Origin of the sequence: Kaistia nematophila (genome assembly GCF_026343855.1) — a bacterium.
GTDB lineage: Bacteria > Pseudomonadota > Alphaproteobacteria > Rhizobiales > Kaistiaceae > Kaistia > Kaistia nematophila.
The window spans coordinates 57071-113267 of record NZ_JAPKNK010000008.1 but is presented as its reverse complement, the minus strand read 5'-3'; the positions used below and the strand labels follow the sequence as shown (position 1 = coordinate 113267).

Sequence of the window (56197 nt, the reverse complement as noted above, 5' to 3'; positions counted from 1 at the left end):
CCATCGCATCCGGCAGCCAGGTGTGCAGCAGGAACTGCGCCGACTTGCCCATCGCGCCGATGAACAGAAGGATGCAGATGACGGTCAGCGCATCCAGGTCCCACGACAGGAAGTGGATCGTCTGGCCGGCGACGCTGCCGGTGTTGGCGAAGATCGTCTCGAACTCGACCGAGCCGAACATCACGAAGATCGAGAAGATGCCGAGCGCGAAGCCGAAGTCGCCGACGCGGTTGACGACGAACGCCTTCATGGCGGCGGCGTTGGCGGCCGGACGCTTGAACCAGAAACCGATCAGCAGATACGAGGCGAGACCCACGCCTTCCCAGCCGAAGAACATCTGGAACAGGTTGTCCGACGTCACCAGCATCAGCATGGCGAAGGTGAAGAGCGACAGATACGCGAAGAAGCGCGGCCGGTGCTCGTCATGGCTCATGTAGCCGATCGAGTAGAGATGGACGAGCGACGACACCGAGGTGACGACGACGAGCATCATGGCGGTCAGCGTGTCGACGCGCAGCGCCCAGTCGAAGGAGAGCGTGCCCGAGGTGACCCAGGGCAGGACCTTCACGCGGACCGCCTCGCCTTCCGGCGAGCCGATCGTCAGGAACGCGATCCACGACAGGATGGCGGAGACGAACAGCAGGCCGGTGGTGATCAGCTCGGCCGGACGCGAGCCCGGCGCGGAAGCGTGATGGTGGTCATGGCCGTGGTCGTCATGGCCGTGATCGTCGTGACCATGGCCGTCGTGATCGTGGTGCGCGTGGTCATGGCCATGACCCGCATGGTCGTCCGAGCCGTCCTTGGGCGCGCCGACCATGGCGGCGGCGTAGCTGCCGCTAAGCGCGATGATGCCGGCAAGGATGGCGCCGAGAAGGGGAAGAAAGACGATGGCTGAATACATGGCTGGCCTCAGCCCTTCATCATGTTGATGTCTTCCACCGCGATCGAGCCGCGGTTGCGGAAGTAGACGACGAGGATGGCAAGGCCGATGGCCGATTCAGCGGCCGCGACGGTCAGTACCAGGATCGCGAAGACCTGACCCACGAGGTCGCCCAGGAAGGACGAGAACGCGACGAAGTTCAGGTTCACGGAGAGAAGGATCAGTTCGACCGACATCAGGATGACGATCACGTTCTTCCGGTTCAGGAAGATGCCGAACACGCCGATCGTGAACAGGATCGCCGCGACGGACAGATAATGGGAGAGACCGATTGCCATGGTGTTTTCCTCGTCTCTCGCTCAGATGCCCTTGCCGGGTTCAACGGGACGCAGCTCGATCTTCTGCGACCGCGCGACCTGGTCGGCGATGACCTGGCGCTTGACCCGCGGCTTGTGGCGGAGCGTCAGCACGATGGCGCCGATCATGGCCACCAGCAGCACGAAGCCGGCGATCTGGAAGAAGTAGATGTAGTGGGTGTAAAGCAGCCGCCCGATCGCCGCCGTGTTGGTGACCTGGCTCATGTCGGGGATCGGCTGCACGGCGTTGCCCGCCACGTTGGGCGCGAAGGCCCAGCCGCTGAGGACGATCAGCAGTTCCGCCAGCAGCACGACGCCGATCAGGCCGCCGACCGGCAGATACTGCAGGAAGCCCTGCCGCAGCTCCGTGAAGTCGACGTCGAGCATCATGACGACGAAGAGGAAGAGCACCGCGACCGCGCCGACATAGACAACGACCAGCAGCATCGCCAGGAACTCGGCGCCGAGCATCACGAAGAGCCCAGCCGCGTTGAAGAAGGCGAGGATCAGGAAGAGCACGGAGTGCACGGGATTACGGGACGAGATCACCATCAGCGCGGAGGCGATGGTGATGCCCGAGAACAGATAGAAGAAAATGGTATGCAGGATCATGATCCGTGCCCTCGGACAGCGCGGCGAGCCGCGGCATCCCTCCAGAATTGCGTCGTAACCACACCCCGCCTAGCGGTAGGGCGCGTCCATGCTGATATTCTGCGCGATCTCGCGCTCCCACCGGTCGCCATTCGCGAGAAGCTTCTCCTTGTCGTAGTAGAGCTCCTCGCGCGTCTCCGTCGCGAATTCAAAGTTCGGTCCCTCGACGATGGCGTCGACGGGGCAGGCTTCCTGGCAGAAGCCGCAATAGATGCACTTCACCATGTCGATGTCGTAGCGCGTCGTGCGGCGGGTGCCGTCGTTGCGGCGCGGACCGGCCTCGATGGTGATCGCCTGCGCCGGGCAGATGGCCTCGCACAGCTTGCACGCGATGCAGCGCTCCTCGCCGTTCGGGTAGCGGCGAAGCGCATGCTCGCCACGGAAGCGCGGGCTGAGCGCGCCCTTCTCGAACGGGTAGTTCAGCGTCTTCTTCGGAGCGAAGAAATAGCGCATGGCGAGGAAGAAGGCGGAGACGAACTCCGACAGGAACAGCGACTTGGCGGTCTGGTCGAGGCGCATCACGGTGCCCATCCCATGGTCTGCAGAACAACGGCCACGAGCACGACCATGCCAAGCGAGATCGGCAGGAACACCTTCCAGCCCAGCCGCATCAGCTGATCATAGCGGTAGCGCGGTACGATGGCTTTCGCCATGGCGAACATGAAGAAGACCAAGGTGCCCTTGAGCACGAACCAGACGATGCCCGGAACCCAGGTGAAGGGCGCCACGTTCACCGGCGGCAGCCAGCCTCCGAGGAACAGGATCGTCGTCAGCGCGCACATCAGGCAGATCGAGGCATACTCGCCGAGCATGAACATCATGTACGGCGTCGAGCCATATTCCGACATGAAGCCGGCGACGAGCTCCGACTCTGCCTCGACCAGGTCGAAGGGCGGACGGTTGGTTTCCGCCAGCGCCGAGACGAAGAAGATGACGAACATCGGCAGCAGCGGCAGCCAGTACCAGTCGAGGAAGCTGCCCGGCAGGCCAAGCTTGGTGCCGAGGCCCGACTGCTGCGACAGCACGACATCCGAGATGTTGAGCGAGCCGACGCAGAGCAGCACGGTGATCAGCACGAAGCCGATCGACACTTCGTAGGACACCATCTGCGCGGCGGCGCGCAGCGACGACAGGAACGGATACTTCGAGTTCGAAGCCCAGCCGCCCATGATCACGCCATAGACGCCGAGCGACGAGATCGCCAGCAGGTAGAGGATGCCGACATTGATGTTGGCGACCACCCAGCCCGCGTTGAACGGGATCACCGCCCAGCCGGCGAGCGCCAGCGTCACGGTGACGAGCGGCGCCAGCAGGAAGATGCCCTTGTTGGCGCCCGACGGAATGACGGGTTCCTTAAGGACGAACTTCAGAAGGTCGGCGAAGGACTGGAACAGGCCGAAGGCGCCGACGACGTTGGGGCCGCGACGCATCTGGACGGCAGCCCAGATCTTGCGGTCGGCCAGCAGCACATAGGCGATGAAGACCAGCAGCAGCACGAGCACGAGCAGGCTCTGTCCGACAATGATCGCGCCCGGGATGAGGTAGTTTTCGACGAAGCCGTTCATTCCCGCCTCACTCCGCAGCAGCGGCAAGCTGGCCGGCCGCGAGCGCCGAGCATTCCGCCATGATGGCAGACGCGCGAGCGATCGGGTTGGTCAGGTAGAAATCAGAGATCGGATTGGCGAAGGCCGCCCAGCCGAGCGAACCGCCGGCCGAAGCGAGCGCCGCCACGTCGGCGAGGTCGCCGGCGCGGACCGTGTCGATCGCCGCCAGGTGCGGATGCGCCGCATAGAGCGCCTTGCGCAGCTCGCCGAGCGAGTCGAACGGCAGCCGGTGGCCGAGCACGTCGGAGAGGGCGCGAAGGATCGCCCAGTCCTCGCGCGCGTCGCCGGGCGGGAAACCGGCCCGGTTGGCGATCTGCACGCGGCCTTCGGTGTTGACGAAGGTGCCGGACTTCTCGGTGTAGGCGGCGGCCGGCAGGATGACGTCGGCGCGGTGAGCGCCCGCGTCGCCATGGGTGCCGATATAGACGACGAAGGCAGAGCCGAGCGCGGAGGTGTCGATCTCGTCGGCGCCGAGCAGGAAGAGTACGTCGAGCGCGCCCTGCCCTGCGGCAGCGACCATGCCGGCGACGTCCAGCCCGCCTTCCGCCGGCACGAAGCCGACGTCGAGCGCGCCGACGCGCGAAGCGGCGGTGTGCAGGATGCCGAGGCCGTTCCAGCCCTCGTCACGGCCGGGAGCCGTGGCGATGGCGGCAGCCGTCGCCAGAACCGCCTTGCCGTCGTCACGGGCAAGAGCGCCCTGCCCGACGATGACGATCGGGCGCTTCGCGGCGGCAAGCGCCTCGCCGAACGAGCCCTTGCCGGCGGCGATCTCGGCCAGCGTCTCGGGGCCGGCGCCGAGGTAATCGTGCGGGTAGGTCAGGTCGACATGCTCGCCGACGACGCCGATGCGCACATTGCCGGCGCGCCAGCGCTTGCGGATGCGGGCGTTGAGGACCGACGCTTCCTTGCGAGGATTGGCGCCGACGATCAGGATCACGTCGGCCTGCTCGATGCCGGCGATGGTCGGGTTGAACACGTAGCTCGCGCGGCCGAGCGCCGGATCGAGCTTCGCGCCGTCCTGGCGGGCGTCGAGATTGGCCGAACCGAGCGAGCCGATCAGCGCCTTCAGGGCGTAGAGTTCTTCGACGGCAGCCAGATCACCGGCGATGGCGCCGATCTTCGAAGCCGAGGTCGCGTTCACGCGATCGACGATCGCGGCGAAAGCCTCGGCCCAGCTGGCCGGCTTCAGGCGACCGTCGACGCGCAGATACGGGCGGTCGAGGCGCTGCGTGCGCAGGCCATCCCAAATGAAGCGCGTCTTGTCCGAGATCCATTCCTCGTTGACCGCCTCGTTGAGACGGGGCAGCACGCGCATGACCTCACGGCCGCGCGTGTCGACGCGGATGTTCGAGCCGACGGCGTCCATGACGTCGATCGACTCGGTCTTGGCCAGTTCCCACGGACGCGCCGTGAAGGCGAAGGGACGCGAGGTCAGCGCGCCGACCGGGCAGAGGTCGATGACGTTGCCCTGCAGCTCCGAGGAGAGCGCCTTCTCGAGATAGGTGGTGATCTCGGCGTCCTCGCCGCGGCCGATCAGGCCGAGCTCGGAAATGCCGGCGACTTCCGTGGTGAAGCGGACGCAGCGCGTGCAATGGATGCAGCGGTTCATCACCGTCTTCACGAGCGGGCCGATATACTTGTCTTCGACGGCGCGCTTGTTCTCGGAGAAGCGGTTCTTGTCCACGCCATACGCCATGGCCTGGTCCTGCAGATCGCACTCGCCGCCCTGATCGCAGATCGGGCAATCGAGCGGATGGTTGATCAGCAGGAACTCCATCACGCCTTCGCGTGCCTTCTTCACCATCGGCGACTTGGTGAGCATGACCGGCGGCTCGCCGTTCGGGCCCGGACGCAAGTCGCGCACGTTCATGGCGCAGGAAGCGGTCGGCTTCGGCGGACCGCCCTTCACCTCGACGAGGCACATGCGGCAATTGCCGGCGATCGACAGACGCTCGTGGAAACAGAAGCGCGGCACCTCGGCGCCGGCGGCTTCCGCCGCCTGCAGCAGCGTGTAGTCCGGCGGAACGTCGACTTCGATGCCGTCAACGATGATCTTGGCCATGGTTTACTCCGCCGCTTCCATCATCTGCCGTTCGACCGGCCGGGGGTTGCGGGAATAGAGGTCGATGCGCTCCTCGATCTCATGCCGGAAATGCCGGATCAGGCCCTGTATGGGCCATGCGGCGGCATCGCCGAGCGCGCAGATCGTGTGGCCTTCGACCTGGGTCGTGACCTGCAGGAGCATGTCGATTTCGCGCTTCTCGGCTTCGCCGCGCGCCATGCGGTCGATCACGCGCCACATCCAGCCGGTGCCTTCGCGGCACGGCGTGCACTGGCCGCAGCTCTCATGCTTGAAGAAGTAGGCGATGCGGGCGATGGCGCGGATGACGTCGGTCGACTTGTCCATGACGAGCACGCCGGCGGTGCCGAAGCTCGACTTCACGGCGCGCGTGCCGTCGAAGTCCATGATCAGGTCTTCGCACTGCTCGGCCGGGATGATCGGGCAGGAAGCGCCGCCCGGAATGATCGCCTTCAGATTGTCCCAGCCGCCGCGGACGCCGCCGCCATGCTTCTCGATCAGTTCCTTGAACGGAATGCCCATCGCCTCTTCGACGATGCAGGGCGTGTTCACGTGGCCGGAGATACCGAACAGCTTGGTGCCGACATTATTCGGACGACCGATCGACGAGAACCAGGCCGGGCCGCGACGCAGGATGGTCGGGGCGACCGCGATGCTCTCGACGTTGTTGACCGTCGTCGGGCAGCCATAGAGGCCGACGTTGGCCGGGAACGGCGGCTTCAGGCGCGGCTGGCCCTTCTTGCCCTCGAGGCTCTCGAGCAGCGCGGTCTCTTCGCCGCAGATATAGGCGCCGGCGCCGTGGGCGACGAAGATGTCCATGTCCCAGCCATGGACGTTGTTCTTGCCGATGAGGCGGGCTTCATAGGCCTGGTCGATCGCGGCCTGCAGATGCTCACGCTCGCGGATGAACTCGCCGCGGACATAGATGTAGGCCGCATGGGCGCCCATCGCGAAACCGGCGATCAGCGCGCCCTCGACCAGGTGATGCGGGTCGTGGCGCAGGATCTCGCGATCCTTGCAGGTGCCCGGCTCCGACTCGTCGGCGTTGATGACGAGGTAGTGCGGCCGACCGTCGTTCTGCTTGGGCATGAACGACCACTTCAGGCCGGTCGGGAAACCGGCGCCGCCACGGCCACGAAGGCCGGAGGCCTTCATCTGGTCGATGATCCAGTCGCGTCCGGCCTCGAGGATGGTCTTGGTGCCATCCCAGGAGCCGCGCTTCAGCGCGCCCTGCAGGCCCCAGTCGTGATGACCGTAGATATTCGTGAAGATGCGGTCTTTGTCCGAAAGCATCGTCCGCTCCTCTACTCTTTCTTGGCCGCGTCCGGACGGACGGCGGGGTCCGAAGCCGGCACGGTCTGCTTGACCTGGGTGGGAACCTTGTCCTTGTCGGCCTCGCCCTGCGCCTTGACGGCGGGGGCGGCGGGCGGCTCGGCAGGCGCGGGGTTGGCGGCGGCGCGGGCAGCCTCGGCGGCCGCGGCCTCGCGGGCGGCGATCGCCTCGCGCGCGGCGGCCAGACCGGCGCCCTGCCCGACCATGGAGCCATCATAGAGCTCGGGGGTCGTCAGCGCCCGGAAGCCGCCGACCGGCGCCGAATGATGGCGTTCGATCTGCGGGCCCGGCTTGATCGGCCGGCCGGCCTGGATGTCGTCGATCAGCTTGTCCAGCGTCTCGACCGTCAGATCCTCGTAGGTATCGGGGACGATCTGCAGCATCGGGGCGTTGACGCAGGCGCCCAGGCACTCGACCTCTTCCCACGACAGGCTGCCGTCCGCCGACGCATGGAACGGCTCCGGATGGATCCGCTCGCGGCAGCGCTCGATCAGCTTGTTGGCGCCGCGCAACATGCAGGGCGTGGTGCCGCATACCTGGATGTGCGCCTTCTTGCCGACCGGAGCCAGCAGGAACATGGTGTAGAAGGTCGCGACTTCCAGGACGCGGATATAGGCCATGTCGAGGAACTCGCCGACCCAGCGGATCGCCGGCTCGGAAACCCAGCCTTCCTGCTCCTGAATGCGCCACAGGATCGAGATAACAGCGGAGGCCTGCTTGCCTTCCGGGAACTTCTGAACCTGCTTCTCGGCCCAGGCGAGGTTCTCGGGGGAGAACGCGAAGCTCGCGGGTTGCTCGGCTGCGAGACGACGTACGGACATTAGCGGTCAACCTCTCCGAACACGATGTCGATGGAGCCAAGGACCGCCGAGACGTCGGCAAGCATGTGGCCCTTGCACAGGAAGTCCATCGACTGGAGATGCGCGAAACCGGGAGCGCGGATCTTGCAGCGGTACGGCTTGTTCGAGCCATCCGCCACCAGATAGACGCCGAACTCGCCCTTGGGCGCTTCGACGGCTGCATAAACCTCGCCGGCGGGCACGTGATAGCCCTCGGTGTAGAGCTTGAAGTGATGGATGAGCGCTTCCATCGAGCGCTTCATCTCGCCGCGCTTCGGCGGCACGATCTTGTTGTCGGTGTAGGAGACCGGGCCGATCTTCTCGGTGCCGAGCAGGCGCTTCACGCACTGCTTCATGATCCGGATCGCCTCGCGCATCTCGGCCATGCGGACGAGGTAGCGATCGTAATTGTCGCCATGCGTGCCGACTGCGATGTCGAATTCCAGCTCCGAGTAGCACTCGTAGGGCTGGGCCCGCCGCAGATCCCACGCGGCGCCGGCGCCGCGGATCAGCACGCCCGAATAGCCCCACTTCCACGCCTCTTCCTGCGTCAGCACGCCGATGTCGACGTTACGCTGCTTGAAGATGCGGTTGCCGGTGACCAGGCGGTCGAGATCGTCGAGCCGCTTCAGGAACGGATCGCAGAAATCGCCGATGTCGCGAACGAGCTGCTCGGGGATGTCTTGGTGGACGCCGCCGGGACGGAAATAGGCCGCATGCATGCGGGAGCCAGACGCGCGCTCATAGAAGATCATGAGCTTTTCGCGTTCCTCGAAACCCCAGAGCGGCGGCGTCAGCGCGCCACAGTCCATCGCCCAGGTCGTCACATTCAGGATGTGCGACAGGATGCGACCGATCTCGGAGTAGAGGACGCGGATCAGCTGGCCACGCTTCGGCACCTCGATCTCGAGGAGCTTCTCGACGGCCAGCGCGAAGGCGTGCTCCTGGTTCATCGGCGCGACATAGTCGAGACGATCGAAATAGGGCACGGCCTGGAGATAGGTCTTCTGCTCGATCAGCTTCTCGGTGCCGCGATGCAGCAGGCCGATATGCGGATCGACGCGATCGACGATTTCGCCATCGAGCTCGAGCACGAGGCGGAGCACCCCGTGCGCCGAGGGGTGCTCGGGGCCGAAATTGATATTGAATGGACGAACCTGGGCTTCTGCCATCTCGTGCCTCAGCTCGACTTCTGTTCAGGCTTGGGGGCTTCCTTGGCCTTCTCGTCGCCCGGCAGCACGTATTCGGTGCCTTCCCACGGCGAGAGGAAGTCAAAGTCGCGGAATTCCTGCGTCAGGCGGACGGGCTCGTAGACGACGCGCTTCTGCTGATCGTCGTAGCGAACCTCGACATAGCCCGACACCGGGAAGTCCTTGCGGAGCGGATGCCCCTCGAAGCCATAATCGGTGAGAAGACGCCGAAGGTCAGGGTGACCGATGAACAGGATGCCATACATATCGTAGGCTTCGCGCTCAAACCAGTCCGCACCCGGCAGGATCGGCGTGATCGAGGGAACCGGCGTGACTTCGTCGGTCTCGACCTTGAGGCGGATGCGGAGGTTCCGCGTCGGGCTCAGCAGGTGATAGACGACGTCGAAGCGCATCTCGCGCTGCGGATAATCAACACCGCAGACGTCGGTGATGTTGAGGAAGCCGGTATTGGCGTCATGCGCCAGCCAATCGACGAAATGGCGGATGGCGTCGCGATGGATGCCGACGGTGAGTTCGCCATAGGCGACCTCGAAGGCGATCACATCGTCCGGACGCTGCGCGACGAGGTAGTCACCGAGCTCTTTGAGGGTCTCTTCCATGCTGTACCTTCAGCGCTCGATGGTGCCGGTGCGGCGGATCTTCTTCTGCAGGAGCAGAACGCCATAGAGCAGCGCCTCGGCCGTCGGCGGGCAGCCCGGAACATAGATGTCGACCGGGACGACGCGATCGCAGCCGCGCACGACCGAATAGGAATAGTGATAATAGCCGCCGCCATTGGCGCAGCTGCCCATCGAGATGACATAGCGCGGTTCCGGCATCTGGTCGTAGACCTTGCGGAGCGCGGGAGCCATCTTGTTGGTGAGCGTGCCGGCGACGATCATCACGTCCGACTGACGCGGCGAGGCGCGGGGCGCGAAGCCGAAGCGCTCGACGTCATAGCGCGGCATCGAGACCTGCATCATCTCGACGGCGCAGCAGGCGAGGCCGAACTGCATCCACATCAGCGAGCCCGTGCGGGCCCAGGTGATCAGGTCATCCGCAGCCGCGACAAGGAAACCCTTGTCCGCCAGCTCATTGTTGACTTCCATGAAAAAGGGATCGTCGTGACCGATCGGACGGCCCGACGCATCGACAAGCCCCTTCGGCCGCTGCGCGACCTGGGTGCCAGAGGTTCCGCTCAATCCCATTCGAGCGCTCCCTTCTTCCATTCGTAAATGAAGCCGATGGTGAGGACGGCCAGGAAACTCATCATCGACCAGAAGCCAAACCAGCCGAGATCGCCGAACACGACCGCCCACGGAAACAGGAAGGCCACTTCCAGATCGAAGATGATGAACAGGATCGCGACGAGGTAGAACCGCACGTCGAACTTCATGCGCGCATCGTCGAAGGCGTTGAAGCCGCACTCATAGGCCGAGAGCTTTTCGGGGTCGGGGTTCCGGTACGCGACCAGGAACGGCGAGATCAGCAGCGCAAGGCCGATCACGAGGGCGATCCCGAGAAACACGACAATTGGAAGGTATTCGCGCAACAGGTCTTCCATGTATCCGGCTCCGTTGCTCCCTCTCGCGCAGCCGCGCCGCTGCCCGAGATGGTGCGGCGCAATAGGCCGCCAAGCGTTTCACTCGTCTAAGATATCGGCCGGCCGCGGGAAACGCGGCGATCCGCCGGGGCGGCGGTCGAAAACATGAGGCGAGGCTTATCGGAGGCGAACAGACGTGGCAAGCCCCAAGCCCGCCGCCGACGGCGCCCCGGAACAACAACCTAGCGCATCAGACGCCGAAAACCGGCAAAAATTAGAACTGGAAGAATGAAAGCGATTTTGTGTGCGGCGAGATGTCCCGGCGGAGCAGGCCGAAGGCGCGGCAAAATCGGCAAAAACCGACAATTCACCATAAGGCTCACTTTCATAAAAAAATGGGGGCGAATCGCCCCCATCGACCGTCCGCAAGCGCTTCGGATGGCACGCGCCGCCGGGTGCCGGACGAGCGCCTACCGCGCCCCGGAAACCTGATTCTTCAGCATGCCGACGATCGCGGTCAGGATTGCGCCGCCCGCGCCGCCGCCGACGATGTCGGTGACGATCTTGCCGATGTCCAGCCCGGCCATCGCCGCGCCCGCGTCAGGCGCGCCGCCGCCCATGACGGCCTGCAGGATCTGGCCGAGGACGATGCCGCCGATGCCGCCGGCGATCGAGTTGCCGGTCGTGCCCAGGCTCCGCTCCTTCAGCGCGGAGCCGGCCGCGTTGCCGCCGATGAGGCCGGCGACCACCTGGATGATCAATGGCAGTAGAGTTTCCATGAGAACCCCCTCAAAGGCCGACCGAGCCCGAATCATTCGTGACCGTTGTCAGCAATCGAATGATAAACTTGTCACGTCGGCCGACCTAATCTTATTGACGCTGCGTCGCAGCATAAGTAATGGCGCCCCGGAGCCTTCCCGACATCCGATTTGAACCGCAACAACAGAGAATCGTGCTGCACGCGGCGACGCCCGATCCGGCGATTGCATCCGCCATGCCCGAGTTCGATCCCCCGCCACGCCATCCGCGCCGACGCAAGGCTCTCGATCCCCGGCGCGGGGCAACTGGCTGCCCTCACCCGGGGATGCAGCGGACCGCCGCGAGGGCCAGGCGAGGCGCGGGAGGCTGGGATAGACGGTGCGCTAGCCTCACCGGCCCCGGGAGAGACGGCCACTCCTTAGCGCCCTCTTCCGCCCGCTGCGCGGGTCGCTGGCGGCCGATCGGCACAGCCCGCGGGGGAGAAGCCTGAAACGGCCTGCAGCGCGCCAGGCGGCCGCGCAGGCGCGATTGCCGCAAAGACAGAACCCAACACCGGATGCCTGCCGTACGCGCACTCTGTGCAGTGCCGGAAATCGTCTGGGAGAAGAAGAAAATGGCGGGAGTGACGGGGCTCGAACCCGCGACCTCCGGCGTGACAGGCCGGCGCTCTAACCAACTGAGCTACACCCCCGCGGGTGCCCCTTTCGGGCAATGCGGCCATGACCGCATTGAGGTGGATGGGAAGCGCCAATTGACCGGACGGGTCCGCGCGGCTTCGATCCGCATTCCAAGCAGATTGACAAGATGCAATCCGATGGTCGGTAAAAATGGCGGGAGTGACGGGGCTCGAACCCGCGACCTCCGGCGTGACAGGCCGGCGCTCTAACCAACTGAGCTACACCCCCGCTGGGGTCCCCTTCCGGGGCCGCCGCAGCTCGTCGCCGCGTCGTGTTGAGCGCTGAAGTACGGTACCGACCTATCCAAGTCAAGCACGCTGTCCAGCGGCATTGTGGAAAACCGAGGTCACCGCTCAAAGCGGCGGAATTCCGCCAAAACGACCCTGCCCTTCCTGTGGACCCCGCGCATCGCCGGGAAAGCCGGGCGCGAGCGCACGGCCACGACGACTGCTGTGCGGCGATCGACGACGGCAAAAGAATATCACGATGGGGAAGCTTGGGCGCAGGCCCGGCGCCTGGTGCGCGGGGAGCATGGTGGGCGGTGAGAGACTCGAACTCCCGACATCCTCGGTGTAAACGAGGCGCTCTACCAACTGAGCTAACCGCCCGCAGTTTCCTGCAGCGCGTGACGTGTAGGCGAAAAGCGGCCCCCCTTACAAGGGCGGAAGGTCGGGCTTTCGGTCGCACGCACAAAATAAAACGGCCTCACGCTGTCCGCGCAAGGCCGTAGAAACCCAATAAGCCCGACTTGGCTTAGTTGACGGCGTCCTTGAGGCCCTTGCCGGCCTTGAACTTCGGCGTCTTGGAAGCGGCGATCTGGATCGTCTCGCCGGTACGCGGATTGCGGCCTTCGCTGGCGGCGCGCGATGCAACGCTGAAATTGCCGAAGCCGATGATCTTGACTTCGTCACCCGACTTCAGGGCAGCCGTGATCACGTCGAACGTTGCGTCGACAGCCTCCGCGGCGGCGGCCTTGGACGTGCCGGTACGCTCGGCGACGGCGGCGATGAGATCGTTCTTGTTAGCCATGGATGATCCTTTCTCAGGTCTTGAGCCGGGACGATTCGCAAGCCCCGACCGAGCGCGAGAAATCCCTGAAAATGGGCCCAAAGGCAAGCGAAACTGGCGGATTTCCGCGCTTTTGATCGATATTTGGTCGAAATACCACATGAAAACGCCCGCCGAAGGGGCGGGCGTCGTCATTTTGGCGGGATTCCGCCGTTAGTGAGCGGTCAGAGCCGATGCCGGATCGTCCTGTGCGACGACCGTCTTGTCCGCCACTTCCTTGCTCTCATCCCAGGTGATCGGCTCCGGCTGACGCACCAGGGCGTGGGCCAGAACATCGTCCATCCGGGCGACCGGAATGATCTCGAGGCCGTTCTTCACATTGTCCGGGATCTCGGCGAGATCCTTGGCATTGTCCTCGGGGATCATCACGGTCTTGATCCCGGCGCGCAGCGCCGCGAGCAGCTTCTCCTTCAGGCCACCGATCGGCAGGACGCGACCACGCAGCGTGATCTCGCCCGTCATGGCGACATCCTTGCGGACGGCGATGCCGGTCATGGTGGAGACGATCGCCGTCACCATCGCGATACCGGCCGACGGGCCATCCTTGGGCGTCGCGCCTTCCGGCACGTGCACGTGGATGTCGCGCCGGTCGAACAGCGGCGGCTCGATACCGAAATCGACCGAACGCGAGCGGACATAGGACGCCGCCGCGGAGATCGATTCCTTCATCACGTCGCGAAGGTTGCCGGTCACGGTCATGCGCCCCTTGCCGGGCATCATGACGCCTTCGATGGTCAGGATCTCGCCACCGACTTCCGTCCAGGCGAGGCCCGTCACGACGCCGACCTGGTCCTCGAGCTCCGCCTCGCCGTAGCGATAATGCGGAACGCCGAGGTATTCCTCGACGACCTTCTCGGTGACATCGACCGACTTCACCTTCTTCAGCAGGATGTCCTTGACCGCCTTGCGGGCCAGCGTGGCCAGCTCGCGCTCCAGGCTCCGGACGCCGGCCTCCCGCGTGTAGCGACGGATGACGAAGCGCAACGCCTCGTCCTCCAGCGTGAACTCCTTGTCGTGCAGGCCGTGGTTCTTCACGACCTTCGGCAACAGGTGGTTCCGGGCGATCGCCAGCTTCTCATCCTCGGTGTATCCGGCGATGCGGATGATCTCCATACGGTCCATCAGCGGGCCGGGGATGTTCAGCGTGTTGGCCGTCGTCACGAACATCACGTTCGACAGGTCGTAGTCGACCTCGAGGTAGTGATCGTTGAACGTGCTGTTCTGCTCCGGATCCAGCACCTCGAGCAGGGCCGAAGACGGGTCGCCGCGGAAGTCCTGGCCCATCTTGTCGATCTCGTCGAGCAGGAAGAGCGGATTGGACTTCTTCGCCTTCTTCATCGACTGGATGACCTTGCCGGGCATCGAGCCGATATAGGTGCGCCGGTGGCCACGGATCTCGGCCTCGTCGCGCACGCCGCCGAGCGACATGCGGACATATTCACGGCCGGTCGCCTTGGCGATCGAGCGGGCGAGCGAGGTCTTGCCGACGCCTGGAGGGCCGACGAGGCAGAGGATCGGCCCCTTCAGCGTGTTGGCGCGGCTCTGCACGGCCAGGTACTCAATGATCCGGTCCTTGACCTTGTCGAGGCTGTAGTGATCCGCGTCGAGCACCTCCTGCGCGAAACGCAGGTCGTGCTTGACCTTGGAGCGCTTGCCCCACGGAATCCCGAGCAGCCAGTCGAGGTAGTTGCGGACCACCGTCGCCTCGGCCGACATCGGCGACATCTGGCGGAGCTTCTTCAGCTCGCCGATCGCCTTCTCGTTGGCTTCCTTCGACAGCTTGGTCTTGGCGATGCGCTCCTCGAGTTCGGCGAGTTCGTCCTTGCCGTCCTCCTGGTCGCCCAGCTCCTTCTGGATCGCCTTCATCTGCTCGTTCAGATAGTACTCGCGCTGGGTCTTCTCCATCTGCCGCTTGACGCGGGAGCGGATGCGCTTTTCCACCTGCAGCACGGAGATCTCGCTCTCCATCAGGCCGAGCACGCGCTCCAGGCGGCCGGCGACGGTCGGCAGGGCGAGGATCGCCTGCTTCTCCGGAATCTTGATGGCGAGGTGCGAGGCAACCGTGTCGGCCAGCTTCGAATAGTCGTCGATCTGCGTGACCGCGCCGACGACCTCGGGCGAGACCTTCTTGTTGAGCTTCACATAATTCTCGAACTCGGTGACGACCGAGCGGGCGAGCGCCTCCACCTCGACCTTGTCGCCAAAGTCGTCGGGGAGAACCTTCGCATAGGCCTCGTAATAGGCCTCATGGTCGGTGTAGCGCTGGATCTCGGCGCGGGCGATGCCCTCGACCAGAACCTTCACGGTGCCGTCCGGCAGCTTCAGGAGCTGCAGCACGCTGGCGAGCGTGCCGACGGGGAAGATCGCGTCGGGCGCCGGGTCGTCGTCGCTGGCATTCTGCTGGGTCGCCAGCAGGATCTGCTTGTCCGCCCGCATCACCTCTTCCAGCGCACGGATCGACTTCTCTCGCCCGACAAACAGCGGCACGATCATATGCGGGAACACGACGATGTCACGCAGCGGCAGGACCGGATAGAGTTCGTCGCCCGCTTCGAGGCCGATCGAACGCTTGGTATCAGCTGTCATGAGGCATTCCTTTCGAACCGGGTACGGCCCAGAATTGGCACCGTTCGGCTTGGGAGATGAGCCGCCCGCCAAGAAAAGGATGGCCGGCGGATCGACTCAGGGGTCGGAGCATCTTGCAATGCGTTGTCCATTAGGTGGCGTTGCACCATCGGGGTGTCAAGTTGCCGGCCTCACGCTTCCTGTCTCCAGGATCCAGGTTTTCGTCGGGTCCCTTACGACAGAAGGGCCGTCCCGCTCCACGGCACGCGCCGACCGCCGATAAACCTCTGAGCGCCAAACCGATTTGCCCAGTTCATCGGCATTCGGACACCCTCATCATGCTGCCCGAAAACGGACAAAAAAACGGCGGGGACAAGCCCCGCCGTTTTCAACTCGCTATGGCAGCCTTCGCTTACGCGCCGGCGTTCGCCACCACTTCGTCCTGCCGCTCGGCATAGATGTAGAGCGGACGGGCGGAACCATCGACCACCTCGGCCGAGATGACGACTTCCTGCACGCCATCGAGGCCCGGCAGGTCGAACATCGTCTCGAGCAGGATCGCTTCCATGATCGAACGGAGACCGCGGGCGCCGGTCTTGCGCTCGATGGCCTTGCGGGCGATCGCCGAAAGCGCGTCCGGATGGAAGGTCAGCTCGACATTCTCCATCTCGAACAGACGCTGGTACTGCTTGACGAGCGCGTTCTTGGGCTCGGTCAGGATGGTGATCAGCGCCGGCTCGTCGAGATCCTCGAGCGTCGCCAGGACCGGCAGACGACCGACGAATTCCGGGATCAGGCCGAACTTCAGCAGATCCTCGGGCTCGACATTGCGGAACAGCTCGCCGGTGCGGCGATCTTCCGGCGCCGCGACACGCGCACCGAAGCCGATCGAGGTCGACCGGCCGCGATCCGAGATGATCTTCTCGAGGCCTGCAAAAGCGCCACCGCAGATGAACAGGATGTTCGTGGTGTCGACCTGCAGGAACTCCTGCTGCGGATGCTTGCGGCCGCCCTGCGGCGGCACGGAGGCAACCGTGCCTTCCATGATCTTCAGAAGCGCCTGCTGCACGCCCTCGCCCGACACGTCGCGCGTGATCGACGGGTTGTCGGACTTGCGGGAGATCTTGTCGACTTCGTCGATGTAGACGATGCCGCGCTGGGCCCGCTCGACATTGTAGTCGGCCGACTGCAGCAGCTTCAGGATGATGTTCTCGACGTCCTCGCCGACATAGCCGGCCTCGGTCAGGGTGGTCGCGTCGGCCATCGTGAAGGGCACGTCGAGGATGCGGGCCAGCGTCTGCGCGAGCAGCGTCTTGCCGCAACCGGTCGGGCCGATCAGCAGGATGTTCGACTTGGACAACTCGACGTCGTTGTTCTTCGCCGCGTGGTTCAGCCGCTTGTAGTGGTTGTGGACCGCGACCGAGAGCACGCGCTTGGCGTGGCGCTGGCCGATCACGTAATCGTCCAGAACGGCGCAGATCTCGAGCGGCGTCGGAACGCCGTCGCGCGATTTCACCAGCGAGGACTTCGATTCCTCGCGAATGATGTCCATGCAGAGCTCGACGCATTCATCGCAGATGAACACGGTCGGACCTGCGATCAGCTTGCGCACCTCATGCTGGCTCTTGCCGCAAAACGAGCAATAGAGCGTATTCTTGGTGTCGCTTCCGCTGACTTTGCTCATCCGTCTACCTCGCTGTCGTTCAGGCTTAGGACCTCCAAACGACTTCTTCGATGTCTCGTCCGGTCCGACCTGGCTCGAACCGGTGGTCGAAAATCGGACCTTTATGTCCCTTCCGACGGAAGCAATCCTACGATTGCGATCCAATCATGCTAAGCGCGACATGATCAACAGATACTTAATGTCGCGGTCGGCCGCCGTACAGCCGACCCAGCTTGGCGGGAGGGTTAGTCCGGATCGATGCGATCAGTCCTTCTTGATCGAATCGAGCGCCTCGCGGCTCGTCAGAACCTGGTCGATCAGACCAAACTCGACGGCGCGCTCGGCCACCATGAAGTTGTCGCGCTCGAGCGCGTCTTCAACCGTCTTCATGTCCTGGCCGGTGTGATGCACGTAGATCTCGTTGAGCCGCTTGCGCAGGCTCTCGACCTCGCGGGCATGGATCAGGATGTCCGTCACCTGGCCCTGATAGCCGCCGGAGGGCTGGTGCACCATGACACGGGCGTTCGGGAGCGCGAAGCGCATGCCCTTCTCGCCGGCGGTCAGGAGCAGCGAACCCATCGAAGCCGCCTGGCCGACGCAGAGCGTCGAGACGGCCGGCTTGATGAACTGCATCGTGTCATAGATCGCCAGGCCCGACGAAACCACGCCGCCCGGCGAGTTGATGTACATCGCGATCTCTTTCTTCGGGTTCTCGGCCTCGAGGAAGAGAAGCTGCGCGGTGATCAGCGTCGCCATGTAGTCCTCGACGGGACCCGTGACGAAGATGATCCGCTCCTTCAGCAGTCGCGAATAAATGTCGTAGGCACGCTCGCCGCGATTGGTCTGCTCGACCACCATCGGCACCAGCGTGTTCATGTAGAGGTCGATAGGATCTTTCATGATCTTCCTTCGGCGCAGTGGACTGCCACGGTTACCTTGAGATGCCCCGGCCGACCTCACTCGGCTCGACCGATTCCCCGGGGCTTGAAGGCCCATACATATGGTACGCCGTCTGCGTTCGAAAGGGGTCGCGGAAGACCCTTTCGCAGATCGTCATCCCGACACGGTCGAGATCGGCGATCTCCTTGCATCCCGACCGTTTCGTGCGGAAGACCCGGCTTTCGCCGGGTCGCCCAGTTCGTTGCGGAGACGAGCCTCACCCGTCAAAGAGGCGGAACGGAGGCCGATCAGGCCTTCGCTTCTTCCTCGTCGTCCTTCATCAGCTCTTCGCGCGACACCGTCTTGTCGGTGATGTCGGCGAGGCCGAGAACGTAGTCGACGACCTTCTCCTCGAAGATCGGCGCGCGCAGGCTGGCCAGCGCGTCCGGGTTCTCGCGGTAGAAGTCGTAGACCTGCTTTTCCTGGCCCGGGAACTGACGGATCCGGTCGACGAGAGCGCGCTGCACCTCCTCGTCGGTGACCTGGATCGAGTTCTGCTCGCCGATCTCCGACAGGACGAGACCGAGGCGCACGCGGCGCTCGGCGATCTTGCGGTAGTCGGCCTTGGCGGCCTCTTCCGTCGTGTCCTCGTCGGCGAAGCTGCGGCCCGAACGCTGCAGATCCTGGGTGACCTGGTTCCAGACGTTCTGGAACTCCTGCTCAACCATGGTCGGCGGCAGCTCGAAGGCATGCTTCTCGTCGAGCTGGTCGAGCAGCTGGCGCTTGACCTTGGTGCGGGTCGCGGCGCCGAGCTGGCTCTGCAGCTGCTGGCGCATGGTGGCCTTCAGCTCGTCGAGCGATTCGATGCCGAACTTCTTCGCCCACTCGTCGTCGATGGTTGTCTCGGCCGGAGCCGCCACTTCCTTGACGACGACGTCGAAGGTCGCTGCCTTGCCGGCCAGCTGCTTCGCGCCGTATTCCTCGGGGAAGGTCACGTTGAGAACGCGCTCTTCACCGGCCTTGGCGCCGAGGAGCTGCTCCTCGAAGCCCGGAATGAAGCGGCCCGAGCCGAGCGTGACGAACGCGTTGTCGTCGGCGCCGCCCTCGAAGGCCTCGCCGTCGAGCTTGCCGAGGTAGGAAATGGTCAGGCGATCGCCGTCGGCAGCCGCGCCATCCTTGGCAGCGTAGTCGGCCGAATCGCGGGCGAGCCGCTTGATCTCGCCGTCGACTTCCTCGTCGGTGACTTCGGCGACCGGACGCTCGATCTTGACGCCCTTGAAATCGCCGAGCTCGAACTTCGGAAGGACCTCGTAGGTCATCGTGTAGGCGAGATCCTTCTTGCCCTCGAGCACGGCGCCGGCATCGGCCTCGTCCTCGGGCAGATCGAAGCTCGGCTGCATCGCAGCGCGCTCGCCGCGCTCCTCGAGCGTCTTGCGGGCGTTCTCGTTCAGCACGTTCTGGACGATCTCAGCCATGGCCGACTTGCCGTAGATGCGGCGCAGATGCGCCACCGGCACCTTGCCCGGACGGAAGCCCTTGAGCTGGACCTGGCCCTTCATCTCTTCCAGGCGCGCCGAAAGGCGGCTGTCGAGTTCGGTCGCCGGGACCACGATCTTGAGTTCACGTTTCAGGCCCTCTGCGAGGGTCTCGGTCACCTGCATGTTCAGCGCTTTCTGTCTTGATCCGATCGGTCTTTGGCGTTTCGCCCGGCTGCATTCACGGCTTATTCCGGACGTTGGTGCGGGCGGAGGGACTTGAACCCCCACGGCGCAAGCCACTGGAACCTAAATCCAGCGTGTCTACCAATTCCACCACGCCCGCAATAACCGGTCGCGGCTAGGCTCCGGCCAAGGTGGCGCCTCTATAGCACTAGCGGTCGCAGGGTCAAACGAAAAGCCGCGTGAACACACGGGGAAGCGCGTCGGCGAGATCTTCCGCAATCAGGCCGCGCCCCAGCACCGCTCCCGCCTCGCCATGCAGCCAGACCGCCGCGCCCGCTGCCTCGAAAGCGGGCATGCCCTCGGCGACTAGGCCGAGGATGATGCCGGCGAGCGTGTCGCCCGAACCGGCGGTCGCGAGATAAGGCGGCGCATTGTCGGCAATCATCGCCCGGCCGGACGGATCGGCGACGGTCGTGTCCGCCCCCTTGAGCAGGACGACCGCGCCCGAACGGGCCGCCGCCTGGCGGGCGCGGTCGAGCTTGCCGGGAAGCGCGGCGAGATCGGGAAAGAGACGCGCGAACTCGCCGTCATGCGGGGTCATCACCACCGGCGCCGGCCGGCCGGCGATCCGCGCGAACAATTGCTGCGGCTCCGCCTTGAAGGCGGAAAGGCCATCGGCATCGAGGACCACGGCCGCCGGGGACGCCAGCGCCGCCTCGACCAGAGGCCGCGCCACCTCGATCGCGCCGAGGCCGGGCCCGAGGCCGACCGCGTTGAGCCGGCGATCGGAAAGGAGCGCCGCCAGGCCGTCGGCGCCGTCCATCCGCTTCAGCATGACGGCCGTCAGATGGGCGGCGTTGACCGCCAGCGCATCCGGCGGCGATGCGAGCGTCACCAGCCCCGCCCCGCTCCGCAGCGCCGCATGCGCCGCGAGCCGCGCCGCGCCGGTCTGCGTCATGCCGCCGGAAACCACCACGGCATGGCCGCGGTCATATTTGTGGCCGTCGACCTTCAGCACCGGCAGAGACGGCAGCCAGGCCTCGGGGCGGTTGAGCGCGGCCTTGGGCGCGATCCGCTCCAGCACCGTCTCGCGGATGCCGATGTCGGCGACCGTCAGCCGGCCCACATGCACCCGGCCCGGCATAAGCACATGGCCGGGCTTCGCGCGGAAGAAGGTCACGGTCTCGGTCGCCCGCACGGCGACGCCCAGAACCTGGCCGGTCTCTCCCTGGATGCCGCTCGGCAGGTCGACGGCGACGATGCGCGCGCCCGAACGATTGATCGTCTCGATGGCGCGCGCCGCCTCGCCGCCGATCTCGCGATCGAGGCCGGCGCCGAACAGCGCGTCGACGATGACGCCGCTGCCATGAAAATCGAGTTCGGCGAGCGACACGACCTCGCCGCGCCAGGCAGCGGCCGCCAGCGCCGCGTCGCCCTTCAGCCGGTCGAGCCCGCCGAGCAGGCCTAGTTGCACGCGGTAGCCGCGCCCACCCAGGATGCGCGCCGCGACGAAGCCGTCGCCGCCATTGTTGCCGGGGCCGCAGGCGATGGCGATTCGCGTGCCGAGCGGCGAGCGCGCCACTACGTCGGCAACGGCCCGCCCGGCCGTCTCCATCAACTCGATCCCCGGCGTTCCCGCGGCGATCGTCAACCGGTCCGCCTCGGCCATCTCCGCCGGCGTCAAAAGCTCGATCATGCTCTCCACCCATCTGCCGAGCACGGGCGCCCTGCAGCCCGCCCCGTCGCCCGGGCAGAGTGGAGCGGCACCGGCCATATCGCAACCGCGTTGCCGGCAGGATCGGTGGCCGCGACGAAGCCACCCGCGCCGCCATCGGCGAGGTTGTTCATTTTCCGTGCTGCGGTAAGTTCTCCGCCGACATCATTCGGAACAGGGACACGCGCATGACCGCCCTCATCAAGATCAACGACAAGCTCTCCGTCGCCGGACAGATCGAACTCGAGGATTTCGCCACGCTGGCCGGACTCGGCTTCAAGGCCGTCATCAACAATCGCCCCGAGGGCGAGGAGCCGACGCAGCCGGCATCGGCCGAGGAAGCCGAGGCCGCGGCGAAGAACGGGCTCACCTATGCCCACATTCCCGTCACCGGCCCGTCGATCCGCGAGCAGGACGTGCGCGACCTGCAGGCGGTGCTGGCGAAGACGGAGGGCCCGGTGCTGGCACATTGTCGCAGTGGAACGCGCTCGCTGACCCTCTTCGCCATCGGCGAGGTGTTGGATGGCCGCATGAAGCGCGAGGATCTGCCGGCTTTCGGCGCCAGCCACGGCCTCGACATGCGGGGCGCCGACGCCTGGCTGGCACGCAACGGCCACTGATTGCCGGGCGCGCCACGCAATTGATGCCAGCTTGTTGATCAATTGCCTATAAATTGATCAATATTCAGATAGCTTTTGCGCGATACGCGCTATGATGCGGTGCGATAAGCCCAATTTTCTGGCGTTTTCTGGCAAGGCCGGCAATTGGCACGGAGACTGCAAGTGAGGTTGCCAGGCCGACAGATCGGCCAGGTTGGCAGGCATTTGAGGCAAGCATTCGGAGATGCGGAGGCAATGAAGAAGATCGAAGCCATCATCAAGCCCTTCAAGCTCGATGAAGTGAAGGAAGCGCTGCAGGAAGTTGGCCTGCAAGGCATTACCGTCACCGAAGCCAAGGGCTTTGGACGGCAGAAGGGCCACACCGAGCTGTATCGCGGCGCGGAATACGTGGTCGACTTCCTGCCCAAGGTGAAGGTCGAGATCGTGCTGGGCGACGAGCTCGTCGAACGCGCGGTCGATGCCATTCGCAAGGCCGCGCAAACTGGTCGCATTGGTGACGGCAAGATTTTCGTCTCCAACATCGAGGAGGCGGTTCGGATTCGCACAGGCGAAAGCGGACTCGACGCGATATAGCTCTTTCATTCCGCCGACAGATGTGATTGTCGGCATTCCCTCCCCCGGCCCAGCCGGTTCCTGCTTGCCTCAGCCACGACCGGGCACAATTCCCCTGATAGAAGGAAGAAACTGATGACGACCGCGAAAGACGTCCTGAAGCTCATCAAGGAGCAGGACGTGAAGTATGTGGACTTCCGGTTCACGGATCCGCGCGGCAAGTGGCAGCACGTGACGTTCGACATCGGCATGATCGACGAAGAGATCTTCGCCGAAGGCACGATGTTCGACGGCTCGTCGATCGCCGGCTGGAAGGCGATCAACGAATCCGACATGCTGCTGATGCCCGATCCGTCGACCGCCGCGATCGACCCGTTCTTCGCGCAGTCCACGCTTTCGATCGTCTGCGACGTGCTCGAGCCGTCGACCGGCGAAGCCTATGACCGCGACCCGCGCGGCATCGCCAAGAAGGCCGAGGCCTACCTGAAGCAGACCAAGATCGGCGACACGATCTATGTCGGCCCGGAAGCCGAATTCTTCGTTTTCGACGACGTCAAGTTCTCGGCCACCCCGTACAACACGGGCTTCAAGCTCGACGACATCGAGCTGCCGACCAACTCGGACACCGACTACGAGAGCGGCAACCTCGGCCACCGCGTCAAGACCAAGGGCGGCTACTTCCCCGTCCCGCCGATCGACAGCCTGCAGGACATGCGCGGCGACATGCTCGCAGCGATGCAGTCGATGGGCGTCGTCGTCGAGAAGCACCACCACGAAGTGGCTTCGGCCCAGCATGAGCTCGGCGTCAAGTTCGGCACGCTCGTGACGATGGCCGACCACATGCAGATCTACAAGTACGCGATCCACAACGTCGCGAACTCGTATGGCAAGACCGCCACCTTCATGCCGAAGCCGGTCTATGGCGACAACGGCTCGGGCATGCACGTGCACCAGTCGATCTGGAAGGAAGGCAAGCCGGTCTTCGCCGGCAACGAATACGCCGACCTGTCGGAGACCTGCCTGTACTACATCGGCGGCATCATCAAGCATGCCAAGTCGCTGAACGCCTTCACCAACCCGCTGACCAACTCCTACAAGCGTCTGGTCCCGGGCTACGAGGCTCCGGTCCTGCTCGCCTACTCGGCGCGCAACCGTTCGGCTTCCTGCCGTATCCCGTTCGCGACCTCGCCGAAGGCGAAGCGCGTCGAAGTCCGCTTCCCGGATCCGGGTGCGAACCCCTACCTCGCCTTCGCTGCCATGCTGATGGCCGGCCTCGACGGCATCAAGAACAAGATCCATCCGGGCGCCGCGATGGACAAGAACCTGTACGACCTGCCCCCGAAGGAACTGAAGAAGATCCCGACGGTCTGCGGTTCGCTGCGTGAAGCGCTCGCCTCGCTCGAGAAGGACCACGCCTACCTGCTGGAAGGCGGCGTCTTCTCGAAGTCGATGATCGACGCCTACATCGAGCTCAAGATGGAAGAAGTCATCCGCTTCGAGCACACCCCGCACCCGGTCGAATTCGACATGTACTATTCGGTCTGACCGGACCCGGATGCAGTATCAGCGGGGCGCCTTCGGGCGCCCCGTTTCGTTTCAAGTCCGATCGCCAGCCGATCGCCAGCTTTCAGGAACCACGATGACCGCCCAGAACGCGCCGGACTTCCCGCACCAGACGACCATCCCCGTCATCCGCACCATCGCCATGCCGCACGACACCAACCCGGCCGGCGACATCTTCGGCGGCTGGCTGATGTCGCAGATGGATCTCGGCGCGAGCACGATCGCGACCCGGCGCGCGCGGGGCCGCACGGTGACGGCATCGGTGGATGGAATGTCGTTCCTGAGCCCCGTCTTCGTCGGCGACGAAGTGACGATCTACGGGCGCATCCTGTCGACGGGCCGCTCGTCGATGCGCGTCTTCGTCGAGGCCTGGCGGCGCAACCGCCAGAGCGACGAGGTCACCAAGGTGACCGAGGCGACCTTCACCTTCGTGGCGATCGACGCGACCCGCAAGTCGCGACCGCTGCCGCCGGAAGAGGGCTGACGCGCGCTCCGATAGGAGAAAGGCCCTCGCCCACCCCTCTCCCGCGAGCGGGCGAAGGCGTTTGGGCCGGCGCCAGGGCGGGCGACTACTCCCTCCCCCGCTCGCGGGAGAGGGTTGGGGCAAGGATCTTCGAACCTCGCCCCTTGAAAAGCTAGACGTCGCGGAAGCGCGAGACCGGCGAGCCGGCGACCGGCGACGTGCCGATGAAGACGGAACCCGTCAGCGGCCAGCGCTGCAACTGCTCCTCGGTCCGGCCGTCGCGCAGGCTGGTCAGGAACAGGGTCTTCATGTCCGGGCCGCCAAAGGCCGGCATGGTCGGCGCGGCGGCGGGAACGTCATAGCTCGCCAGCAGTTCGCCCTCCGGCGAGAAGCGGTTCAGCTTGGCGCCCGAGACGCCGGCGCTCCAATAGCAGCCCTCGGCGTCCGTGGCGCCGCCATCCGGCCGGCCGATCGTGTCGTCGAGCACGGCGATGCGCTTGCGATCGCTGATTTCGCCGGTAGCCGGATCCAGGCTCCAGCGGTCGATCCAGGGGCCGCGCGAATCCGAGTGGAACATCGTCCGCCCGTCCGGGCTGAAGGCGAGGCCGTTCGACACCATCAGGCCGTCGACCTTCTTCTCGACGGTGCCGTCCGGCGCGACGCGGTAGAGCGCGCAGACCGGCTGGCGATTCGCGTCCATGCTGCCGACCCAGAAGCAGCCATCCGGCCCGACCTTGCCGTCGTTCAGGCGCGTATCGGGCATGTCGGCCTCGATTTCGGCCAGCGTCCGGTTGTCGCCCGTCTCCGGATCGAAGACCACGACGCTGTCGCGCAGCGCCACGACGAACCGGCCGCTCTCGGTCAGGCCGAACGAGCCGACCACGGTCGGAAAGCGCCACACCTGCGTCTCCCCCGTGGCGAGGTCCACCGCGTGGATCGCCTTGTCGGGGATGTCGCAATAGAGCAGCCGGTTGTTGCGATCGTCATAGACGGCACTCTCGGCAAGCTGGTGCAGGGTGGGAACGAGCGGGCGAAGGCCGAGATCCGTCATGAAGAGTCTCCAGTTGATTGCAAGGGCGCACCATCGCACGCCCTTTGCTCCGCGTCGACCGCCGCCAGGTGCGGCTTCGACCGTTGCAGAGCCCCGGATTTGTCACCTGCCTGCTCAATCCCGATCACGGAATCGCGAAATGCACGGATTTCGGTCGCCAGAACGGACCCAATATGTAATAATAAATTACAAGTTGATGTCGGAGCCGTCAGATGAAGACAGATGCCGTTACCCCCGCCGATCTCGCCCGTTCCGTTCTGTCCGTGCCGCCGCTGCCGCGCGGCGCGGATGGCGCCATCCATGAGGGAGAGACAGGGCGGCTCGTCGAGTGGCTGCATTCCGGCGGCGTGACGACCTATCTCTTCGGCGGCAACGCCAACCTCTACAACATGGGCACCGCCGAACTGGCGACGCTGCTCGATGTGCTGGAACGGATCTCGCCGGCCGATGGCTGGATGATCCCGTCCTTCGGCGCGGACTACGGCAAGTCCTGCGATCAGATCGACCTGCTGCGCCAGCGCGCCTTCCCGACCGCGATGCTGCTGCCCCTCACCTTCCCGGCCACGCCCGGCGGGGTCGCGACCGGCATCCGCAAGCTGGCCGACCGCTATGGCAGGCCGGTCATCGCCTACCTGAAGAACGAGGGCTACCTGGAGCCGCGCGATCTCGCCGCGCTGCTGGCCGATGGCGCGGTGTGCGCGGTCAAATATGCCGTCGTGCGGAAGAACCCCGCCGAGGACGCCCTGCTCGCCACCCTGCTCGATGCCGTCGGCTCGGCCGAGCGGATCATCAGCGGCATCGGCGAGCGGCCGGTGATCGACCATCTGACCGGCTTCGGCCTGAACGGCTTCACGTCGGGCTCGGTCTGCATCGCGCCGCATCTCTCGACGGCGATCCGCCGGGCGCTGGCGCAAGGCGACGTCGCCAAGGCCGCCAGCCTGCGCGAGCACTTCCTTCCGCTCGAGGACCTGCGCGACCGTCATTCGCCGATCCGCGTCCTGCACGAGGCCGTGGCGCTGGCCGGCATCAGCGCGACCGGACCGATGTCGCCGTTCCTGACCAATCTGGACGATCCGACCGTGCTGGCCGACATCCGAGCCGCCGCGGCGACGCTGCGGGCCGCCAGTCTTGAGCATGGAAGCGCCACGACGGTAAGGTGATCCGCGACGGCGCCGGAGCAAAGGACGGATCATGCCCTATCATCGCGTCCTGCTGACCGGCGCCGCCGGCAATCTCGGCCGCGTGCTGCGCGAGCGCCTCGCCGGCCGCTTCCCCGTGCTGCGGCTTTCCGACGTCGCCGAGATGGCCCCGGCCGACCCCGGCGAGGAAGTCGTCCGCTGCGACCTCGCCGACGCCGATGCCGTGACCGAGCTCTGCCGCGACGTCGACGTCATCCTGCATTTCGGCGGCCGCTCGACCGAGGCGGACTGGGACACGGTCCTCCCGGCCAATATCATCGGCGCGGTCAATCTCTGGGAGGCGGCGCGCAAAACCGGCGTGAAGCGCATCGTCTTCGCCAGCTCCAATCACGTGATCGGCCTGCACAGCCGCAGCGAGCGCATCGATCATCGGGCCATGGCGGCGCCCGACTGCCGCTATGGCCTGTCGAAGGCGTTCGGCGAAGATCTCGCCGCGCTCTACGCCTACAAGCACGGCATCGCGGCGCTCTGCATCCGCATCGGCTCGTCCTACGCCGAGCCAGCCGACGCCCGGCAATTGTCGACCTGGATGTCGTTCGGCGATCTGGTCCGGATGATCGATGTCGGGCTCACGGCCGACTACACCTATGAGATCGTCTACGGCGTCTCCGACAATTCGCGCACGTTCTGGGACAATGCCAATGCCGAGCGGCTCGGCTACACCCCCCGCGACAGCGCGGACCGCTTCATTCCGGCCCTCGCCGGCAAGACCACGGACGACCCGATCGCCGAGCGGACTCAGGGCGGCAGCTTTTCCAGCGCCGAGTTCACCGGCGACCCGGACGCGCTGCCTTAGCGGCAAGGCCGATATCGGCTGACGACCGCGCCGATGGCCGTTACTTGCCGGAGGCCAGAACCGCCGCGCCTTTATTTGGCTCAACAGAAAATACCTGCACGGCAGGGCGCTTGCCGCAGCGCAACAACGGCACTCTCCGACAACCAACCTACGAAGCATTCGGGTCGGCGCGATCTTTCGCATCGCAGCATTCGGCCTCATTACATTGCAGCATCGCGATGTAAACTGAGGGGCGAACCTCAGAACTACGACAACTTGCATCATCTGGACGTTGCGGCAGGTCGGCGGCTTGCCTATGCTGCGCTGATCCCGGAGCGCCGCAGAACGCTCCCGGGTTTAGCTATTGGGGAGGATAGTTATGAAAAAGGTTCTGAAGACGCTGGCGCTCGGCGCATCCGTCTCGCTGATCGCCACGCTGGCGCACGCCCAGGGTGGCGGCTCGCTCGGCAAGGCCGTCGGCGGCTACTCGTTCGAGGATGCGGCCAAGGAAGCGCCTGCTACCAAGGACTTCCATTCGAAGGATGGCAAGCTCACCTTCGCCATCGTCACGCACACGGCCGGCAACGGCTTCTTCGACCCCACCTATGTAGGCGCGCAGGTCGCAGCCGACGCCTTCGGCATCAACCTGATCAAGCTCGGCTCCGAAGCGCCGGTCGACGACATTCCGCGCGAAATCGAGATCCTGAACCAGGTCATCAACGATCCCACGATCGACGGCCTGATCATGACCACGCCGCAGTCGGGCGCCTATGACGACATCGTCAACAAGGCCTTCGCCAACGGCATCCCTGTCGCCACCACCAACTCCTTCGATCCGAAGCTCGCCCACCGCTCGCAGATCAGCCACACCGGCCAGCTCTCGTCGGCGGCGGCGATCGGCGGCGAGGCGCTCGCCAAGTGCATCCTCGACTCGGGCGCCAAGGGCGGCTCGATCATCTTCCCGTCGACGACGACGCTCGGCAACGAGGAAGTCAACCGCCGCGTCACGGCTGCGTTCGAGGCCACCGTCAAGGCGCTGAACGACGCCGGCCGCCTGGCCGATTTCAAGGTCGACGCCGGCCCGGAGAACATCGGCATCGACGTGAACAAGGACGACATCGTCAACTCGGTCGTCTCGCTGATCGAGTCGCGCGGCGACGTCGTCGGCGGCTTCGCGGCGAACGGCTTTGTGACCCCGGCGCTCGGCGACGCCGTCGCCCAGCTGAAGCTCAACGGCAAGATCTGCGCCTTCGGCTTCGACCTCGGTCCGAAGCAGCAGGAACAGATCCGCACCGGCGCGCTCACCGGCTCGCTCGGCCAGCAGCCCTTCCTGCAGGGCTTCTGGCCCGTCGCCCAACTCTATCTCCAGATCGACCGCGGCGTTTCCGCCGCCAATCTCGACACGAGCGCGCAGCTCGTGACGAAGGACACGGTCGACCTGGTCGGCAAGCGCTTCGAAAACTAGGCCGCTTTCCGCCAGCCTTCCCCGCGAAGCGCTGGCGGACGACGCTTCCGTCTCTCTGTCCGGATCGGCCTCGCGCGCCCGGACGGAGAGACGTGACGCGCCCTGGAGCCAGAGGCTCGTTTCGACGCAAAGATGCAAAGCCCATGACATCGACGACCCTTGCCCCCGCACGCAGACGCCTGCCGCTCGAACTGATCGGGGGCTGGGAAGTCGGCCTGCTGATCTTCATGGTGCTGCTCTACCTAGCGGGCGTTTTCATCAACCCGAAGTTCTTCGGCCAGACCGACGCGATCTCGGCGATCCTGCGCGACACCGCCCGCTACGGCGTGATGGCCGCCGGCATGACGTTCGTGATCATCAACAAGGACCTCGACCTCTCGGTCGGATCGACCTTCGGACTGGTCGCGACGATCTTCTCGCTCGCTTTCTCAACCTCCTACTATGACCTCGGCATCGTGCCGTCGCTCGTCGCTGCCATTCTCGTCGGCCTGGGCGTCGGGCTGATCAACGGCTTCTTCATCACCGTCCTGCGCGTTCCCTCCTTCATCACGACGCTGACCATGCTGTTCATCGGGCGCGGCTTCGTGCTCGGGCTCACCGGCGGCAAGACGGTCTCCTACAGCGAGAAGGCGGCGACGGCGCCCTGGTTCTTCCAGATCGGCGAGACCAACGCCTTCGGCTTCAACAACCAGATCCTGATCTTCGTGCTGGTGACTGTCGTCGGCATGATCGTGCTTGCCAAGACGCGCTGGGGCTACGAGACCTACGCCACCGGCGGCAACGAGCTGGCGGCGACCTATGCCGGCATCCCGACCCGTCGCGTCCGCATGCGCGCCTATGTGCTCTCGGCGCTGGCGGCCACCCTCGCCGGCCTGATGAGCGTCGCGCAGGACAAGGGCATCACCTCGCAATATGGCCAGGGCGCCGAGCTGATCGTCATCGCCGCCGTCATCGTCGGCGGCGCCTCGATCCTCGGCGGTCGAGGCCGGCTCATCGGCGGCGCGCTCGGCGCGGTCCTCGTCACGCTGATCGACAAGGTGCTGCGCGAGGGCATTCCGATGACCCGCACCGTCAAGGTGGGCGACGTCGAGATGCAGGTGCAGGGCATGGCGCAGCTGCCGCCCGGCGCGGTGCCGGCCTTCCTCGGCCTGATCCTGCTGATCTCCGTGCTGATCGAGCCCTGGATCATCCGCCGCAACGTCTTCCCGCGCCTCTGGGCGCGGCTGCGCGGGCGTCCTCTGCCACCCGTCATCGAGGTGGGCGGTGTCGCGATCGAGGGCGCGCAGACCAAGGGCTCGTCCGCCTCCGACCGCTCCATGCGGGCGCGGGGTCCGATCGGCCACTTCCTGGCCCGGCGTGACGCGGCGGCGATCATTCTCGCCGTCGTGCTCTGGTGCATCGGGCTTTATCTCCGTCCCGACTTCTGGGGCTCGCTCGACAACACCTTCAACCTGATGCTGTCCTTCACCGAGGTGGGCCTGCTCGCGATCGGCATGACCTATGTCATCGCCAATGGCGACATCGACCTCTCGGTCGGCTCGGTGCTGGCGCTTTCGGCCGCCACCTGCGCCTTCCTGATGAAGCAGATGGGCTTTGATCCCTGGCAGGCCGTCTTCATCGCCCTGATCGCCGGCGCGGCGGCCGGCGTGGTTAACGCATTGCTAACAGTCAGCTTCGGTCTGCCGGCCTTCGTCGCGACGCTCGGCATGTTCTACATGGCGCGCGGCATCGGCGCCTGGCTGACGGCGGGCCGGCAGCTCTCCTCCTTCCCGGAGGCGTTCAACCTGATCGGCCGCAAGCTGATCGACGCGCTGGCCTATTTCGGCATCGCGCCGGCGCGGGGAACGCTGCTCTACGACATCGCGGCGGCGCTCAGCGTGCAGACGATCTTCATGGTCGTGGTCGCCGTTCTCGCCGGCATCGTCCTGGCCAAGACGCCGTTCGGCCAGATGGTCTATGCGACGGGCGGCAATCGCCGCGCCGCCGACTACGCCGGCATCAACACGGCGCGGGTGCGGGCCCTCAGCCTGGTGTTCTCGGCGCTCTGCGCGGCGTTTGCCGGCGTCATCTATGTCGCGTTCCTGCGCTCGTTCAATCCGTCCGCCGGCCAGCTCCGCGAGCTTGACGCGATCGCTGCCGTCATCATCGGCGGCGGTTCGATCTTCGGCGGCTATGGCACGGTGCTCGGGGCGCTCGCCGGCGCGGCGGTGATCGCGCTCATCCGGTCGCTGCTGTCGCTGCAGTTGATCCTCGGCAATGGCCAATCCTTCGTGATGCCGCAGCACTGGGTCAACGTCTTCATCGGCCTGATCCTCGTCGTCGCCGTCGTCGGCGACATCTGGTTCCGCCAGGGCGACCTGGCCGGCTCCATCCGTCGCCGCCTTTCCCGCAAATCCGGGCCCGCGCCCGAAACAGCGCACATCTGAGAACGCCCATGTCAGAAAACAAGACCGCCAAGCCGATCGTCGAGATGCGTCACATCTCCAAGGCCTTCGGCCCTGTCCAGGCCCTGAAGGACATCAACCTGACCCTCGGTGAGGGCGAGATCCTCGGCCTCGTCGGCGACAATTCGGCCGGCAAGTCAACGCTGATGAAGGTGATGACGGGCGCCTACCAGCGCGATACCGGTGACGTTCTGGTGTCGGGCAAGCCGACCCACTTCAAGAACCCGCATGAAAGCCGCGAAGAGGGGATCGAAATGATCTACCAGGACTTCGCTCTGTGCGGGAACATGGACATCGCCCAGAATATCTTCCTCGGTCGCTGGCCGAAGAAGGGCCTCTTCGTCGATCGCAACCGCATGTATGCCGAAGCCGACGAGGTGCTGAAGCGGCTCAAGGTCGACGTCAACTCGGTGTTCCAGAAGGTCGAGAGCCTTTCCGGCGGCCGCCAGCAGTCGGTCGCCATCGCCCGCGCCATCTCCTTCAACCCGCGCGTCGTCGTCCTCGACGAGCCGACCGCCAATCTTTCCGTCATGGCGACGGAACGGCTGCTCGAGACCATGGCCGAGTTGAAGCGCCAGGGCGTGGCGCAGATCATCATCTCGCACCGCCTGACCGACATCTTCGAGGTCGGCGACCGCATCATGGTGATGAAGCGCGGCCAGAATGTCGGCGACCGCTACATCCAGCACACGACCGAACAGGAAGTGCTGGAACTGATCGTCTCCGGCACGCCCGAGACGGCCCTGACCGCCGATCAGGCGCTGGCAGGCCGCGCCGCCTGAGTCGGCTTGCGCGAGCCGTGATCCGGCTCGCGAGGTATGGCGCGGCACGATGAGGCGCCGCGCTCCGCGCGCGTAATACCCATCGACATGTCCGTCGCGGTGGATGAGGCCGAGTTCGCGCGCCTGCGGCGCCTGCCCACAAATTTGCCGCCTCAGGTCGGAATTTGTGCAGGTTTCTGTTCGGATACTGTCGAATCCGCGCAACACGAAACGCGAATTCGTCCTCAGCGTGTGCTGGAAGCAGGGTATTCCACCCTCCTCCCAATCTTGCAAATCATCCGGTCGGGGAGCATTTCTTGCGCGTAAACCGCGCCTGAAGATGAAAGCCTGCCCCCCACATGACCCATCAAGGCTCCTCCCATCACGCCGCACCGGCTTCGGCGGCCGTTCCGGTCTATGACGACGACTTCGAACTGCAGTTCTCGCCGAACATGCTCGCCAAGCTCGAAACGCGCCGCTCCGTGCCGATGCGCGCCTTCGACCCGATGCCGATCCCGGCCGATCATCTCGACCGTATCCTGAAGATTGCCGCCCGCTCGCCCGACCATGGACGCCTGGCGCCCTGGCGCTTCATCGTGATCGCCGGCGAGGCCCGGCAAGCCTCAGGCCGGCGCTTCGACGCACTCTACGCCGCCCGCAATCCGGGCCTCGACCTCTCGAAGCGCGATATGTGGACGCTCTACATGATGCGCGCGCCTGTTACCGTCGTCGTCGTCAGCCGCCCGGATCCGACGTCTCGCATCCCGGAATGGGACCAGATCCTCGGCTCCGGCGCCGTCGGCATGAACCTGATCTCGGCCGCCTCGGCGCATGGCTACGCGACCCAGTGGCTCTTGAAGTGGCCGGGCCGCGACCCCGAAGCCGCCGCAATTCTGGGCGTCCAGGCAGGCGAGCGTGTCGCCGGCTTCATCCATCTTGGCCGCCAGACCGAGCGTCCCGCCGATCGGGCTCGCCCGGACATGGACGCGATCGTCACGCACTGGACCGGCTGACAGCGCTCGCCTCGATCGACCGCACCTGCTGTGCCAGCCGCATTTCCCTCCGGAACGTATAGACGCCGGTCGCCACGACGATGAGCGTGCCGACCAGCGTCAACACGTCCGGCACGTCTCCCCAGACCAGGAAGCCGAGCACGACAGCGAACAGAATGCCGGTGTAGCGGAAGGGCGCCACGACGGCCATGGCGCCATAGCGCATCGCCATGATTGACGTCCCGTAGCCGCAGAGCAGCAGCGTCGACGCGGCTCCGAGGATCGCCCACTGCTCCAGCGACGGAACCGGCCAGTTCTCCACCAAGGAAAGGGTTGCCCCCGTCGCCGTCATCGCGGCGGCCGTGACCGCAACCACCAGCAGCGTCGGCACGCCGGACGGCATCTCGCGCGTGACGAGATCGCGCATGGTGATGAACCCCATCGAGGCGAACGCAGCCAGCGAGAACATGTCGAAGCCCGATACGCTCGGCCGCATGATCAGCAGCACGCCCAAGAAACCGACCGCGATCGCCGTCCACCGGCGCCAGCCTACCGGCTCCGCCAGGAAGATGGCGGCCGCGGCCGTCGTCATCAACGGCACGATCTGGCCAATCGCAGAGACATTGGCGATCGGCATGTTGAAGAGCGCGTAGAGGTAAAGCACGGTCGCGCCGATCTCACCGACCGTCCGCCAGGCGACCATGCGGTTGCACACGGCGCGCCACTGACGGTGCATGCCAGTCGCGAACACGACGGCGGAGATCAGCAGGAAGGAAATCGCGCCCCTTATGACGAGGATCTGGCCGGTCGGCAGGCCCTCGCTGACCAGCTTGATCAGGGTGTCGTTGATGATGAAGACCAGGTTCGAGAGCACCATCATGATGATGCCGCGAGAATTATCGGCCAGGGCGGGCATGGGACTTCAGGCAATGCGCGGCAACGCGGCGCCGCAGATGATCCGGGTCCGGGCGGCTCGGCCCTGACTGGACGAGATTGACCAATAAACCGGCACGAAGCAACCGAAGTGACGCCGTTTGCGTCACGAAATACATGAAAGGGAAGAAAAACGGGCGCGCTCGCCAGCAACGCGGAGTGTGCAGCGCAGCATAGACGGGGCCGTTTCGAGAACTAGCCGCCGGTCATGCTCATGTGACGGGCTACGGCCGGTCGGCGATGGTCGCGATCGATGACGAAGTCGTGCCCCTTGGGCTTGCGCCCGATCGCCTCGTCGATGGCGGCGGAAAGCAGGGCGTCGCTTTCGGAGGCGCGCAGCGGCGCACGCAAATCGGTGGCGTCCTCCTGGCCGAGGCACATGAACAGCGTGCCCGTGCAGGTGACCCGCACGCGGTTGCAGCTTTCGCAGAAATTATGAGTCAGCGGCGTGATGAAGCCAAGCCGCCCGCCCGTCTCCGCCACCTCGACATAGCGCGCCGGACCGCCCGTCTTGTAGGGGATGTCTTTCAGCGTCCAGTGCTCCTCGAGCCGCGACCGCACCGTCGAAAGCGGGAGGTATTGCTCGGTCCGGTCGAGCTCGATCTCGCCGAGCGGCATGGTCTCGATCAGCGTCAGGTCCATGCCGCGCCCATGCGCGAAGCGGATCAGGTCGTCGATCTCGTTCTCGTTGACGCCCTTGAGCGCGACGGCGTTGAGCTTGACCTTGAGGCCGGCCGCCTGGGCGGCATCCAGTCCCGCCATCACCTTGTCGAGGTCGCCCCAGCGGGTGATCTGGCGGAAGCGGGCCGGATCGAGCGTGTCGATCGAAACATTGATGCGGCGCACGCCGGCATCGGCCAGTTCCCCAGCGAAACGCGAAAGCTGCGAGCCATTGGTGGTGAGGGTCAGTTCGTCCAGATAGCCGCTGTCGAGGTGGCGACCGAGGGAACGAACCAGCGACATGATATTGCGGCGGACCAGCGGCTCACCGCCCGTCAGCCGCAGCCGGCGCACGCCCTTGGCGATGAAGGCGCTGCAAAGCCGGTCCAGTTCCTCGAGCGACAGCACGTCCCGCTTCGGCAGGAAAGTCATGTCCTCGGCCATGCAATAGACGCAGCGGAAATCGCACCGATCCGTCACCGAGACGCGGAGATAGGTAATCGAGCGACCGAATGGATCGACCATCGGCGTCGTTTCGGCCACCAGAGGCACGATCTGGTTCATGCACATTCCTCGACCCGCCCGTCTTGTCGTCTGGGCGGCGATCTCTGCTATGTAGACGAGATGTCGCGTCGTTTCAAAGGTGCGCGGCTGAAAGCGGGCGTCGCGGTGCGGCGACCCGAGCCATTTTCGCGGCCTTCCGGCCGCCGGGGTCCACTATGAATACCGCATCCACGCCTTGGCCGACCGAAATCCGCCTGTCGTCCGACAAGCGCACGTTGACCGTAACCTTCGAGGACGGCGCCCGCTACGCGCTGGCGGCGGAGTATCTCCGCGTCACCAGCCCCTCGGCCGAGGTGCAGGGCCACAGCAAGGCGCAGAAGCAGACCGTGCCCGGCAAGATCGACGTCGCGATCGGCTCGATAACGCCGGTCGGCAACTACGCCGTCCGCCTCAATTTCGACGATGGCCACGACACCGGCCTCTTCACCTGGACCTATCTCGCCGAGCTCGGCCGCGACCATGACAAGCTCTGGGCGGCCTATCTGGCCGAGTTGCAGGACAAGGGCCTTTCGCGCAACCGCCGCTGAGGTTGTAACGACGCCGTCCCTCCCCCATCGCCATTGAACTTTTGCCACTACTTCCGCGTTGTATTCGCGGAAGCGCAGCTGGCGACAAGGCTGCCGGGAGGAGACAGATGACCGACGCCAAGGTCCTGATCGAAATCGACGCCCGGATCGCGGCGATCCGGGAGACCATGCAGCGATTGACGGAGCAGGCTTCCTCCGCCTCGGGCGCGGCCAGCGAAGGGCGACTGGCGGACCGAATGGCGGATCTGGAGCAGCAGCTCGAAACCCTGCAGAACGAACGCGCCGCGCTGTCGTGACTCTTTCGGGCGCCCTCCGTGACGGACAAAAGCGAATGAACAGAGGGGCGTGGGCCCTTTTTCCGCCACGCGGACAATCGGCGCTTCGACCGGGTAGGAGCCCAGATTTCGACATTGGAAGGTCGGAGAACCGGCGCTCCGGACCGGTCGTACTGGCGAACTGCGGCCGACCCAGTTGACCGTCGGATGCTGGAAGTTCGCGAGAAGCAGCCGCAATGGCACGAGGCCGGCGATCTAGGGCCGGAGTTCCCCTGGGGCAGCGCGAGCAAGTGAGGCATGTGCTGACCAGGCCGGTCGCCGATCTGCACCACCTCGACACCAGCACGTTCTGGTTCGTGATGGCCCACCAGAACGGGATGCATCGCTACCGCGCCGATGGTGAGTTCCACACCTACAAGGACACCCCGAAATTGATCGGCCAGATGCAGGACGCCCCCTTTCGATCGCTTGCAGGGGCGCTGCGTCGCGTTGGCGGCTATGCCAAGGACATGTCGCTCTGCAGCGAATTCCTTTGGGCGGATTTCCTCCGGCGAACCATCGAGAGGTCCCGCGTCACCGACAATTTCGTCGGCCAAGACCAGGAGCGCCAGCCACATGCCCGGCTGATGCGGCCGTTCCCTGCCGGATTCGGGCGGCGGATATCCCGCCATCGGCAGCCCCGGCCGCACGGCACGGCAGCCCGCCAGACTTCGCCTCCGGCTTCCTATCCGCAACCGGCGCCTGAACAGGCGGAGCGCGAACAGAGCGCGACGGCACCCGCTCCATTCGGGTGCACCCAGATCCCTGGATCCCGCTTTGTTCCCCACCGAGCCTTGAGAAGCCGCAAGATCGTCCCGTGTGGAAAAGGTCAGGCCCCGCACGAAACCGCTTGTATCCCGCGATTTGTGCCGGTAACACCAGCGGCGGAGAGGTGGCCGAGTGGCCGAAGGCGCTCCCCTGCTAAGGGAGTAGACGGCTTAAAACCGTCTCGAGGGTTCGAATCCCTTCCTCTCCGCCATTCCCCTCGTCTATGCATTTGATATAGCTGTTGCTTCGTTTACTAGAGGCGGAACATCCCGCTTCGGTCCCCGTCTCCACGACCGGCGTCGCCAGGTGCAGGATCATCCTGTTGTAGTCAGGATCCAACCGCCGCGGCTCGGGCCCGAGCCATATCGGCTCGGGAATCGGCCTTCGTGAAGGTCGAGGGCGAACCTAGAAGGCGGAACTCGGCATCTGAGCCCGCGCGTGACTGGCTCGTCCGGCAGACGAAAGCAAAGGAGCAAGCTGCGCGCGATGGCACCGTCTTCGCCCCGCCACTTTCCTCGCGTGACCTGACGAATGTTGCCGCCCGCACCTGGAGCGGGCCACCAGGGCGTCACCTTCGCCCTCTCCTTCCGCCGTCATCCGGGCGCGACAATCGCCGGCTAGGATCGAGCGATTTGGCGTTCCGCCGGGATCCGGAGCCTCCAGCCCCGGCGTGCCGGAAAGGCGCTCTCCCGGCGTCGAAAGGGTGGAGGCCATCGGCTGCGCGGGACGCTGCGACGATGGGACCACCCCGGCGTCTCCCATGGCGGAGTCAAAAATGCCAAACTGGCTGCGTTGGCACGGGCGATTGCATCCGCCACACTGACAACGGCTTCCGCCTCCGGCTGTGTCGCCTGCTATCGGGGTCGCGTGTCCCACGCGCTAAGCTATTGGAGTTTATGACTTGCCTGATGCGCGCCTTCCTGTGGAGCCCCCGACGCCGACGCGTGAACCCCGGCTGCTGGGCACTGCAGGATCGTCGAGATCGGGGCTGATCGCCCCGCTTTCCGCCGCGCGCTGGCTTCTGATCCTGATCGCGATCGCCGGAATCTATTTCTTTCACAGTTTTGTCGTGCCGGTCCTCGCGGCGCTGGTGATCGCCTTCGCCGGCTGGCCGATCTATCGCCGCATCGTCGATTTCACCGGCGGCAACCGGACGGCGGCGGCATCCCTGGCGCTCGCGCTTTTCACACTGTTCCTGATCGTGCCGATCGCCATCGCCGGCTGGTATGCCATCGACGAAGTGCGCGGTCTCTCTGCCTGGGCGATCCAGACCAACCGCTTCGGCGCCGACGTTCCGGCCTGGATGGCCAATATCCCCGGCATCGGCGAATGGCTGTCGATCCGCTGGGCCGAATATGTCGGACGCCCCGGCGCGATCGGCGAAATGATCTATGCGATCAGCGGCGCCAATATCGGCAACATTTACCGAGCCGTGCTCGCCGCCGGCGGTGGCCTTTTCGGCCTGCTGCTAACCCTGATCTTCATGCTGATCACGCTGTTCTTCGTCTTCCGCGACGGCGAGTTGTTCGTCGCAAAGATCGACCTGATCGGCGAACGCATCATCCCGATGCGCTGGGAGCGGATCTCGCGCGTAGTTCCGGCGACGATCAGCGCCACGGTCACCGGCATGACGCTGATCGCCATCGGCGAGGGCATCGTGCTCGGCTTCGCCTACTGGATCGCCGGCGCACCCTCCCCGATCACGCTCGGCGTCATCACCGGCATGATGGCGCTCATCCCCGGCGGCGCGCCGCTGGCGATGTCGCTGGTTTCGGTCTACCTCGCGGCCAGCGGCTCGATCGTCGCCGGTCTTGCGCTGTTCGTCTGGGGAACGGTGGAGCTCTTCATCGTCGACAAGACGCTCCGCCCCAAGCTCGTCGGCGGACCGATCAAGCTGCCCTTCCTGCCCACCATTTTCGGCCTCGTCGGCGGCGTGAAGACGCTGGGCTTCCTCGGCCTCTTCATCGGCCCGGTGCTGATGGCGCTTCTCGTCGCGATCTGGCGCGAGTGGATCCGCGACATCGAGGCTACCGACCCGCCGCTCTCGGGGATCAAGCCCAAGCCTGGCGAGCTGCCCGAAGAAATCCGCTCCGAAATCGCGCAGCTCTAGGCCGAGAGGCTCGCCTACCCAGCGCAACCCGCCTGTCGAGACCAGGCATCGCCACACCCGGAAAGACACGCTCGATGAACCCGACCCTGCCGCGCCGCGACGAGCCGTTCCGCCGCAACGAGACCGCGCTTCTCCTCGTCGACATGCAGCGCATCTGGCTGGAGCCGGGCCTCGATCCCGACCATGCGGACTGGGGACCCGACCACTATTTCTACCGCCAGACCCGCGAGACAGTGATCCCGAACCAGCAGCGCCTGCTGGCGACGGCGCGAGCGGCTGGTGTCGAGGTGCTGCACACCATCATCCAGAGCCTGACCGAAGACGGTCGCGACCGCTCGCTCGACCACAAGCTGACGCCGATCCACATTCCGCCGAGCCTTGCCGCCGGACGCCCCTCGCCCGCCGTCGCGCCCGTCGGCGACGAGATCCTGCTGCCGAAGACCTCCTCCGGTGTCTTCAACTCGACCAACCTCGACTATCTGCTGCGCAATCTGGGCATTCGCCATCTGGTGGTGGCCGGCATCCTGACCGACCAGTGCGTCGACATGACGGTGCGCGACGGCGCGGATCGCGGCTTTCTGGTAACCTGCGTCGCCGACGCCTGCGCCGCGCCGACGCCCGAGCGGCATGCCAATGCCCTGAAAGCGTTTGGCGGCTATTGCTGGGTCTCGGACACAGCCATCGTCGCCGCTCGTTTCGAGGCCATGGCCCGCGAGGCCTGAGCGACGGCTCGCGGGCTCGCCGCAGTACAAAGGCGCGGGCGGTCGCCTTCCGTCCCGCCTCGGGCTATGGAAGGACCCGCGCCGCTTCCGGCCTTCGCTTCGCTCAGGATCAACGCCCGCAATGCCGCCTGCTCTTGCCGACCTGCTCACGGCATCGTCGCCCTTCGTGCTGCTGGAAGACCGTCTGGACGCTTCCGCCACGGCGGCCCTCTATGCCGATCCGGTCGAGATCGTCCGCTGCTACGACGCGGCGGCTGTCCCGGATGCAATGGCCAGAATCGAAGCCGGGCTGGGGCGCGGACTGCATGCGGCAGGATTCCTCGGCTACGAGCTCGGCTATGCGCTGCAGGACCGCCTCGTCGCCGCGCTTCCGGCCGGGCGAGAACTGCCGCTTCTCTGGTTCGGCCTGTTCCGCGAAGCGCTCCGCCTGGGGGCGGCGGAACTTGATGCCGTTTTCGGCGCCCTCGCCCCGCCGCCTGCGATCGCCGATGTCCGCCCCCGGCTGGACGAAGCCGCGCACGCATCGAAGATCGGCCGCGTGCTCGACTATCTTGCCGCCGGCGACGCCTATCAGATCAACCTCACCTTCCCGATCGATTTCCGCTATGGCGGCGACCCGCTCGCGCTCTATGCGGCGCTGCGCGCCAACCAACCGGTCGCGCATGGCGGCATCATTTCCTTCGACGGCGCCACGATCCTTTCGGTGTCGCCGGAACTGTTCCTCGACGTTTCGGCAGGCCGGGCCACGACACGGCCGATGAAGGGCACCGTGCCTCGCCAGGCCGACCCGGACGCCGACCGGGCGGCGATCGACGAACTGCGCGAGGATCCGAAGCAACGCGCCGAGAACCTGATGATCGTCGACCTGCTGCGCAACGATCTCGGCCGGATCAGCGAGATCGGATCGGTCGAGGTCGAGAACCTCTTCAATGCCGAGACCTATCCGACCTTCCATGCCATGGCGTCGACCGTGACCTCGCGACTGCTGCCCGGAACCTCGCTCTCCGAGCTTATGCAGGCCGCCTTCCCCTGCGGCTCGATCACCGGCGCGCCGAAGCTGCGCGCGATGGAGATCATCCGCGAACTGGAAGAGGACCCGCGCGAAATCTACACCGGCTCGATCGGGGCGATCGCGCCGAATGGCGACCTCCGCTTCAACGTCGCGATCCGGACGGCAACGCTCCTTGCCGATGGCCGCGGCCGTTATGACGTCGGCAGCGGCGTCGTCGCGGATTCGCACGCCGAAGCCGAATATGCCGAATGCCTCCTGAAGGCGCGGGTACTGACCGATCTCGGAGAGGACTATGGCCTGATCGAGACGTTGCGCGGCTCGGCCGAAACGGGGCTTGGGCGGTTGGACCTGCACCTGGATCGCCTCGCCGCTTCGGCAAGCGCGCTCGGCTTCGTCTTCGACCGCGGCGAGGCGGAAGCCCGGCTCGAAGCCCTGCGGGAGGCCTTCGGCGGCGAGCAGGACCGCCGGGTCCGTCTGGAGCTGCGCCGTGACGGAACGCTCGACATCGTCGCCCCGGCCCTGCCGCCCGAGCCGGACCGACCGGTCGCCACCATCATCGCCAGTCTGCAGGCCGATGCCGGCGATCCCTTCCTGCGCCACAAGACGACGAAAAGGCGGCTCTATGAGGCCGCCTTCGCCGAGGCCGGCGCCCGCGGCGCCGACGAGGCCATCCTCGTCAACCGCTCCGGCTTCGTCACCGAGGCGACGCGCAGCAATATATTCGTCGAGCGCGAGGACGGCATGCTGCTGACGCCGCCGCTCGCCGACGGCCTGCTGCCCGGCATCCTGCGCGAGAGCCTGCTCCGGTCCGGCAAGGCCATCGAACGGCAATTGACGCCGGACGACCTCGTCACGGCCGGGCGCTGGTACCTCGGCAACAGCCTCCGCGGCCTGCGCCCAGCGCGGATGCTGTAGGCGCAGCCCGACATGCTAAGCTCGCGCCAACGCCACCAGACGTAACGGACGGAACCGATCATGGCCAAGCGAGCCGGGAGCGCGGATCTGCCGCTGCATGGCGGGCATGTACCGCGCTGGCTCTCCGACCGGATGACCCGGCTCGGCGCCGTCATCAGCGAGGCGATCGTCCAGGAATATGGCCGCGACGAGCTGCTTCGCCGCCTCGCCCATCCGTTCTGGTTCCAGTCCTTCGGCGCCGTGATGGGGATGGACTGGCATTCGTCGGGGATCACCACCAGCGTGCTCGGCGCGCTGAAGCGCGGTTTGACGCCGCTCTCCGGCGAGCTCGGCATCCATGTCTGCGGCGGCAAGGGCCGCCATTCGCGCCTGACGCCGCAGGAACTGGTCGGCATCGGCGACCGGGTCGGCTTCGACGGCATGGCGATGGCGCGGGCGAGCCGGCTCGTCGCCAAGGTCGACAGCGCCGCGATCCAGGACGGCTTCGATCTCTACCTGCACGGCTTCATCGTCACTGATGACGGCAGTTGGGTGGTGATCCAGCAGGGCATGAACGAGGACACCCACCAGGCGCGGCGCTACCACTGGCAATCGGAGGGGCTGAAGAGCTTCGTCGACGAGCCGCATGCGGCGATCGACGGCGAGCGGCAGGGCGAGATCGTCAACCTGACCGACAGGCGGGCCGAGGCATCGCGCATCGGCCAACTCGACATGCTGGGCGATCTCGGGCCCGACAAGATCGCGCTCGAATTCGCGGCGCTCCGCGCGGAAACGGCGCCGCCACCCGCGCAGACCGACGAGCCGCTGTTGCCGCATCTGATCATGCCGGCGCATCACGACGTGCGCTCCAGCGATGTGGTGACGCGACGCCTGCATGGCGCGCTGGCGGCAGCCGCCGACCAAGGCCCGGCCGATTTCGCCGATTTGCTGCTCGTGCCGGGCGTCGGCGCGCGCACGGTGCAGGCGCTGGCCATGGTGGCCGAGGTCGTGCACGGCGCGCCCTATCGGTTCAGCGACCCGGCGCGCTTCTCATTCGCGCATGGTGGCAAGGACCGCCATCCCTTCCCCGTCCCGCTCCGGGTCTACGACCACACCATCCGCGTCATGACCTCGGCCGTGCAGAAGGCGAAGCTCGGCGAGGCGGAGGAGATGGCGGCGCTGAAGCGGCTCGACGAGCAGGCGCGCCGGCTGGAGCGCGTCGCCACCGGGCCGAGCGTCGAGGAGATGATCGCCGACGAGCGGCAGCGGTCGGCGAGCTATGCCGGCCGCAGCGTCTTCGGCTGGGAATAGGCCGGCCTACCGAAAGGCGAAGTCGGCGACCACGAGATCATGGTCCGAGATCGCGTTGCCGGCCTTGTCGAGCGCCGGCACGGTGCGGGCGTTCGATGCGTCGAGGCCGCGGGAAAGCAGCCAGTCGATCCGGCAATAGGGCGGCAAGGGCGTGCCGTCCGGACGCATCCGCAGGGTCGCGTCGGCCGTGTTGCCGTCCTGCCAGTCGAAGCCGGCTTCGGCCATGACCGCGAACAACAGCTCGTGCTTCTGCGGCCCGGCCAGCCAGTCGGCGGGGCTGTGGCCCATCAGGGCATTCGTGTTGAGATCGCCGCCGATCACGACCGGCAATCCCTGCGCCAGGCCATCGACCGCCTGCAGCAGGCGGATCATCTGCCGCGCCCGGTCGGCCGCGTCCGACTTGCTTTCGAGATGGACGACGACCGCCCAGAACGGCCCCTGCTCGGCTTCGACCCGCGCGGCGATCGCCATGCGCCAGCCGAGCCGGTGCTCGCCATCCTTGGCATCGAGCCACCAGACGGCGCCGTCGTCGAGCCGGATCAGCGCGACGTCGCCGAAGGGCAGTCGCGACAGCAGGGCATTGCCGTGAAAGCCGGCGGCATTGGTCTCGCCGGCATGCCAGGCGCGTTCGCGGTCGTCGCCGAGGCCAAGTTCCAGGAACTCGACGCCATAGGCGTAGCCCATGCCGAGCGCGGCGGCGAGGTCGCCGGCGGTGTGGCGGTTGCCGGCGCGCGCCATGCCGAGATCCGTCTCGGACAGAAGCAGCACGTCGGGCGCCACGCCGGCGACCAGATCGGCGGAGGGCTTCTGATATTTGAGCCGCTCGGCATTCCAGGCGGCGATACGGAGCGGACCGTCCGGTCTGAGGACGGGAGCCGGACCGCGGATCTCAACGGCGTTGAAGGCCGGCAGGTCGAGGGCGAGGCGGTCATGCTCCGCCCTCGTCTTCGGCGAACGCATCGCCTCCTCGCGGAACGCGATCGACGGCACCGGCAGCTTCGGCACGACGGTCGTCACCAGTTCGGCAGCGGCACTCGGGGCTAGATCGTCCGCGGTCATGGCGTTTCCCTCGATCAGGCGGCGCGGGCGGCGTGACGGGCGTTGAGGCGGGCGGCCAGCGCGCGGGCCATCTCGATCGACTCGGCCCTCTCGGCATCGAAGCGCTCGCCGATCTCCATGATCAGCGCCGTGCCGGGCAGCACGTCGATGGTGTCGAACACGCTTTCCCACGGCAGGTCGCCCCAACCGAGCGGCAGGTGCAGATCGCCGATGCCGAGCGCGATCGCCTCGCTCTGGTGGTAGAACTTCGACATCGTGTAGGGACGGCCGAAGCTGTCATGCACATGCAGATGGCCGGCGACCGGCCCCATCGCCGCGACCTCGGAGAGGAAGTTGCCGCCGGTGCGGGTCGCCTCGATATAGGCGTGGCCGAAATCGATGGTGGTGACCAGATAGGGGTGGTTGATCGCCCCAACGGTCGCCGCGACCTCGGAGGGCTGCTGGCGATACATGTCGTCGTCGACGGCGAAGATGTTTTCGAGCGCGATGCGGACGTCGTGCTTGCCGCCGAAATCGGCCAGCTCCTTCAGCGCGTCCTCCTGCATGCGGTCATAGCCGGCGATCACGCGGCGCGGCGCCATCGGCGCGTGGCCGCTGTGATGGACGAGCGTGTCGGCGCCGACGCGCTGGGCGAGTTCGACCATGGCCTTGGCGGCGGCCATCTGGAATTCGAGGTTCCGCGCATCCATGAAATTGGAAACGATCAGGCCGTGCACCGTGTAGCGCAGCGGGAATTTGGCGCAGATATCGACCAGGCGTTTGGCGCGGGCTTCCAGCACGCGGCCGCCGGCGATCAGGTCGTCGCCGCAGAGCGAGAGTTCGGCGACGTCGGCCCCGAGCTCGACGATGCGGGCGAGCGACGCCTCGATATGGTTCATATCGCCCTCGCCGGAGGTGGTGGCGAAGCCGACATGCGTGATCAGGTCTTGGGTCATGACAGGTCTCTCGGCTTGGGGTCAGAGGGAGGCGACAGCGGCCGGCTGCGACGCGAGGGCGTCGATGCGCCGGCCGGTATCGACAGCGAACAGATGGACGTCGGCCGGATCGATCCGGATGCCGACGGCATCGCCGGTCTGGACGGTGGCGGCATCACTCAAGGCGACCGCGAAGGAGAGGCCGTCGAAATCGGTGTGGACGACACGGCCGGCGCCAAGTTCCTCGATGAAGTCGACGGTCGCGGGGATCGAGCCCGGCGTGCCGGCGGAAACGAGGCGGGCGGCCTCGGCGCGGACGCCAAGCACGACCTTGTGGCCGACGAGACGCGCCTCGACGGCGCCGGGAAGCGGGATACGGCGCTGGTCGTCATAGACGAACACGCCATGCCGGTCGATCTCGCCCTCCATCAGGTTCATCGACGGCGAGCCGACGAAATTGGCGACGAAGCGGGTGGCCGGGCGATTATAGACCTCGGCCGGTGTGCCGACCTGCTCGATGCGGCCGCCATTCATCACGACGAGCCGGTCGCCCAGCGTCATCGCCTCGGTCTGGTCATGCGTGACGAAGACCGAGGTGGCGCCGAGGCGGCGATGCAGGCGGCGGATCTCGGCGCGCATGGCGACGCGCAGCTTGGCGTCGAGGTTGGAGAGCGGCTCGTCGAACAGGAACACCTTCGGCTCGCGCACGATAGCGCGGCCCATGGCGACGCGCTGGCGCTGGCCGCCGGAAAGCGCGGCCGGCCGGCGATCGAGGAAGGCTTCGAGACCAACGATCTTGGCCGTCGCGGCGACACGCTTCATCCGCTCGGCCTTCGGAACGCCGGCGACCTTGAGCGCGTAGCCGATGTTTTCCGCCACCGTCATGTGCGGATAGAGCGCGTAGTTCTGGAACACCATGGCGCAGCCGCGTTCGCGCGGCTCCATGCGGTTCACCAGCTTGCCGTCGATCCAGATCTCGCCGCCGGAAATCTCTTCCAGCCCGGCGATCATGCGCAGCAGCGTGGACTTGCCGCAGCCCGACGGACCGAGGATGACAATGAACTCGCCGGCGGCGATCTCGAGGTCGACGCCGTGGACGACGGCGTTCTTCGAATAGGCTTTCCTGACGCCCCGGATGGCAATGGATGACATCGGTTTGGTCCTTTCCAATCACTTCTCGGTCGAGATCAGGCCGCGCACGAACCAGCGCTGCATCAGGATCACGACGATGAGCGGCGGAGCCATGATGATGAGCGTCCCCGCCATGGCGACGTTCCAGTCCGGCAAGCCGAATTCAGAGGGAATGAGGTGTTTCAGCTGGGTCACCGCGATGCCGAAATTCGGGTCGGTGGTGATCAGCAGCGGCCAGAGATACTGGTTCCACGACCAGACGAACATGATGGTGAAGAGCGCGATCATGTTCGGCTTCGACAGCGGCAGCAGGATGTCGGCGAAGAAGCGGACCGGGCCGGAGCCGTCCATCTTCGCCGCTTCCGCCAGCTCGTCCGGCACCGTCAGGTAGAACTGGCGATACAGGAAGGTGCCGGTCGCCGTGGCGACGAGCGGCAGGATCAGGCCTGTATAGGAATTGAGCAGGCCCCATTCGAGCTTCAGCTGCAGGCCGGCCACCGTCTGCACCAGCCAGGTGATGCCGGTGATGTTCAGGATCGCCTGGAACGGCGCCAGCGCGTTGGCCGCGACGGCATAGGTCGGCACGATGCGGACTTCGAGCGGCAGCATCAGAGTGACGAAGATCAGCCAGAACATCAGCGACCGGCCGGGAAAGCGGAAATAGACGATCGCGAAAGCCGCCATCGACGACAGCAGCACCTTGCCGGCCGCCACGGCGCCGGCGAACAGCAGCGAGTTGAAAAGCTTGCGGCCGAGATCGGCGCGAACCCAGGCCTCGTGCAGGTTGACGAACAGATCCGATCCCGGCACCAGCGGCATCGGCACCGTGTTGACGGTTCGGATGTCGTGCGTCGCCGCGACGATCACGATGACGAAGGGCAGCAGCACCGTGACCAGACCGATCAGCAGGACGATCTGGCAGATGGCGTTGAAGATGGGAGTGCGTTCGACCATCGGACCTGCCTCCTACTTGTAGTGCACGCGCCGCTCGATGAAGCGGAACTGCACGATGGTGAGAAGGACGACGAGGCCCATCAGGATGATCGACTGGGCGGCGGCGCCCGAATAGTCGAGGCCTTTGAAGCCGTCGAAATAGATCTTGTAGACCATCAGCTCGGTGGCTCGCGCCGGGCCGCCCTGGGTCATGATGTCGACGATGCCGAAGCTATCCTGGAAGCTCTCGGTGATGTTGATGACCAGCAGGAAGAACAGCGTCGGGGTCAGCAGTGGCAGCTGGATATCCCACATGCGGCGCATCGGGCCGGAGCCGTCCATCGCGGCGGCCTCGATCAGCGAGCGCGGGATCGACTGCAGCGCCGAGAGGAAGAAGATGAAGTTGTAGCCGATATATTTCCACGAGAAGGCGATGATGACGGCGATCATCGCATCGGTGCCGTCGAGCGCCGGATTCCAAAGGCCCGGCCAGATCTGGTTGATCAGCGACAGGAAGCCGGCCTCGGGCGCGAGGATGAAGCGGAAGGCGAGGCCGAGCGCCGGGGCCGCGATGGCATAGGGCCAGATGAAGATGGTGCGATAGGCCTTGTGGCCACGGAGCTCGCGATCGGTGAACAGCGCCAGCAGCAGCGCGACGCCCATGGCGATGCCGGTCGAGCCGAGGCCGAAGACCATGCTGCGCGAAATGGCCCCCCAGTAATAGGGATCGCTGAGGAGCTGGCGGAAGTTCTGGAGCCCGACCCAGGTGTTGCCACCGCCCCAGGGCTGTTCCAGCGTGAAGGCCCAATAGAGCGCCTGACCGCTCGGCCAGTAGAAGAAGACGAAGATCAGCACAAGCATCGGCAGGGCGAACAGAATGCCGATCGTCGTGGACGAGAAGGTAGCGCGCTTTTCCATCGGACGGTCTCGTTCTTCAGGCTGCCGGCGTCCCGCGACGGTGGGACGACGGCGACCTGGATCCGGCGCTGCGCATGGGGGACGAGGCCGGATCGAGGAATAGGCGGAACGTGAACGGGTCACGTTCCGCCCGGCCTCCCTTGTCCCTCCCCGCCGGAGCCGGGAGGGTGGGGTGGGAGCTCAGCGAGGCAGACTACGGCAGCGTCTTGCCGGCGTAGGTCTGCTCGAACTTGCGCAGGATCTGGTTGCCGCGATCGGCAGCCGTGTCGAGCGAAGCCTGGACGTCTTCGTTCTTGATGAAGATCGCCTGGAGGCCGTTCGAGACTTCCTGGCGGATCTGCAGCAGGCCGCCGAGGCGGATGCCGTGCGGAGCCGGATCTTCGGCCGGCGAAGCGGTCAGGCTGGCGATCGCCAGTTCACGGCCCTTGTACGGGGCCTTGTCGTAGAAGCCCTGCTCGTTCAGGTACTTGAAGCCCGAGTTGCGGACCGGGATATAGCCGGTCACGGTCGACCAGGTCAGCGCTTCTTCCGGCTTGGCGATGAAGTCGAAGAAGGCCGCGGCCGCCTTGTATTCCGGCTCGGACTTGCCGGAGAGAACCCAGAGCGAGGCGCCACCGACGAAGGAGCTCTTGCGCGCGGTGCCTTCGTAGACCGGCAGCATCGCGACATCCCAGTTCATGCCTTCCTTGGCGGTGCGGCCGATATTGCCGTGGTCGCCGACCGAGGTCAGGATGACCTGGCAATCGCCATTGGCGAAGGCTTCGATGAAGGTCTGGCCGGTTTCCTTCGACTTGATGACGGCTTCGCCGTTGTCGTACCAGCCCTTGAGATCCTTGACGAACTGGACCCACTTGCCCTTGTTGAAGGTCAGTTCGGCGTCGAGACCGTCGAAGCCGTTGCGCTTGGTCGCGATCGGCTCGCCATGGATGGCGTTGAACTGCTCTTCGAGCTGCCAGACTTCGTCACGCGAGATGTTGAAGCCGAGCGGGCAGGCATAGCCGGCAGCCTTCAGCGCCTTGAAATCGGCGGCGGCTTCTTCCCAGGTCGCGGGAGCATGGTCCTTGCCGATCTTGGCAAAGGCGTCCTTGTTCCAGTAGAGCAGCGCGGTCGAGGAGTTGAAGGGGAACGAGTACATCTCGCCCTTCGACGTCGCGTAGTAGCTGGCGATGCCGGAGAAATAGTCCTTCCAGTCGACCGTGTAGCCCATGTCGGTCATGAGCTTGTTGGCCGGGTAATAGGCGCCCGACAGCATGATATCGAGGGTGCCGGCATCCGAGACCTGCGCGATCGTCGGCTGCTGGCCGGCGCGGAAGGCCGCGATGGTGTTCTGCAGCGAGGCGTCATACGAGCCCTGGCTCGTGCAGACGACTTCATAGTCGGACTGGCTGGCGTTGAAGCGGTCGCACTGTTCCTGGACGCGCTTGGCAATGTCGCCCGAATTGCCGAACCAGAAATCGATCTTGGTCTTTTCTGCCGCGGCGGGGCCGGCGAGCAGCGCTGCAACGGCGAATGTGCCGACGGCGCTGAGAAGCTTGGCGTTCATGAGAGCCTCACGAAGGAAAGGGAGCGCCTGGACCGGCGCGACGGCCACCGCCTTAGCCCGCAGGCCGTAACGCTCGGATGACACGCCGGCTAAGGGGAGAACAAAGCCCGTCCGGGGTCTGGCGGACGCTGCGAAAAGCCCCTTCCCCAGCCGACAGGCCGTCCTCACGGGCGACCGGGCAGCGACGGCGCGGCGCGTCCAGTCGCGCTCTTCTCCTGCAGGGGAATCCTCCGCTTCCCCCGCGTTTTCGGTTGTCTTGTCCGATCGCGAGCGCGCATAGAGCCATCGAGCGGCACGATTCGCGGCAGCGCTCTCCGCAGGTTTTCAGGCCGTCCGACGACGGGCAGGCATCCAAGGCGTCCACCATGAAATCCCGCACGGCGGTCCTAGCCCTCGGCCTGACCCAGATCATCGGCTACGGCACGCTCTACTACAGCTTCAGCGTCCTCGCGCCGGCGATGGCGCGCGAGTTCGGCCTCTCGACCGAGTGGGTGTTCGGCGCGCTCTCCGTATCACTGCTGGTCGGCGGGCTCTCCGCGCCCTGGGTCGGCGGCTGGATCGATCGCCGGGGCGCCGGACGCGTCATGACGATCGGCTCGCTGGCCGCTGCACTGGCGCTCGCCGTCTGCGCCATGGCCGGTAACGGCGCCATGCTGGTTCTAGGGCTGATTGCCATCCAGATCGCCTCTACGCTGGTGCAGTACAGCGCCTCGTTCACGCTGCTGGTGCAGTTGAACCCGGCTACGGCGCAGCGCTCGATCACCTATCTGACGCTGATGGCCGGCTTCGCGTCGACGCTGTTCTGGCCGTTCACGACGGCGCTGCATGCGAGGCTCGACTGGCATCATGTCTATCTACTGTTCGCGCTAATGCATCTCTTCGTCTGCTTGCCGGTGCATGGCTGGCTAATGGTCAAGACGCGCACCATCTCCGACCGCCGCGACCCGCCCGACCACACGCCGCGAGCCGCCGCGTCGGTGACGGGCGTCATCGAGGGAGCCGCAAGGCCGCGCGCCTTCGGGCTGATGCTGCTCGGCTTCGCGATCCAGAGCTTCGTGACCTCGACCTTCCTGGTCCACATGCTGCCGATGCTGACCGGGCTTGGCCTCGCCAAGGCGAGCGTGCTGGTCGCCTCGGTCTTCGGCCCGGCGCAGGTATTGAGCCGGTTCACCAACATGACCTTCGGCGGGCGATTGTCGCAGCGGACGCTCGCCATCATCGCCTCCGGCTTCCTGCCGCTCGCGACCGGCATCCTGCTCGCCACCGCGCCAAGCCTCTCCGGGGCCTTCGCCTTCGCCATCGTCTTCGGCCTCAGCTCCGGGCTCTCGAGCATCGTTCAGGGCACACTGCCGCTCGAACTCTTCGGCAGCGACGGCTATGGCAAGCGCCTGGGCCGCCTCACCTCGGTGCGGCTGGTGGTCTCTTCCGCCGCGCCTTTCGCCTTCGCGCTGATGACGGAACATCTCGGATATCCGATCTCGCTCTCGATCATCGCGGTGCTGAGCACCCTGGCCGTCATCGCTTTCCTGACCATCGGCAGCCCAGCGGGACCACGCCCGACATCGGCCTGAACTGGCCCCGGGGCAGGGACCGAATAGCCACACTCCGTCCACAACCGACCGGACCTGCAACCGGAAGTGCTTTCTGCGCACACATGACCATCCGACTCAGCTAAGCAGTCAGAGGAGCTTAAGGAGACTTTAAGTGTTTGATTCGGCGGTCTACTATGTTCAGCCCAATGAAGACCGGGGCTATGCGATCGTGAGCCAGAGCGGATCGCAAATCGGAGCTTTCACCTCGCATGATGTCGCGGTGTCGATGGCCAAGCATCTCGGCCACTCCGCGGCAGAACTCGGCATGGCCGCGCGCGTCTTCGAGCGCTCCGCCGAAAATGAAGAGACACTGGTCTACGAACGCTGGCCGATCCGCGTCGCCGATCTGCCCTGGGACGCGGTGACGGACTGAACGGCCGGGGCCGGCCGCCCCCGCACCGTCCTGACGTGCGACCGCCGGCTTGACAGGCGGACCCCGATCTGTTGAAAGGCGCGCCCCTCACGAACAGGAAGGCGCTGCCCCATGGACCCTTCGATCGTCGCCGCGCATTGGGAAGCCAATGCCGAAGCCTGGACCCGTCACTCGCGCGCCGGCTACGATGTCTATCGGGACGCGCTGAACACGCCGGCCTTTCTGGCCATTCTGCCGCCGATCGACGGCCTCGAGGGGCTGGACATCGGTTGCGGCGAGGGTTCGAACACCCGCAAGCTCGCACAGCGGGGCGCGCGGATGACGGCGGTCGACATCGCCCCGACCTTCATCCGCCACGCGCAGGAGAGCGAAGCGGCCGAGCCGCTCGGCATCCGCTACCTGCATGGCGACGGCATGGCCCTGCCCTTCGCCGATGCGAGCTTCGATTTCGCCACCGCCTTCATGTCGTTGATGGACATGCCGAGCCAGCAGGCCGTGCTGCAGCAGGCGCGGCGCGTCTTGCGCCCCGGTGGCTTCCTGCAGTTCTCGATCCTGCATCCCTGCTTCGTGCCGCCGCGCCGCCGCAACATCCGCGATGCGGACGGCATACCGCGCGCCGTCGAGGTGGCGGACTACTTCGAAGAGACGAACGGCGCGGTGGAGACGTGGTGGTTCTCGTCCCTGCCGGCCGAGGAGCGCAGCAAGGTCGAGCCGTTCCGCGTCCCGCGTTTCCACCGCACGCTGACCGACTGGGTGGCGATGATCGTCGGCGCCGGGCTCGCCATCGAAGCCTTCGGCGAGCCGAAGGCGACCGTCGAACAGGCTGAGGCGGAGCCCATCATCGCCGACACGCGCGTCGCGCCGATCTTTCTGCATGTTCGGGCACGCCGGCCGGACTGAGCAAGCCGAGTTCCCCACGGCGAGGCTGCATCAGGCGGAGGCTGTCGTCCGCAGCCCCTTCAGATAGGCGACCAGTTCGCCGCCGGATTGTTCGATCGGACGGTCGTTGACGATGGTGAGATCGGGATCGATCTCGCGGGCGCATACCGCCTCGCGTGCAAGGCGGGCGGCGACGCCCTCTTCCGTCTCGCGCCCACGGGCGATCAGGCGAGCCGCGAGGATCGCGTCCGGCGCCGAGATCGCCACCACCCGCACCGCCGGGAAGCGCTCCCGCGCCGCCGCGATGGCGCCGCGGGAGAAGTTGCAGATGACGACGGCGCCGGCCTCGATCGCCTCGAGGGTCGCGGCCGGAAGCGCATAGCCGAGGCCGTGCGCGCGCCAGGACACCGGAAAGCGGCCAGCCTCGACGCCCTCGGCGAACGCCGCCTCGTCGAGCGTATCGTGGTCCTCGAAGGCATTCTCGCCGCGCGTCACCAGGCGGCGAACGAAGACGAAGCCGTCATCCCCCGCCAGCGATGCCTTGGCATGGCCGATCAGCGTGTCCTTGCCGACACCGCTCGGCCCGACGACCGCCACCAATACGCCCGTTCCCATCATGCCCTCACGAGATCCGCTGGCCTTCGCGCCAGACCTGGCGAACGATCGGCGTCGGGCTTTCCTTGTCCTTGCCGGTGACGTGCACCCGCACGAGATCGGCGCGAAGGCCAGCCTCGATGGCGCCGCGATCCGAGAGCCCGGTGGCGCGCGCCGGCGTCTGCGTCACGGTGCGGATCGCCGCCGCGAGATCGATCGAGGGAATGCGACGGGGCAGTTCGAAGGCGGACATCAACAGACTCGCAGGCACATAATCCGACGACAGAATATCGAGAAAGCCGGCGCGTGCGAGATCTTCGGCTGCGACATTTCCGGAATGCGAGCCGCCGCGCACGACATTCGGTCCGCCCATGATGACGCTGATGCCGGCCTCGTTCAGAGCCTCGGCCGCTTCCAGGGTGGTCGGGAACTCGGCCAGCGCGACGCCATTGCCGACGGCTTCCGCCGCATGCGCCGCCGTGGCGTCGTCATGACTTGCCAGCACGGCGCCCTTCTCGGCGGCGAGCGCCACCAGCTTCAGGCGGTTCGGGCCGGCATTGTTGGCGTGCAGTTCGAGACGGGCGGAAACGAAACGGTTCACGTCCTCGTCCGACATCGGCTTCTTGCGCATGTAGTAGCGGCGCCAGGTCTCCAGATCTTTGAACTGGCGCTGACCGGGCGTGTGGTCCATCAACGACATCATGTCGACGGGATAGAGCGCGGCGTAGGCCTCGACATGCTCAATGACGTCGTCGCAGGCGATCTCGCAGCGCAGATGCGTGCGGTGATCGACGCGCAGGTGGCCGGTGGCGCGCGCCTCCTCGATGGCCGACGCCAGCAAGGCGAGGTCGGTGCCGATCGACGCGGAGTCCGCATCGGAACCGGCGCGGAGCGAGTCGAACACCGTGGTGATGCCCGCCGCCGCGATCTGCGCGTCATAGGCCATGACGGAGGAAAGCGCATGCCAGCGCACATGCGGGCGCGGGGCGAAATGCGCCTCGAGGTGATCGGTGTGCAGTTCGACGAGACCCGGCACCAGATAATCGCCGGCGATGTCGATGCCGCGTTCCGGCGCCCTGCCCTCGCCGATCTCGGCGATCTTGCCGCCGGCAACGGCGATCCAGCCATTCTCCACCACACGATCGGGCAGGACGAGACTGGCGTTCTCGATCAGGAATTCGGTCGGTTCGGTCATTTCGATCCCGTTTGGTCTGAGCTCAAGCCGCCCTGGAGGAGGCGAATTCCGTGACGTCGACGATGCGGTCGGCGACATGGTCGCGGACGTCCTCGTCGTGGAAGATGCCGATGACAGCCGCGCCGGCCCGCTTCTTCTCCTCGATCAGCCGCACCACGACGGCGCGGTTGGCCGCGTCGAGCGAGGCGGTCGGTTCGTCGAGCAGCAAGATCGGCCGGTCCGCCGCGAGGCCGCGCGCGATGTTGACGCGCTGCTGCTCGCCGCCGGAGAAGGTCGCCGGGGGCAGGCTCCAGAGCCGCTCCGGCACGTTCAGGAGCGTCAGAAGCCGCTCGGCCCGCGCCCAGGCCTCGGCCTGCGCCACGCCGCTGTCGGTCGCCGCGCCGGCGACGATATCGAGCGAGGAAACGCGCGGGATGACGCGCAGGAACTGGCTGACATAGCCCATCACCGATCCGCGCAGCGCCAGGATGCGGCGCGGCTCGGCGGTGACGACATCGACCGGCTCGTCGCCGTCGCGGACCCAGATGCGGCCCTGGTCGCAGCGATAATTGCCGTAGATCATCTTGAGAATCGACGACTTGCCGGCGCCCGACGGCCCGCCCAGCACGACGCATTCGCCCGGCTTCACGCCGAACGAGACATTGTCGACGACGCTGATCTTCATGCCGTCGCGCAGATGCAACGTGAAGGCCTTCGAGACGCCTTCGAGGGTGACGAGATTCCGAGACATGTCGTTCTGGGTCATGCTGCGAGCACCGAGGAAACGAGAAGCTGGGTGTAGGCTTCGCGCGGATCGTCCAGCACCTGGTCGGTGAGGCCGGTCTCGATCACCCGGCCCTGCCTCATCACCATGATCCGGTGCGACAGCAGGCGGGCGACGGCGAGGTCGTGGGTGACGATGATGACCGCGAGGCCAAGCTCGGAAACCAGCCCGCGGATCAGGTCGAGCAGGCGCGCCTGCACCGAGACGTCGAGGCTCGATGTCGGCTCGTCCATGAAGACGAGGCGCGGATGGGTGACGAGGTTGCGGGCGATCTGCAGGCGCTGGCGCATGCCGCCGGAGAAGCTCTTCGGCAGGTCATCGATGCGCTCCGGCTCGATTTCAACGCGGTTGAGCCAGTCGCTCGCCGTGTCGCGGATGCGGCCATAGTGCCGGCCACCGACCGCCATCAGCCGCTCGCCGACATTGCCGCCGGCCGAGACGCCCATGCGCAGGCCGTCGCGGGCGTCCTGGCGGACGAAGCCCCAGTCGGTACCCAGTAGGAAGCGGCGATCGGCCTCGGAGAGGTCGAAGAGGTTCCGTGTCTCGCCATCGCGCATGCGGTAGTGGACCGCGCCGGCCGTCGGAGAAAGCTCGGTCGCGAGCAGGCCGAGCAGGGTCGACTTGCCGGAGCCGGATTCACCCACCACGGCGAGAACCTCGCCCTCATAGAGATCGAAATTCACATCGCGGCAACCGAGGCGCTGGCCATAATGCTTGCCGAGATTGCGCGCGGAGAGAAGCGGCTTGTCGTTGAGATTGGCCGTCATGATGCACGTCCGTCAATGAGTTCTGGCTGAAGGGCAGGCTCGGCCGGCACCGGCTCCAGACGAAAGCTGAAGCCGTATTTCTCGAAGCCGAGGCTCTCGTAGAAGGCATGCGCCCGGGTCGAGCGGATGTTGGAGGAGAGCGCCACTTTGTAGGCCCCCTTCGCCTCCGCCAGCCGGAACGCCTGCTGGATCATGGCACGGCCGATGCCTTCGCCCTGATGGCCGTTGGCGACGACGACGTTCTCGACCAGCGCCGAGGCCATGCCCCAATGCGCGAGATTGTCGATCACCATCAGCGAGAAGGTGCCGACGATCTCGCCCTCTACCTCGACGCAGTAGGCGGCGAAATCGGGATAGGTCGCCATGCGAGCGAGC

52 protein-coding genes, 5 tRNA genes and 1 pseudogene (2 of these 58 cut by a window edge) are annotated in these 56197 nt (G+C 65.8%); 21 read left to right on the top strand and 37 right to left on the bottom strand.

Features of this window, described 5'->3' with window-relative positions:
- The 23 genes from nuoL to OSH07_RS17865 form a co-directional block, all read right to left on the bottom strand.
- Window positions 1–901: the 5' portion of an NADH-quinone oxidoreductase subunit L gene (nuoL, locus tag OSH07_RS17975; RefSeq protein ID WP_266340060.1), read on the bottom strand. 1184 nt of this gene lie to the left of the window's left edge; the window shows 901 of its 2085 coding nt (coding positions 1–901); it begins with the start codon at window positions 899–901; its stop codon lies off the left edge, out of view.
- Between the two features lie 8 nt (window positions 902–909).
- On the bottom strand, window positions 910–1218 hold the full coding sequence (gene nuoK, locus OSH07_RS17970; protein WP_266340059.1) for an NADH-quinone oxidoreductase subunit NuoK: 309 nt from the start codon (window positions 1216–1218) through the stop codon (window positions 910–912).
- 21 nt (window positions 1219–1239) lie between these two features.
- Window positions 1240–1848, bottom strand: a complete 609-nt coding sequence (locus OSH07_RS17965) for an NADH-quinone oxidoreductase subunit J (protein WP_266340058.1) — start codon at window positions 1846–1848, stop codon at window positions 1240–1242.
- A 69-nt stretch (window positions 1849–1917) separates the two neighbouring features.
- Complete coding sequence (nuoI, locus tag OSH07_RS17960; RefSeq protein ID WP_266340152.1) at window positions 1918–2406, bottom strand: NADH-quinone oxidoreductase subunit NuoI; 489 nt, start codon at window positions 2404–2406, stop codon at window positions 1918–1920.
- Window positions 2406–3452 (bottom strand): NADH-quinone oxidoreductase subunit NuoH, encoded by a 1047-nt coding sequence (gene nuoH / locus OSH07_RS17955; RefSeq protein WP_266340057.1) that lies wholly within the window; start codon window positions 3450–3452, stop codon window positions 2406–2408. The genes nuoI and nuoH overlap by 1 nt, the downstream gene beginning before the upstream one ends.
- A gap of 7 nt (window positions 3453–3459) precedes the next feature.
- Complete coding sequence (nuoG, locus tag OSH07_RS17950; RefSeq protein ID WP_266340056.1) at window positions 3460–5553, bottom strand: NADH-quinone oxidoreductase subunit NuoG; 2094 nt, start codon at window positions 5551–5553, stop codon at window positions 3460–3462.
- Window positions 5554–5556: 3 nt separating this feature from the next.
- The gene (gene nuoF / locus OSH07_RS17945; RefSeq protein ID WP_266340055.1) at window positions 5557–6864 is read right to left on the bottom strand and encodes an NADH-quinone oxidoreductase subunit NuoF; all 1308 of its coding nucleotides are present in this window, start codon (window positions 6862–6864) and stop codon (window positions 5557–5559) included.
- Window positions 6865–6875: 11 nt separating this feature from the next.
- The gene (nuoE, locus tag OSH07_RS17940) at window positions 6876–7724 is read right to left on the bottom strand and encodes an NADH-quinone oxidoreductase subunit NuoE (RefSeq protein WP_266340054.1); all 849 of its coding nucleotides are present in this window, start codon (window positions 7722–7724) and stop codon (window positions 6876–6878) included.
- Window positions 7724–8914: an NADH-quinone oxidoreductase subunit D gene (locus OSH07_RS17935; RefSeq protein ID WP_266340053.1), complete on the bottom strand. Its 1191-nt coding sequence runs from the start codon at window positions 8912–8914 to the stop codon at window positions 7724–7726. Before OSH07_RS17935 ends, nuoE begins: the two co-directional genes overlap by 1 nt.
- 8 nt (window positions 8915–8922) lie before the next feature.
- Window positions 8923–9552: an NADH-quinone oxidoreductase subunit C gene (locus OSH07_RS17930; protein ID WP_266340052.1), complete on the bottom strand. Its 630-nt coding sequence runs from the start codon at window positions 9550–9552 to the stop codon at window positions 8923–8925.
- A gap of 9 nt (window positions 9553–9561) precedes the next feature.
- Complete coding sequence (locus tag OSH07_RS17925; RefSeq protein WP_266340051.1) at window positions 9562–10140, bottom strand: NuoB/complex I 20 kDa subunit family protein; 579 nt, start codon at window positions 10138–10140, stop codon at window positions 9562–9564.
- Entirely contained in the window at window positions 10131–10496 is a 366-nt protein-coding gene (locus OSH07_RS17920) for an NADH-quinone oxidoreductase subunit A (protein WP_266331905.1), read from the bottom strand. The genes OSH07_RS17925 and OSH07_RS17920 overlap by 10 nt, the downstream gene beginning before the upstream one ends.
- A 449-nt stretch (window positions 10497–10945) precedes the next feature.
- Window positions 10946–11254 carry a hypothetical protein gene (locus tag OSH07_RS17915; protein ID WP_266340050.1) on the bottom strand — a complete coding sequence of 103 codons (309 nt, stop codon included), beginning with the start codon at window positions 11252–11254 and terminating at the stop codon, window positions 10946–10948.
- Between the two features lie 594 nt (window positions 11255–11848).
- Window positions 11849–11925 (bottom strand) — tRNA-Asp (locus tag OSH07_RS17910).
- Between the two features lie 137 nt (window positions 11926–12062).
- Window positions 12063–12139: transfer RNA gene (locus OSH07_RS17905), tRNA-Asp, on the bottom strand.
- Between the two features lie 304 nt (window positions 12140–12443).
- Window positions 12444–12519: transfer RNA gene (locus OSH07_RS17900), tRNA-Val, on the bottom strand.
- A 145-nt stretch (window positions 12520–12664) separates the two neighbouring features.
- The gene (locus tag OSH07_RS17895; protein ID WP_266340049.1) at window positions 12665–12940 is read right to left on the bottom strand and encodes an HU family DNA-binding protein; all 276 of its coding nucleotides are present in this window, start codon (window positions 12938–12940) and stop codon (window positions 12665–12667) included.
- A gap of 192 nt (window positions 12941–13132) precedes the next feature.
- Complete coding sequence (gene lon / locus OSH07_RS17890; protein WP_266340048.1) at window positions 13133–15565, bottom strand: endopeptidase La; 2433 nt, start codon at window positions 15563–15565, stop codon at window positions 13133–13135.
- A gap of 391 nt (window positions 15566–15956) precedes the next feature.
- Window positions 15957–17228 carry an ATP-dependent Clp protease ATP-binding subunit ClpX gene (gene clpX / locus OSH07_RS17885; protein WP_266340047.1) on the bottom strand — a complete coding sequence of 424 codons (1272 nt, stop codon included), beginning with the start codon at window positions 17226–17228 and terminating at the stop codon, window positions 15957–15959.
- A 243-nt stretch (window positions 17229–17471) separates the two neighbouring features.
- A complete protein-coding gene (locus OSH07_RS17880; RefSeq protein ID WP_266340046.1) occupies window positions 17472–18107 on the bottom strand; it encodes an ATP-dependent Clp protease proteolytic subunit in 636 nt (211 codons plus the stop codon).
- A gap of 287 nt (window positions 18108–18394) precedes the next feature.
- On the bottom strand, window positions 18395–19747 hold the full coding sequence (gene tig, locus OSH07_RS17875; protein WP_266340045.1) for a trigger factor: 1353 nt from the start codon (window positions 19745–19747) through the stop codon (window positions 18395–18397).
- A 75-nt stretch (window positions 19748–19822) separates the two neighbouring features.
- Window positions 19823–19907 (bottom strand) — tRNA-Leu (locus OSH07_RS17870).
- A gap of 63 nt (window positions 19908–19970) precedes the next feature.
- Window positions 19971–21443 (bottom strand): NAD(P)H-hydrate dehydratase, encoded by a 1473-nt coding sequence (locus OSH07_RS17865; protein WP_266340044.1) that lies wholly within the window; start codon window positions 21441–21443, stop codon window positions 19971–19973.
- 206 nt (window positions 21444–21649) lie between these two features.
- Between OSH07_RS17865 and OSH07_RS17860 the strand changes: the two genes are divergently transcribed.
- From OSH07_RS17860 to OSH07_RS17845, 4 genes are all read left to right on the top strand, one after another.
- Window positions 21650–22081: a protein tyrosine phosphatase family protein gene (locus OSH07_RS17860; RefSeq protein WP_266340043.1), complete on the top strand. Its 432-nt coding sequence runs from the start codon at window positions 21650–21652 to the stop codon at window positions 22079–22081.
- A gap of 234 nt (window positions 22082–22315) precedes the next feature.
- Window positions 22316–22654, top strand: coding sequence for a P-II family nitrogen regulator (locus tag OSH07_RS17855; RefSeq protein WP_018185381.1), 339 nt, complete (start codon window positions 22316–22318; stop codon window positions 22652–22654).
- A gap of 114 nt (window positions 22655–22768) precedes the next feature.
- Window positions 22769–24178, top strand: a complete 1410-nt coding sequence (glnA, locus tag OSH07_RS17850) for a type I glutamate--ammonia ligase (protein ID WP_266340042.1) — start codon at window positions 22769–22771, stop codon at window positions 24176–24178.
- A gap of 94 nt (window positions 24179–24272) precedes the next feature.
- Window positions 24273–24680 carry an acyl-CoA thioesterase gene (locus OSH07_RS17845; RefSeq protein ID WP_266340041.1) on the top strand — a complete coding sequence of 136 codons (408 nt, stop codon included), beginning with the start codon at window positions 24273–24275 and terminating at the stop codon, window positions 24678–24680.
- A 151-nt stretch (window positions 24681–24831) separates the two neighbouring features.
- On the opposite strand, the gene OSH07_RS17840 is transcribed toward OSH07_RS17845, so the two are convergent.
- Window positions 24832–25710: an SMP-30/gluconolactonase/LRE family protein gene (locus tag OSH07_RS17840; RefSeq protein WP_266340040.1), complete on the bottom strand. Its 879-nt coding sequence runs from the start codon at window positions 25708–25710 to the stop codon at window positions 24832–24834.
- 212 nt (window positions 25711–25922) lie between these two features.
- Here OSH07_RS17840 and OSH07_RS17835 point away from each other — a divergent pair, with 212 nt between their 5' ends.
- The 6 genes from OSH07_RS17835 to OSH07_RS17810 all read left to right on the top strand — a co-directional run bounded on the left by OSH07_RS17835 (window position 25923) and on the right by OSH07_RS17810 (window position 33367).
- Complete coding sequence (locus OSH07_RS17835) at window positions 25923–26870, top strand: dihydrodipicolinate synthase family protein (protein ID WP_266340039.1); 948 nt, start codon at window positions 25923–25925, stop codon at window positions 26868–26870.
- 31 nt (window positions 26871–26901) lie between these two features.
- A complete protein-coding gene (locus OSH07_RS17830) occupies window positions 26902–27705 on the top strand; it encodes an NAD-dependent epimerase/dehydratase family protein (RefSeq protein WP_266340038.1) in 804 nt (267 codons plus the stop codon).
- A gap of 358 nt (window positions 27706–28063) precedes the next feature.
- Complete coding sequence (locus OSH07_RS17825) at window positions 28064–29149, top strand: substrate-binding domain-containing protein (protein ID WP_266340037.1); 1086 nt, start codon at window positions 28064–28066, stop codon at window positions 29147–29149.
- A 143-nt stretch (window positions 29150–29292) separates the two neighbouring features.
- Complete coding sequence (locus OSH07_RS17820; RefSeq protein ID WP_266340036.1) at window positions 29293–31575, top strand: ABC transporter permease; 2283 nt, start codon at window positions 29293–29295, stop codon at window positions 31573–31575.
- A gap of 8 nt (window positions 31576–31583) precedes the next feature.
- A complete protein-coding gene (locus tag OSH07_RS17815; RefSeq protein ID WP_266340035.1) occupies window positions 31584–32375 on the top strand; it encodes an ATP-binding cassette domain-containing protein in 792 nt (263 codons plus the stop codon).
- Window positions 32376–32713: 338 nt separating this feature from the next.
- The gene (locus tag OSH07_RS17810; RefSeq protein WP_266340034.1) at window positions 32714–33367 is read left to right on the top strand and encodes a nitroreductase family protein; all 654 of its coding nucleotides are present in this window, start codon (window positions 32714–32716) and stop codon (window positions 33365–33367) included.
- Here OSH07_RS17810 and OSH07_RS17805 read toward each other — a convergent pair.
- Entirely contained in the window at window positions 33348–34262 is a 915-nt protein-coding gene (locus tag OSH07_RS17805) for a DMT family transporter (RefSeq protein WP_266340033.1), read from the bottom strand. The two genes, OSH07_RS17810 and OSH07_RS17805, sit on opposite strands and share 20 nt — an antisense overlap.
- Window positions 34263–34474: 212 nt before the next feature.
- Window positions 34475–35509 (bottom strand): GTP 3',8-cyclase MoaA, encoded by a 1035-nt coding sequence (gene moaA, locus OSH07_RS17800; RefSeq protein WP_420909653.1) that lies wholly within the window; start codon window positions 35507–35509, stop codon window positions 34475–34477.
- 149 nt (window positions 35510–35658) lie between these two features.
- On the opposite strand from moaA, the gene OSH07_RS17795 reads away from it, so the two are divergent.
- From OSH07_RS17795 to OSH07_RS17760, 8 genes and pseudogenes are all read left to right on the top strand, one after another.
- Window positions 35659–36030, top strand: coding sequence for a gamma-butyrobetaine hydroxylase family protein (locus tag OSH07_RS17795; protein WP_266340031.1), 372 nt, complete (start codon window positions 35659–35661; stop codon window positions 36028–36030).
- A 107-nt stretch (window positions 36031–36137) separates the two neighbouring features.
- Window positions 36138–36326 (top strand): hypothetical protein, encoded by a 189-nt coding sequence (locus OSH07_RS17790; RefSeq protein WP_266340030.1) that lies wholly within the window; start codon window positions 36138–36140, stop codon window positions 36324–36326.
- A gap of 215 nt (window positions 36327–36541) precedes the next feature.
- Window positions 36542–36847 (top strand): annotated as a pseudogene (locus OSH07_RS17785) (ParB-like protein); the annotation flags it as partial.
- A 383-nt stretch (window positions 36848–37230) separates the two neighbouring features.
- Window positions 37231–37323 (top strand) — tRNA-Ser (locus OSH07_RS17780).
- Window positions 37324–38013: 690 nt separating this feature from the next.
- On the top strand, window positions 38014–39222 hold the full coding sequence (locus OSH07_RS17775) for an AI-2E family transporter (RefSeq protein ID WP_266340029.1): 1209 nt from the start codon (window positions 38014–38016) through the stop codon (window positions 39220–39222).
- A 74-nt stretch (window positions 39223–39296) separates the two neighbouring features.
- Window positions 39297–39944, top strand: coding sequence for a cysteine hydrolase family protein (locus OSH07_RS17770; protein ID WP_266340028.1), 648 nt, complete (start codon window positions 39297–39299; stop codon window positions 39942–39944).
- Window positions 39945–40065: 121 nt separating this feature from the next.
- Complete coding sequence (gene pabB / locus OSH07_RS17765; protein ID WP_266340027.1) at window positions 40066–41871, top strand: aminodeoxychorismate synthase component I; 1806 nt, start codon at window positions 40066–40068, stop codon at window positions 41869–41871.
- 60 nt (window positions 41872–41931) lie between these two features.
- Complete coding sequence (locus tag OSH07_RS17760; protein WP_266340026.1) at window positions 41932–43161, top strand: DUF763 domain-containing protein; 1230 nt, start codon at window positions 41932–41934, stop codon at window positions 43159–43161.
- Between the two features lie 6 nt (window positions 43162–43167).
- On the opposite strand, the gene OSH07_RS17755 is transcribed toward OSH07_RS17760, so the two are convergent.
- The 6 genes from OSH07_RS17755 to OSH07_RS17730 form a co-directional block, all read right to left on the bottom strand.
- Window positions 43168–44220, bottom strand: coding sequence for an endonuclease/exonuclease/phosphatase family protein (locus OSH07_RS17755; protein ID WP_266340025.1), 1053 nt, complete (start codon window positions 44218–44220; stop codon window positions 43168–43170).
- Between the two features lie 14 nt (window positions 44221–44234).
- Complete coding sequence (locus OSH07_RS17750; RefSeq protein ID WP_266340024.1) at window positions 44235–45155, bottom strand: TIM barrel protein; 921 nt, start codon at window positions 45153–45155, stop codon at window positions 44235–44237.
- 21 nt (window positions 45156–45176) lie between these two features.
- Window positions 45177–46286, bottom strand: coding sequence for a sn-glycerol-3-phosphate ABC transporter ATP-binding protein UgpC (gene ugpC / locus OSH07_RS17745; protein ID WP_266340023.1), 1110 nt, complete (start codon window positions 46284–46286; stop codon window positions 45177–45179).
- An 18-nt stretch (window positions 46287–46304) separates the two neighbouring features.
- Window positions 46305–47219 carry an ABC transporter permease subunit gene (locus OSH07_RS17740; protein WP_266340022.1) on the bottom strand — a complete coding sequence of 305 codons (915 nt, stop codon included), beginning with the start codon at window positions 47217–47219 and terminating at the stop codon, window positions 46305–46307.
- A 12-nt stretch (window positions 47220–47231) separates the two neighbouring features.
- A complete protein-coding gene (locus OSH07_RS17735; protein ID WP_266340021.1) occupies window positions 47232–48116 on the bottom strand; it encodes a carbohydrate ABC transporter permease in 885 nt (294 codons plus the stop codon).
- A gap of 193 nt (window positions 48117–48309) precedes the next feature.
- Window positions 48310–49659: an extracellular solute-binding protein gene (locus OSH07_RS17730; protein WP_266340020.1), complete on the bottom strand. Its 1350-nt coding sequence runs from the start codon at window positions 49657–49659 to the stop codon at window positions 48310–48312.
- A 365-nt stretch (window positions 49660–50024) separates the two neighbouring features.
- On the opposite strand from OSH07_RS17730, the gene arsK reads away from it, so the two are divergent.
- The 3 genes from arsK to OSH07_RS17715 all read left to right on the top strand — a co-directional run bounded on the left by arsK (window position 50025) and on the right by OSH07_RS17715 (window position 52524).
- Window positions 50025–51230 (top strand): arsenite efflux MFS transporter ArsK, encoded by a 1206-nt coding sequence (gene arsK, locus OSH07_RS17725; protein WP_266340019.1) that lies wholly within the window; start codon window positions 50025–50027, stop codon window positions 51228–51230.
- Window positions 51231–51363: 133 nt separating this feature from the next.
- Window positions 51364–51624 (top strand): hypothetical protein, encoded by a 261-nt coding sequence (locus OSH07_RS17720; protein ID WP_266340018.1) that lies wholly within the window; start codon window positions 51364–51366, stop codon window positions 51622–51624.
- A gap of 111 nt (window positions 51625–51735) precedes the next feature.
- Window positions 51736–52524 carry a class I SAM-dependent methyltransferase gene (locus OSH07_RS17715; RefSeq protein ID WP_266340017.1) on the top strand — a complete coding sequence of 263 codons (789 nt, stop codon included), beginning with the start codon at window positions 51736–51738 and terminating at the stop codon, window positions 52522–52524.
- Window positions 52525–52554: 30 nt separating this feature from the next.
- Here the strand turns inward: OSH07_RS17715 and phnN are convergent, their stop codons facing one another.
- The 5 genes in view from phnN to OSH07_RS17690 are tightly spaced (at most 22 nt apart) and all read right to left on the bottom strand, a layout consistent with a single transcriptional unit that may run on beyond the window.
- Window positions 52555–53118, bottom strand: a complete 564-nt coding sequence (gene phnN, locus OSH07_RS17710) for a phosphonate metabolism protein/1,5-bisphosphokinase (PRPP-forming) PhnN (protein WP_266340151.1) — start codon at window positions 53116–53118, stop codon at window positions 52555–52557.
- 7 nt (window positions 53119–53125) lie between these two features.
- The gene (locus tag OSH07_RS17705) at window positions 53126–54292 is read right to left on the bottom strand and encodes an alpha-D-ribose 1-methylphosphonate 5-triphosphate diphosphatase (RefSeq protein ID WP_266340016.1); all 1167 of its coding nucleotides are present in this window, start codon (window positions 54290–54292) and stop codon (window positions 53126–53128) included.
- Between the two features lie 22 nt (window positions 54293–54314).
- Complete coding sequence (gene phnL, locus OSH07_RS17700) at window positions 54315–55037, bottom strand: phosphonate C-P lyase system protein PhnL (RefSeq protein WP_266340015.1); 723 nt, start codon at window positions 55035–55037, stop codon at window positions 54315–54317.
- The gene (gene phnK, locus OSH07_RS17695) at window positions 55034–55822 is read right to left on the bottom strand and encodes a phosphonate C-P lyase system protein PhnK (RefSeq protein ID WP_266340014.1); all 789 of its coding nucleotides are present in this window, start codon (window positions 55820–55822) and stop codon (window positions 55034–55036) included. The genes phnL and phnK overlap by 4 nt, the downstream gene beginning before the upstream one ends.
- On the bottom strand, window positions 55819–56197 hold the 3' portion of the coding sequence (locus OSH07_RS17690; RefSeq protein WP_266340013.1) for a GNAT family N-acetyltransferase. Its footprint extends 119 nt past the window's final position; 379 of the gene's 498 nt are visible here — the last part of the coding sequence; the start codon falls outside the window, past its right edge; it ends in the stop codon at window positions 55819–55821. Before OSH07_RS17690 ends, phnK begins: the two co-directional genes overlap by 4 nt.

What these genes read in the sequence shown, in the direction of transcription:
- nuoK (WP_266340059.1), bottom strand. Translation starts at nt 1,218, where the DNA reads ATGGCAATCGGTCTCTCCCATTATCTGTCCGTCGCGGCGATCCTGTTC.
- OSH07_RS17965 (WP_266340058.1), bottom strand. Translation starts at nt 1,848, where the DNA reads ATGATCCTGCATACCATTTTCTTCTATCTGTTCTCGGGCATCACCATC.
- nuoI (WP_266340152.1), bottom strand. Translation starts at nt 2,406, where the DNA reads ATGCGCCTCGACCAGACCGCCAAGTCGCTGTTCCTGTCGGAGTTCGTC.
- nuoH (WP_266340057.1), bottom strand. Translation starts at nt 3,452, where the DNA reads ATGAACGGCTTCGTCGAAAACTACCTCATCCCGGGCGCGATCATTGTC.
- nuoG (WP_266340056.1), bottom strand. Translation starts at nt 5,553, where the DNA reads ATGGCCAAGATCATCGTTGACGGCATCGAAGTCGACGTTCCGCCGGAC.
- nuoF (WP_266340055.1), bottom strand. Translation starts at nt 6,864, where the DNA reads ATGCTTTCGGACAAAGACCGCATCTTCACGAATATCTACGGTCATCAC.
- nuoE (WP_266340054.1), bottom strand. Translation starts at nt 7,724, where the DNA reads ATGTCCGTACGTCGTCTCGCAGCCGAGCAACCCGCGAGCTTCGCGTTC.
- OSH07_RS17935 (WP_266340053.1), bottom strand. Translation starts at nt 8,914, where the DNA reads ATGGCAGAAGCCCAGGTTCGTCCATTCAATATCAATTTCGGCCCCGAG.
- OSH07_RS17930 (WP_266340052.1), bottom strand. Translation starts at nt 9,552, where the DNA reads ATGGAAGAGACCCTCAAAGAGCTCGGTGACTACCTCGTCGCGCAGCGT.
- OSH07_RS17925 (WP_266340051.1), bottom strand. Translation starts at nt 10,140, where the DNA reads ATGGGATTGAGCGGAACCTCTGGCACCCAGGTCGCGCAGCGGCCGAAG.
- OSH07_RS17920 (WP_266331905.1), bottom strand. Translation starts at nt 10,496, where the DNA reads ATGGAAGACCTGTTGCGCGAATACCTTCCAATTGTCGTGTTTCTCGGG.
- OSH07_RS17915 (WP_266340050.1), bottom strand. Translation starts at nt 11,254, where the DNA reads ATGGAAACTCTACTGCCATTGATCATCCAGGTGGTCGCCGGCCTCATC.
- OSH07_RS17895 (WP_266340049.1), bottom strand. Translation starts at nt 12,940, where the DNA reads ATGGCTAACAAGAACGATCTCATCGCCGCCGTCGCCGAGCGTACCGGC.
- lon (WP_266340048.1), bottom strand. Translation starts at nt 15,565, where the DNA reads ATGACAGCTGATACCAAGCGTTCGATCGGCCTCGAAGCGGGCGACGAA.
- clpX (WP_266340047.1), bottom strand. Translation starts at nt 17,228, where the DNA reads ATGAGCAAAGTCAGCGGAAGCGACACCAAGAATACGCTCTATTGCTCG.
- OSH07_RS17880 (WP_266340046.1), bottom strand. Translation starts at nt 18,107, where the DNA reads ATGAAAGATCCTATCGACCTCTACATGAACACGCTGGTGCCGATGGTG.
- tig (WP_266340045.1), bottom strand. Translation starts at nt 19,747, where the DNA reads ATGCAGGTGACCGAGACCCTCGCAGAGGGCCTGAAACGTGAACTCAAG.
- OSH07_RS17865 (WP_266340044.1), bottom strand. Translation starts at nt 21,443, where the DNA reads ATGATCGAGCTTTTGACGCCGGCGGAGATGGCCGAGGCGGACCGGTTG.
- OSH07_RS17860 (WP_266340043.1), top strand. Translation starts at nt 21,650, where the DNA reads ATGACCGCCCTCATCAAGATCAACGACAAGCTCTCCGTCGCCGGACAG.
- OSH07_RS17855 (WP_018185381.1), top strand. Translation starts at nt 22,316, where the DNA reads ATGAAGAAGATCGAAGCCATCATCAAGCCCTTCAAGCTCGATGAAGTG.
- glnA (WP_266340042.1), top strand. Translation starts at nt 22,769, where the DNA reads ATGACGACCGCGAAAGACGTCCTGAAGCTCATCAAGGAGCAGGACGTG.
- OSH07_RS17845 (WP_266340041.1), top strand. Translation starts at nt 24,273, where the DNA reads ATGACCGCCCAGAACGCGCCGGACTTCCCGCACCAGACGACCATCCCC.
- OSH07_RS17840 (WP_266340040.1), bottom strand. Translation starts at nt 25,710, where the DNA reads ATGACGGATCTCGGCCTTCGCCCGCTCGTTCCCACCCTGCACCAGCTT.
- OSH07_RS17835 (WP_266340039.1), top strand. Translation starts at nt 25,923, where the DNA reads ATGAAGACAGATGCCGTTACCCCCGCCGATCTCGCCCGTTCCGTTCTG.
- OSH07_RS17830 (WP_266340038.1), top strand. Translation starts at nt 26,902, where the DNA reads ATGCCCTATCATCGCGTCCTGCTGACCGGCGCCGCCGGCAATCTCGGC.
- OSH07_RS17825 (WP_266340037.1), top strand. Translation starts at nt 28,064, where the DNA reads ATGAAAAAGGTTCTGAAGACGCTGGCGCTCGGCGCATCCGTCTCGCTG.
- OSH07_RS17820 (WP_266340036.1), top strand. Translation starts at nt 29,293, where the DNA reads ATGACATCGACGACCCTTGCCCCCGCACGCAGACGCCTGCCGCTCGAA.
- OSH07_RS17815 (WP_266340035.1), top strand. Translation starts at nt 31,584, where the DNA reads ATGTCAGAAAACAAGACCGCCAAGCCGATCGTCGAGATGCGTCACATC.
- OSH07_RS17810 (WP_266340034.1), top strand. Translation starts at nt 32,714, where the DNA reads ATGACCCATCAAGGCTCCTCCCATCACGCCGCACCGGCTTCGGCGGCC.
- OSH07_RS17805 (WP_266340033.1), bottom strand. Translation starts at nt 34,262, where the DNA reads ATGCCCGCCCTGGCCGATAATTCTCGCGGCATCATCATGATGGTGCTC.
- moaA (WP_420909653.1), bottom strand. Translation starts at nt 35,509, where the DNA reads ATGTGCATGAACCAGATCGTGCCTCTGGTGGCCGAAACGACGCCGATG.
- OSH07_RS17795 (WP_266340031.1), top strand. Translation starts at nt 35,659, where the DNA reads ATGAATACCGCATCCACGCCTTGGCCGACCGAAATCCGCCTGTCGTCC.
- OSH07_RS17790 (WP_266340030.1), top strand. Translation starts at nt 36,138, where the DNA reads ATGACCGACGCCAAGGTCCTGATCGAAATCGACGCCCGGATCGCGGCG.
- OSH07_RS17770 (WP_266340028.1), top strand. Translation starts at nt 39,297, where the DNA reads ATGAACCCGACCCTGCCGCGCCGCGACGAGCCGTTCCGCCGCAACGAG.
- pabB (WP_266340027.1), top strand. Translation starts at nt 40,066, where the DNA reads ATGCCGCCTGCTCTTGCCGACCTGCTCACGGCATCGTCGCCCTTCGTG.
- OSH07_RS17760 (WP_266340026.1), top strand. Translation starts at nt 41,932, where the DNA reads ATGGCCAAGCGAGCCGGGAGCGCGGATCTGCCGCTGCATGGCGGGCAT.
- OSH07_RS17755 (WP_266340025.1), bottom strand. Translation starts at nt 44,220, where the DNA reads ATGACCGCGGACGATCTAGCCCCGAGTGCCGCTGCCGAACTGGTGACG.
- OSH07_RS17750 (WP_266340024.1), bottom strand. Translation starts at nt 45,155, where the DNA reads ATGACCCAAGACCTGATCACGCATGTCGGCTTCGCCACCACCTCCGGC.
- ugpC (WP_266340023.1), bottom strand. Translation starts at nt 46,286, where the DNA reads ATGTCATCCATTGCCATCCGGGGCGTCAGGAAAGCCTATTCGAAGAAC.
- OSH07_RS17740 (WP_266340022.1), bottom strand. Translation starts at nt 47,219, where the DNA reads ATGGTCGAACGCACTCCCATCTTCAACGCCATCTGCCAGATCGTCCTG.
- OSH07_RS17735 (WP_266340021.1), bottom strand. Translation starts at nt 48,116, where the DNA reads ATGGAAAAGCGCGCTACCTTCTCGTCCACGACGATCGGCATTCTGTTC.
- OSH07_RS17730 (WP_266340020.1), bottom strand. Translation starts at nt 49,659, where the DNA reads ATGAACGCCAAGCTTCTCAGCGCCGTCGGCACATTCGCCGTTGCAGCG.
- arsK (WP_266340019.1), top strand. Translation starts at nt 50,025, where the DNA reads ATGAAATCCCGCACGGCGGTCCTAGCCCTCGGCCTGACCCAGATCATC.
- OSH07_RS17715 (WP_266340017.1), top strand. Translation starts at nt 51,736, where the DNA reads ATGGACCCTTCGATCGTCGCCGCGCATTGGGAAGCCAATGCCGAAGCC.
- phnN (WP_266340151.1), bottom strand. Translation starts at nt 53,118, where the DNA reads ATGGGAACGGGCGTATTGGTGGCGGTCGTCGGGCCGAGCGGTGTCGGC.
- OSH07_RS17705 (WP_266340016.1), bottom strand. Translation starts at nt 54,292, where the DNA reads ATGACCGAACCGACCGAATTCCTGATCGAGAACGCCAGTCTCGTCCTG.
- phnL (WP_266340015.1), bottom strand. Translation starts at nt 55,037, where the DNA reads ATGACCCAGAACGACATGTCTCGGAATCTCGTCACCCTCGAAGGCGTC.
- phnK (WP_266340014.1), bottom strand. Translation starts at nt 55,822, where the DNA reads ATGACGGCCAATCTCAACGACAAGCCGCTTCTCTCCGCGCGCAATCTC.